Annotated in this window: 46 protein-coding genes (2 of these 46 only partly in view); 29 read left to right on the forward strand and 17 right to left on the reverse strand. The window is 73.9% G+C overall.

The genetic code is table 11. The annotated features are described in order from the left end of the window. A protein-coding gene (locus ACVUH9_RS09625; protein WP_475756289.1) for a dihydrofolate reductase family protein crosses the window boundary here: on the reverse strand, positions 1-317 show its 5' portion. Its footprint begins 247 nt before the window's first position; the window shows 317 of its 564 coding nt (coding positions 1-317); the start codon lies at positions 315-317; its stop codon lies beyond the left edge, outside the window. 278 nt (positions 318-595) lie between these two features. Here ACVUH9_RS09625 and ACVUH9_RS09630 point away from each other — a divergent pair, with 278 nt between their 5' ends. After that, a complete protein-coding gene (locus ACVUH9_RS09630; RefSeq protein ID WP_475756290.1) occupies positions 596-871 on the forward strand; it encodes a hypothetical protein in 276 nt (91 codons plus the stop codon). Positions 872-878: 7 nt separating this feature from the next. On the opposite strand, the gene ACVUH9_RS09635 is transcribed toward ACVUH9_RS09630, so the two are convergent. The 4 genes from ACVUH9_RS09635 to ACVUH9_RS09650 form a co-directional block, all read right to left on the reverse strand. Then, positions 879-1,340: an SRPBCC family protein gene (locus tag ACVUH9_RS09635; protein WP_475756561.1), complete on the reverse strand. Its 462-nt coding sequence runs from the start codon at positions 1,338-1,340 to the stop codon at positions 879-881. Between the two features lie 19 nt (positions 1,341-1,359). After that, on the reverse strand, positions 1,360-1,716 hold the full coding sequence (locus ACVUH9_RS09640; RefSeq protein WP_475756291.1) for an ArsR/SmtB family transcription factor: 357 nt from the start codon (positions 1,714-1,716) through the stop codon (positions 1,360-1,362). A gap of 56 nt (positions 1,717-1,772) precedes the next feature. Further along, entirely contained in the window at positions 1,773-2,321 is a 549-nt protein-coding gene (locus tag ACVUH9_RS09645; RefSeq protein WP_475756292.1) for a hypothetical protein, read from the reverse strand. A 99-nt stretch (positions 2,322-2,420) separates the two neighbouring features. Further along, positions 2,421-2,858 carry a VOC family protein gene (locus ACVUH9_RS09650; RefSeq protein ID WP_475756294.1) on the reverse strand — a complete coding sequence of 146 codons (438 nt, stop codon included), beginning with the start codon at positions 2,856-2,858 and terminating at the stop codon, positions 2,421-2,423. Between the two features lie 430 nt (positions 2,859-3,288). Between ACVUH9_RS09650 and ACVUH9_RS09655 the strand changes: the two genes are divergently transcribed. The 3 genes from ACVUH9_RS09655 to ACVUH9_RS09665 are packed head-to-tail and all read left to right on the forward strand — an operon-like array spanning position 3,289 to position 11,835. Further along, positions 3,289-6,651, forward strand: coding sequence for a phosphodiester glycosidase family protein (locus ACVUH9_RS09655; protein ID WP_475756296.1), 3,363 nt, complete (start codon positions 3,289-3,291; stop codon positions 6,649-6,651). Between the two features lie 9 nt (positions 6,652-6,660). Beyond that, positions 6,661-8,424, forward strand: coding sequence for an alkaline phosphatase PhoX (locus ACVUH9_RS09660; protein WP_475756298.1), 1,764 nt, complete (start codon positions 6,661-6,663; stop codon positions 8,422-8,424). Positions 8,425-8,472: 48 nt separating this feature from the next. Next, positions 8,473-11,835: a phosphodiester glycosidase family protein gene (locus tag ACVUH9_RS09665; RefSeq protein ID WP_475756299.1), complete on the forward strand. Its 3,363-nt coding sequence runs from the start codon at positions 8,473-8,475 to the stop codon at positions 11,833-11,835. A 92-nt stretch (positions 11,836-11,927) separates the two neighbouring features. Here ACVUH9_RS09665 and ACVUH9_RS09670 read toward each other — a convergent pair whose 3' ends face one another. Continuing rightward, positions 11,928-13,367, reverse strand: coding sequence for a sigma-70 family RNA polymerase sigma factor (locus ACVUH9_RS09670; RefSeq protein WP_475756300.1), 1,440 nt, complete (start codon positions 13,365-13,367; stop codon positions 11,928-11,930). A gap of 227 nt (positions 13,368-13,594) precedes the next feature. Here ACVUH9_RS09670 and ACVUH9_RS09675 point away from each other — a divergent pair, with 227 nt between their 5' ends. The 4 genes from ACVUH9_RS09675 (at position 13,595) to ACVUH9_RS09690 (ending at position 19,230) form a co-directional block, all read left to right on the forward strand. Then, positions 13,595-13,987 carry a hypothetical protein gene (locus ACVUH9_RS09675; RefSeq protein ID WP_475756302.1) on the forward strand — a complete coding sequence of 131 codons (393 nt, stop codon included), beginning with the start codon at positions 13,595-13,597 and terminating at the stop codon, positions 13,985-13,987. Between the two features lie 560 nt (positions 13,988-14,547). Continuing rightward, positions 14,548-14,739 (forward strand): hypothetical protein, encoded by a 192-nt coding sequence (locus tag ACVUH9_RS09680; RefSeq protein WP_475756303.1) that lies wholly within the window; start codon positions 14,548-14,550, stop codon positions 14,737-14,739. A 91-nt stretch (positions 14,740-14,830) separates the two neighbouring features. Next, entirely contained in the window at positions 14,831-16,288 is a 1,458-nt protein-coding gene (locus ACVUH9_RS09685) for a hypothetical protein (protein ID WP_475756305.1), read from the forward strand. 134 nt (positions 16,289-16,422) lie between these two features. Next, the gene (locus ACVUH9_RS09690; protein ID WP_475756306.1) at positions 16,423-19,230 is read left to right on the forward strand and encodes a helix-turn-helix transcriptional regulator; all 2,808 of its coding nucleotides are present in this window, start codon (positions 16,423-16,425) and stop codon (positions 19,228-19,230) included. Positions 19,231-19,259: 29 nt separating this feature from the next. On the opposite strand, the gene ACVUH9_RS09695 is transcribed toward ACVUH9_RS09690, so the two are convergent. Further along, entirely contained in the window at positions 19,260-21,302 is a 2,043-nt protein-coding gene (locus ACVUH9_RS09695; protein ID WP_475756307.1) for a sensor histidine kinase, read from the reverse strand. A 26-nt stretch (positions 21,303-21,328) separates the two neighbouring features. After that, a complete protein-coding gene (locus ACVUH9_RS09700; RefSeq protein ID WP_475756309.1) occupies positions 21,329-21,949 on the reverse strand; it encodes a sensor histidine kinase in 621 nt (206 codons plus the stop codon). 119 nt (positions 21,950-22,068) lie between these two features. Here ACVUH9_RS09700 and ACVUH9_RS09705 point away from each other — a divergent pair, with 119 nt between their 5' ends. From ACVUH9_RS09705 to ACVUH9_RS09725, 5 genes are all read left to right on the forward strand, one after another. Then, on the forward strand, positions 22,069-22,728 hold the full coding sequence (locus ACVUH9_RS09705; RefSeq protein ID WP_475756310.1) for a response regulator: 660 nt from the start codon (positions 22,069-22,071) through the stop codon (positions 22,726-22,728). A 171-nt stretch (positions 22,729-22,899) separates the two neighbouring features. Further along, complete coding sequence (locus ACVUH9_RS09710) at positions 22,900-24,354, forward strand: calcium-binding protein (protein ID WP_475756312.1); 1,455 nt, start codon at positions 22,900-22,902, stop codon at positions 24,352-24,354. Positions 24,355-24,365: 11 nt separating this feature from the next. Beyond that, positions 24,366-24,536 carry a hypothetical protein gene (locus ACVUH9_RS09715; RefSeq protein ID WP_475756313.1) on the forward strand — a complete coding sequence of 57 codons (171 nt, stop codon included), beginning with the start codon at positions 24,366-24,368 and terminating at the stop codon, positions 24,534-24,536. Beyond that, positions 24,533-25,015 (forward strand): GNAT family N-acetyltransferase, encoded by a 483-nt coding sequence (locus ACVUH9_RS09720; protein ID WP_475756315.1) that lies wholly within the window; start codon positions 24,533-24,535, stop codon positions 25,013-25,015. Before ACVUH9_RS09715 ends, ACVUH9_RS09720 begins: the two co-directional genes overlap by 4 nt. A gap of 100 nt (positions 25,016-25,115) precedes the next feature. Further along, entirely contained in the window at positions 25,116-25,859 is a 744-nt protein-coding gene (locus ACVUH9_RS09725) for a hypothetical protein (RefSeq protein ID WP_475756316.1), read from the forward strand. A gap of 80 nt (positions 25,860-25,939) precedes the next feature. Here the strand turns inward: ACVUH9_RS09725 and ACVUH9_RS09730 are convergent, their stop codons facing one another. Further along, a complete protein-coding gene (locus ACVUH9_RS09730; protein WP_475756563.1) occupies positions 25,940-26,827 on the reverse strand; it encodes a dihydrodipicolinate synthase family protein in 888 nt (295 codons plus the stop codon). Between the two features lie 225 nt (positions 26,828-27,052). Next, positions 27,053-27,619, reverse strand: a complete 567-nt coding sequence (locus tag ACVUH9_RS09735) for a TetR/AcrR family transcriptional regulator (protein ID WP_475756317.1) — start codon at positions 27,617-27,619, stop codon at positions 27,053-27,055. Between the two features lie 351 nt (positions 27,620-27,970). Between ACVUH9_RS09735 and ACVUH9_RS09740 the strand changes: the two genes are divergently transcribed. Both ACVUH9_RS09740 and ACVUH9_RS09745 read left to right on the forward strand, forming a co-directional pair. Further along, the gene (locus tag ACVUH9_RS09740) at positions 27,971-29,554 is read left to right on the forward strand and encodes a hypothetical protein (protein WP_475756319.1); all 1,584 of its coding nucleotides are present in this window, start codon (positions 27,971-27,973) and stop codon (positions 29,552-29,554) included. Between the two features lie 32 nt (positions 29,555-29,586). Further along, a complete protein-coding gene (locus tag ACVUH9_RS09745) occupies positions 29,587-30,984 on the forward strand; it encodes a hypothetical protein (RefSeq protein ID WP_475756321.1) in 1,398 nt (465 codons plus the stop codon). 86 nt (positions 30,985-31,070) lie between these two features. Here ACVUH9_RS09745 and ACVUH9_RS09750 read toward each other — a convergent pair whose 3' ends face one another. Genes ACVUH9_RS09750 through ACVUH9_RS09770 form a run of 5 tightly spaced genes read right to left on the reverse strand, consistent with a single transcriptional unit; the run spans position 31,071 to position 35,691 of the window. Further along, on the reverse strand, positions 31,071-32,102 hold the full coding sequence (locus tag ACVUH9_RS09750; RefSeq protein WP_475756323.1) for a GNAT family N-acetyltransferase: 1,032 nt from the start codon (positions 32,100-32,102) through the stop codon (positions 31,071-31,073). 34 nt (positions 32,103-32,136) lie between these two features. Next, positions 32,137-33,363 carry an ABC transporter permease gene (locus ACVUH9_RS09755; RefSeq protein ID WP_475756325.1) on the reverse strand — a complete coding sequence of 409 codons (1,227 nt, stop codon included), beginning with the start codon at positions 33,361-33,363 and terminating at the stop codon, positions 32,137-32,139. Further along, complete coding sequence (locus tag ACVUH9_RS09760) at positions 33,360-34,094, reverse strand: ABC transporter ATP-binding protein (RefSeq protein WP_475756326.1); 735 nt, start codon at positions 34,092-34,094, stop codon at positions 33,360-33,362. The genes ACVUH9_RS09755 and ACVUH9_RS09760 overlap by 4 nt, the downstream gene beginning before the upstream one ends. Beyond that, a complete protein-coding gene (locus tag ACVUH9_RS09765) occupies positions 34,091-35,122 on the reverse strand; it encodes a peptidoglycan-binding protein (protein WP_475756327.1) in 1,032 nt (343 codons plus the stop codon). The genes ACVUH9_RS09760 and ACVUH9_RS09765 overlap by 4 nt, the downstream gene beginning before the upstream one ends. A 35-nt stretch (positions 35,123-35,157) precedes the next feature. Continuing rightward, on the reverse strand, positions 35,158-35,691 hold the full coding sequence (locus ACVUH9_RS09770) for a hypothetical protein (RefSeq protein WP_475756329.1): 534 nt from the start codon (positions 35,689-35,691) through the stop codon (positions 35,158-35,160). Positions 35,692-35,922: 231 nt separating this feature from the next. Between ACVUH9_RS09770 and ACVUH9_RS09775 the strand changes: the two genes are divergently transcribed. Both ACVUH9_RS09775 and ACVUH9_RS09780 read left to right on the forward strand, forming a co-directional pair. Beyond that, positions 35,923-36,603, forward strand: a complete 681-nt coding sequence (locus tag ACVUH9_RS09775) for a response regulator transcription factor (protein ID WP_475756331.1) — start codon at positions 35,923-35,925, stop codon at positions 36,601-36,603. Between the two features lie 28 nt (positions 36,604-36,631). Further along, positions 36,632-37,732, forward strand: coding sequence for a sensor histidine kinase (locus ACVUH9_RS09780; protein ID WP_475756333.1), 1,101 nt, complete (start codon positions 36,632-36,634; stop codon positions 37,730-37,732). 44 nt (positions 37,733-37,776) lie between these two features. Here ACVUH9_RS09780 and ACVUH9_RS09785 read toward each other — a convergent pair whose 3' ends face one another. Both ACVUH9_RS09785 and ACVUH9_RS09790 read right to left on the reverse strand, forming a co-directional pair. Then, positions 37,777-38,610 carry a hypothetical protein gene (locus tag ACVUH9_RS09785; RefSeq protein ID WP_475756335.1) on the reverse strand — a complete coding sequence of 278 codons (834 nt, stop codon included), beginning with the start codon at positions 38,608-38,610 and terminating at the stop codon, positions 37,777-37,779. Further along, positions 38,607-39,134 carry an RNA polymerase sigma factor gene (locus ACVUH9_RS09790; protein WP_475756336.1) on the reverse strand — a complete coding sequence of 176 codons (528 nt, stop codon included), beginning with the start codon at positions 39,132-39,134 and terminating at the stop codon, positions 38,607-38,609. Before ACVUH9_RS09790 ends, ACVUH9_RS09785 begins: the two co-directional genes overlap by 4 nt. A 223-nt stretch (positions 39,135-39,357) precedes the next feature. On the opposite strand from ACVUH9_RS09790, the gene ACVUH9_RS09795 reads away from it, so the two are divergent. The 12 genes from ACVUH9_RS09795 to ACVUH9_RS09850 form a co-directional block, all read left to right on the forward strand. Next, positions 39,358-42,591, forward strand: a complete 3,234-nt coding sequence (locus ACVUH9_RS09795; RefSeq protein ID WP_475756338.1) for an HtaA domain-containing protein — start codon at positions 39,358-39,360, stop codon at positions 42,589-42,591. A gap of 127 nt (positions 42,592-42,718) precedes the next feature. Continuing rightward, complete coding sequence (gene ilvD / locus ACVUH9_RS09800; protein WP_475756339.1) at positions 42,719-44,617, forward strand: dihydroxy-acid dehydratase; 1,899 nt, start codon at positions 42,719-42,721, stop codon at positions 44,615-44,617. Between the two features lie 307 nt (positions 44,618-44,924). After that, complete coding sequence (locus ACVUH9_RS09805; RefSeq protein ID WP_475756341.1) at positions 44,925-46,847, forward strand: alpha/beta hydrolase; 1,923 nt, start codon at positions 44,925-44,927, stop codon at positions 46,845-46,847. A 188-nt stretch (positions 46,848-47,035) separates the two neighbouring features. Next, positions 47,036-48,676 carry an ABC transporter substrate-binding protein gene (locus ACVUH9_RS09810; RefSeq protein ID WP_475756343.1) on the forward strand — a complete coding sequence of 547 codons (1,641 nt, stop codon included), beginning with the start codon at positions 47,036-47,038 and terminating at the stop codon, positions 48,674-48,676. Positions 48,677-48,683: 7 nt separating this feature from the next. Next, positions 48,684-49,649 carry an ABC transporter permease gene (locus ACVUH9_RS09815; protein ID WP_475756344.1) on the forward strand — a complete coding sequence of 322 codons (966 nt, stop codon included), beginning with the start codon at positions 48,684-48,686 and terminating at the stop codon, positions 49,647-49,649. Beyond that, entirely contained in the window at positions 49,646-50,566 is a 921-nt protein-coding gene (locus ACVUH9_RS09820; RefSeq protein ID WP_475756346.1) for an ABC transporter permease, read from the forward strand. Before ACVUH9_RS09815 ends, ACVUH9_RS09820 begins: the two co-directional genes overlap by 4 nt. Beyond that, positions 50,563-51,534, forward strand: a complete 972-nt coding sequence (locus ACVUH9_RS09825; RefSeq protein WP_475756348.1) for an ABC transporter ATP-binding protein — start codon at positions 50,563-50,565, stop codon at positions 51,532-51,534. The genes ACVUH9_RS09820 and ACVUH9_RS09825 overlap by 4 nt, the downstream gene beginning before the upstream one ends. Further along, positions 51,531-52,586 (forward strand): oligopeptide/dipeptide ABC transporter ATP-binding protein, encoded by a 1,056-nt coding sequence (locus ACVUH9_RS09830; protein WP_475756349.1) that lies wholly within the window; start codon positions 51,531-51,533, stop codon positions 52,584-52,586. Before ACVUH9_RS09825 ends, ACVUH9_RS09830 begins: the two co-directional genes overlap by 4 nt. Before the next feature lie 4 nt (positions 52,587-52,590). Beyond that, complete coding sequence (locus ACVUH9_RS09835) at positions 52,591-53,382, forward strand: FadR/GntR family transcriptional regulator (RefSeq protein ID WP_475756351.1); 792 nt, start codon at positions 52,591-52,593, stop codon at positions 53,380-53,382. Positions 53,383-53,489: 107 nt separating this feature from the next. Beyond that, positions 53,490-54,677: a M20 metallopeptidase family protein gene (locus tag ACVUH9_RS09840; protein ID WP_475756353.1), complete on the forward strand. Its 1,188-nt coding sequence runs from the start codon at positions 53,490-53,492 to the stop codon at positions 54,675-54,677. A 91-nt stretch (positions 54,678-54,768) separates the two neighbouring features. Then, positions 54,769-57,450: a diaminopropionate ammonia-lyase gene (locus tag ACVUH9_RS09845; RefSeq protein WP_475756355.1), complete on the forward strand. Its 2,682-nt coding sequence runs from the start codon at positions 54,769-54,771 to the stop codon at positions 57,448-57,450. Positions 57,451-57,606: 156 nt separating this feature from the next. Beyond that, a protein-coding gene (locus ACVUH9_RS09850; protein WP_475756357.1) for a hypothetical protein crosses the window boundary here: on the forward strand, positions 57,607-57,671 show its 5' end (the start). The gene runs 256 nt beyond the window's last position; the window shows 65 of its 321 coding nt (coding positions 1-65); the start codon lies at positions 57,607-57,609; its stop codon lies off the right edge, out of view.

A 57,671-nucleotide genomic window follows, 5' to 3' on the forward strand; every position in this document is an offset into this window, starting at 1 on the left:
ACCTCCTCGGCCAACGACGCCTCGGCCAGCCGGGCGTTGCCCTGGACGCTGTCGAGCGTGTGGCTGAAGACGACCTTCGGGAGCGCGCACCAGATGTCGGCGAACGCGGCCCTGAGCTCGCTCTCGCGCATCGACGGGTCCGTCTCCCACACCAGCATCGCCTCGTAGAGCCGGCGGCCGCAGAGGTAGCCACCGAGACTGCCCACCCGCTCGGTGTGGAAGCGGAACAGCTCGTCGCTCGGGGGCGTCCACGCGAACGAGCCCTCGCGGTCGGCGATGAAGCCGTCGACCGAGACGCCCATCGAGTAGATCAGCATGGCTTCAAGCTCGTCGCGCCGGAGCGACGGACGATGGTCGTGGTACAGCTCACGATTGAGCGTGACATCGGGCTCTCCTTCTGTTTGCAGGCTGCTCTTCCACAGCTAGTGACTGATCACGAGACGAGAACTCATCGTCGTGGGCGGCTCGGTCCTCGGGACGACGCGCTGACGAGCAGCGGGTCGCCAAGGTCATGTGCGGCGTGGGCGTCGATACGGCGCCCAAGCCGGGAGTACGTTCGAGGGGTTCCGATCAGCGAGCGAAAGCGAGCAGCCCCATGGCCATCGGCATCTACTTCGCGGTTCAGGGGATGACCGCCGAGAAGTACGACGACATCATCAGGCGGCTCAGCGACGCCGGGCAGGGCGCTCCCGCCGGGCGCAGCTACCACGCGGCGTTCGAGGGAGAGAACGGGCTGCAGGTCTTCGACGTGTGGGACTCGGCTGAGGCGTTCGAGGCGTTTCGCGAGACGCTGAGACCGATCCTCGAAGCGGTCGGCATCGACCCGGGCGAGCCGATGGTCTCGCCGATCCACAACGTCATCGTCGGCTGACCCCAGGTCACCGCGGCGCTGCCCGTGACTCGGCGAGCTCGGCGAGCTGCCGGGTGACGGTGCCCCAGCCGTCGTGGAAGCCGAGCTGCTCGTGCCGGTCGCGGTCGGCACCGTTGCGGTGCATCGCGGTTGCCGTGTACTCGGTGCCCTCCGGATGGTCCTTCATGGTGATGACGGCGGTGATGAACGCCGTCTCGGCCGGACGCCATCCGACGACGAGCGCGTCGGTGAAGACGATCCGCTCGAGCTCGTCGACGGCGAGGAAGCAGCCGTTGATGTGCGGGCCGAACGCGCCGCCGTCGTGGCGGAGCTCCGTGACGAAGGGCCCGCCCGGGCGCAGCTCCATGCTGCGCACGCGGCAGACCTCCGGGGCCGGAACCCACCACTGCTCGAAGCTCGCGGGGTCAGTCCAGGCGTTCCAGACCGCGGCCCGCGGGGCCTTGATGACGCGGGAGACGGTCAGGTCCAGCTCGGGGCGGGAGTGGTGGTCATGCGGGTGACTCCTTGTCGTGGGTGGTGGTGACGAAGCGCTCGAGCCGGTCGGTGCGGCCCTGCCAGAGGCTGCGCTGCTCGTCGAGCCAGGTCTCGACCAGGGCGAACGACTGCCGCTCGAGCGTGCAGGTCCGGACCCGGCCGGCCTTGCGCGTCCTGATCCATCCCGCGTTCTCCAGGTAGCGGATGTGCTTCATGAACGACGGAAGCGCCATCTCGAACGGGGCCGCCAGCTCGCCGATGCTCGCCGGCCCGGTTCCCAGCCGCCCCAGCACCGCGCGTCGGGTCGGGTCGGCGAGGGCGCGGAAGACGTCGTTGAGCGCGTCGTCGAGCGGCGGCGAATACTGAGCCATATGGCTAACTTATAGCCCGTGAACGCGAAGCGCAACCGAGCGGCGGCGGTGCCTGCTCAGTGGCGCGGTTCGGGCAGTCGCCAGGCGACGTCGATCGTGCCGCCGTCGGGCAGGGCGTTCCACCGCGTGCCCGCATCCTGCAACCGCCGGCACGCCGCCGCGAGGCGCTCGCCGGTGATGTTCGGCACGGCCCACCGCGGGCCGGTGGCGGCCGCGAAGCCGGCGACGTCGTCGTGCCGGCCGGCGAGCGCGAGATCCGCGACCGCGCGCACGACGATCTCGGCCTGTCGGAGGCGCTCACCGCCCCGATCGACGATCGCCTTCGCCCGATGGCCGGCGTGTGCCGGCTGCCGGCCGCCGATCACCCGCGTGTTGGAGGGCACGAACAGACCGCCCGCCGCGAGCACGCCCCAGAGCCCGAAGTCGAGGCCCAGCTCGTCCTCGACGACGACGTGCGCGAGGTCGTGCGGCACCCGTCGCGCTGGTCCGCCGACGTTGTTGTAGCCGCCGCCGACCAGCTCGACCTCGACCCCGTCACGGCGGTGCAGCACCGATCGGTAGCGCGGGCCGGCGTCCCGGAAGAACGTGATCGAGGTCCCAGTCATCAGGCGTCGGCCGCGGACGGGCGAACGCGCGCCGGGCCTGCGGACAGGCTAGACACCGTCGCAGCGGGTAGGGGCTCGCCGTTGTGACCTGGTTGCGCCTCAGCCGATCGCCTCCGCCAGCTCGACGATGATCCCCGCCGGGCCGCGGAGGTAGCAGAGCCGGTAGCTGTCGCCGTAGCGCTCGACCCCGCCGACCAGTTCCGTGCCGTGGGCCCGGACGCCGACGAGGGTGGCGTCGAGGTCGTCGACGGCGAAGCAGAGATGGCGGAGGCCGGGGGTGTTCGACGGCGCCTGCGGGTCGCCCTCACCGGCCTCCGGGGTCACGAACCGGCTCAGCTCGATTCGGCTGTGGCCGTCCGGGGTCTGGAGCATCGCGATCTCGGAGCGGACGCCTTCGAGCCCGACGATCCGGTCGACCACGCCGCCCTCGACCGTGCCTGTGCCGAGCTGCTCGAGCCCGAGCGCGACGAAGAACGCCGTCGCCGCCGCGAGGTCGTCGACGACGACGCCGACGTGGTCCATCCGTTGGATTGCCATGCGCTCGACGGTAGCGACGGAGTGTCCCCCCGGTCCTGGTCCCGGTCCTGGTCCCGGTCCTGGCCTCGGCCCTCGGCCCTGGCCCTGGTCCTGGTCCTGGTCCTGGTCCCGGCCGCACTGGCCGTAGGGTCGTCCATCACGCCGTAAACACGGCTCGTAGAACGTTGACGCCGTACGGCAACACCCGTAGCGAGAACTTCTCCGCTTGGTAACGGCAGGTTCACCGGAGGGCGCGCGAGGCCCCCGATACTCCGTGCCGTCTGCTGCCGAGGCATTCGCCTCCACAGCGCCTCGCGCCCCCTGCGGTGTCGCGTCCAGCCGCCGGCCCACCCCACCGGTTCCCATCGAAGGAGCATCGCCCATGCCCGTGGTCCGTCCTCGGTCGTCCGTTTCCCCGCGCTCGCCGCGTCGGAGCGGGAGCACCGCCGCCGTGGCGCTCGCCGCGCTGCTCGCCGTCGCCACCTCCGCCGGCCCGGCCGCCGCGGCCGGCCCACTGACCGCGCTGAAGCGGACCGAGCCGCTCGCGCCAGGCGTCACGTTGCACACGCTGAAGCCGCTGATGACGCACGGATTCGCGAACGCGGACGTGCTGGAGGTGCGGATGGGCACCGCGGGTGCCCACCTCGGCCTGCTCACGCAGCCGACCGTCAGCTTCACCCCGATCGGCGGGAGCACGACGCCGAGCGCGCTCGCCCGGGCCGGCGGCGCGATCGGCGCGATCAACGGCGACGGCTACGACAACGGCAACAGCTTCGCCCCGAACCACGCGCAGATCGGCGGAGGGCTCCTCCGCAGCTCCGGTCCGGCCACCGAGCCCCGGCCGTGGCCGACGGCCGGCGTCACCAAGGACGGCCTCGGGGCGATCCAGCGCCTGCTCTTCACCGGCTCGATCACGCGCACCGCCGTGAGCGATGCGGCCGTCACCACGCTCCCGCTCACCGCCGTCAACACGTACACCGCAGGCACCCCGGGCGGCGTCTCCGCGTTCACGTCGCAGTGGGGCGCCGCGAGCCGCAACCGCACCGGGGGCACGAACCTGACCGAGGTGCGCGTCGTCGACGGCGTCGTCACCGCCGTCCGCGTCGGCGCGCCCGGCACCGGCGCGATCGCCGCCAACGAGCTCTACCTCGTGGGCCGCGAGGCGGGCGGCACGACGCTGCAGCAGTACGCGGTCGGCGACCGGATCGCGCTCGACTACAAGCTGAAGACCGCCGACGGCCCGGCGCCGGACTACGACTTCGCGCTCGGCGGGCACGCCTTGGCCACGCCGCTCGTGACCGACGGCCTGGTCACGGCGACCGACGACACCGCGGGCGCCGCCAACCGCACTGCGATCGGGTTCTCCGCCGATCACCGCACGGCCTACCTCGCCGCGGTCCGGGGGACCAGCCTCACCGACCTCGGCTCGTTCATGCGCGCGATCGGCGCGGCGGACGCGGTCAACCTGGGTGGCGGCGGGTCGACGACGCTCTCGGCCCGGTCGGCCGGCACCACCGACGTCGCGGTGCGCACCGGCAGCGAGCGCAACGAGAACGCCGCGATCGGCGTCTTCACCAACCCGGCGACGGGGGTGCCCGCCGCGCTGCTGCCGAAGCCGGCAGGCGGGGCGCCCGCTCGGGCCGTCCCCGGTGGTCGGGTCGCGATGGATGCCGCCGTCGTCGACGCCGCCTGGGCCCCGGCGACGCCGACCGCACCGATCACCTGGTCCGCGAGTCGCGGGTCGATCGACGCGGCCGGCGTCTTCACCGCGCCGTCCGAGCCCGGCGAGGTCGAGATCACCGCGACGTCCGGCGGTGCCACCGGCACCACCCGGCTCCGGGTGCTCTCGACGCTGCGGACCGTCTCGGTCTCGCAGGACAAGCTCTCGTTCGCGAACGCCGACGCCTCGCCCGCGGCGCTCTCGCTCGACGGCGTCGACGTCGAGGGCTACACCGCCCCGGTCGACGCGGGCGCGGCGAAGCTCGAGTACGACCAGGCCGTGATCACGGCCGAGGCGCTGCCGGACGGCCGCGTCCAGGTGACGCCGAAGGCCACCGGCTCGACCGTCCTCTGGATCACCGACGGCGCCGCGACGGTCAGCGTCGCGGTCCGGGTCGGTGACGTCACCCTGCCGAGCGTCGTCCCGGCGTCGCCGCCCGCCGATCGGCTCGTCTCCGTCGACGGCTCGTCGAACCGTGCGCCGTGGACGTTCGCGGCGCTCTCGAACCTCGGCATCGACACGGCCGACGACGCCGCGACCGCCGTCGCCGCCCGGGCGGTGCGGGTCGCTCGCGCCTCGGGCACGGACCTCATCCTCCTCAACGGGGTGACGGCGTCCGGCTCGTCGGTGCAGGCCACGGTCGCCAAGACCGCGCTCGAAGACGCCGGCTGCCAGGTCGTCGGCGACGGCGAGTCCGTCGCGTCCGTCCCCCCGACCGACGATCGCGTCGCCTGCGTCGCGGTTCCGGGCACGAGCGACCGCGTCGGCGGATCGGTCTCCGGCCTCACCGACGCGTTCGGCCCGGCCTACCGGACGTTCGATCTCCACGGGGTGCGCTTCGTGCTCCTGGACTCGTCCGGCGGCACGCTGCGCGCGACCCCGGCTCAGCTGGCGGTGCTGCGCGACGCGCTGGCCGACGCCGAGACCGACGACGCGATCGCCTCGGTCGCGGTGGTCACCGCGCGGCCCACCAGCGACGTGCTCGGCGAAGGCACGCGGGCCCTGACCGATGCGAACGAGGTCGCGATGCTCCAGGGGCTGCTGCGGCGGTTCCAGGAGGACACGAGCAAGTCCACGGTGCTGATCGCCGGTGAGTCCCGGAGCGCCGGCGTCCGACGTGGGGACGGCCTCGCCGAGGTCGGCGTCCCGCCGGTCGGCGGGGACCCGCGCGGCGAGGCCGATGCGGGTGGCTTCAACGGCTGGACGCGCTTCGGCGTGGACACCGAGGCGTCGGACGCCGGCCAGGACTGGATCAGCGCGGAGATGCGCCCGGTCGGCTCCCGTGCCGACCTCGATGCCGGCCGCCGGGTCACGGTCGGCGACTGGGTCGCGGTGCACGCCGACGCGGTCCAGGGCGCCCGCTCCGTCCCGCTCCGCTACCCGGCCACGCCGCGCTGGTCGGGTTCGGGTGGGCTGGCGATCGGCTCCGGGGCCGTCGCCGTCCGTGACGCCCGGGACGCGGGCAAGATCGCGATCCTCGACCCGGTCACGGCCCGCCTCACCGGTCTGCGGGAAGGCCAGGTCACGCTCACGGTGACCATCGACGGGCAGGGCTCGGACGCGGCGGTCACCGCGGACACCAGCGTCGACGTCGTCCCGGTCGATCCCGGGACCGGCCCCGATCCCGATCCGGGCCCCGGCGACCCGAAGCCGCCGGTCACCGTGCCGGTCGATCCGCCCGTCGGATCGGGCGGGATCCTGCTCGCCCCCGTCCTCACGGTCGTCCCGCCCGGGTCGGTCCTGCCGCTGCGGACGGGCAACCTGTCGCCGAGGCTCGCTGCCGCCCGCAACGCCGTGAAGGTCACGGTGAAGGTGCCGGCCGGGTCGATCGCGTCCGCGACGATCCAGCTCCGGACGAAGCTGAAGGTCGCCGCCGGCCGCGGGAAGCAGCAGCGCACGCGCACGGTCGTCGTCGGCCGCGGCTCGGTGACGCTGGGCAACGGCGCGCGCCGGACCGTGACGGTCCGGCTGACCGCGGCGGGCCGGGCGCAGCTGAAGCGGGTTCGCCGGCTCGAGGTCGCGGTGGTCATCACCGCCAAGGACGCCCGCAACCGAGATGTCGTGACGACGAAGACCGTCACGGTCAAGCGCTAGGAGATGACGATGCAGACGATCAGCCGCCGGGGCCTCCTCGCGGGAGGCCTCGCCGCCGCCGGTGCCCTGGCCCTCGGGCCGACCTTCTGGAACCGCGCCCTGGCGGCGCCGGCCGTCCTCGGCACCAGCCCCTACGGTCCGCTCCAGGCCCCCGACGCCAACGGGATCAGCCTGCCGGCGGGCTTCAGCTCGCGGCAGGTCGCCCGCTCGGGCCAGGTCGTCCCGGGCACCACCTACCCGTGGCACCCCAACCCCGACGGGCAGGCGACGTTCGCCGAGCCCGACGGCGGGTGGGTGCTGGTCTCCAACTCCGAGTCGGCGGCGTCGAGCGGGGGCGGCAGCTCGTCGATCCGGTTCGCGCCGGACGGCACGATCCGCGAGGCCTTCCGCATCTGCGGCGGCACCAACACGAACTGCGCCGGCGGTCCCACGCCGTGGGGGACGTGGCTCACCTGCGAGGAGATCGCGGGTGGGCAGGTGTGGGAGTGCGATCCGCTCGGCCGCGTCGTCGCGCGCACCCGGCCGGCGATGGGCGTCTTCAAGCACGAGGCCGTGACGGTCGATCCCGTCAACTGGCGGCTGTACATGACCGAGGACCAGCCGGACGGGTGCCTCTACCGGTTCACGCCGTTCAACTACCCGGACCTCGTCACCGGTCTGCTCGAGGTCGCGGTCGTCGACGGCGCCGGACGGACGACCTGGAAGACCGTTCCGGACCCGAGCGGGATCAGCGTCGCGACGCGCAACCAGGTCCCCGGCGCCACGCGCTTCAACGGTGGCGAGGGGATCTGGTTCGACAGCGGGGTCGTCTACTTCTCGACGAAGGGCGACAACTGCCTGCGCGCCTACGACACGCGCGCGGCGACGATCGAGAACCTGTACGACCCGGCATCGAGCGGCAACGGCTCGTTCCTCACCGGGCCCGACAACGTCACCGTCTCCCGCGCGCACGACGTCTTCGTGTGCGAGGACAACGGCGCCAGCGAGTTCGACGTCGTGATGGTGACCCCGGAGCGGGTGGTGGCGTCGTTCCTGAGCTGCTCGGGCGCGATCCACGCCGGCTCGGAGCTGGCCGGGGTCGTGTTCTCGCCGGACGGGAACCGCATGTACGTCGCCTCGCAGCGGGCGTACGGGGCAGGCGCGGTCTACGAGATCTCCGGACCGTTCCGGCCCGCGCCCGACGGCGGCGGCACGCCGACGACGCCGACCACGCCGACGACCCCGACCGAGACCACGCCGACCGAGACGGTGCCGGTCCCGCCGGCCGGTCCGCCGCCCGCCGGCACCGGGGGCGCCCCCGTCGTCCCGGCCGTGCCGGCGGTCCCGCCGCCCGGCAGGGGCGACCACGTCGATGCGCCCGGCCTGAAGGTCACGGTCGTCAAGCGGGTCGCGCTGTCGGCGCTCGGCCGCGGCCTCGTGCTCGACGTGACCGCGTCGGTCGACGCCCGCCTCGACGTGGCGCTGCGCACGTCCGACCTCGGCACGAGCGAGCCCGGCAAGCGGGGGGCGGCGCGCACGCCGAAGACCGTCACGCTCGGCACCCGCAAGCAGACCCTGCGCGCGGGCCGCAAGACCCGCGTGCTGGTTCCCGTCAAGGCCGCCGAGCTGCGCCGGATCGGGGCGGCCCACGCGCGTGACCGTCGCGCCCACCGCACGCCCGGCGTGGCCGCCCGCCTCGTCGTCCAGGCGCGGCCGGTGTCCGGCGGTCCGGTCGCGATCGCCAACCGGCCGATCAAGGTCGTTCCCGCACCCAAGAAGACGACGAGGCAGTAGCGCGAGCCGCTCCTCGCGCTCCCGCTCTCACCGACTCCCAGGATCCCCATGCGTCTTCCGACTCACCGCCTGCTCGCGCTGGCCGTCGCGTTCGTCGTGCTTCCCGCGGCGACCGCCTCGGCGACGGTGCTCCCCGCGCTGGACACCACCGAGCAGATCGGGCCGAGCACGACGGTCCGGCACCTCCAGTACCCCGACGTCGGCGGGTGGGTCGACGCGTTCGTGATGAGCGCCGACCTGAACGAGGATGGCGTCAAGCTCGACCTGCTGCATCCCCCGGCCGTGGCCCAGGGCATGGCGCTGACGGCCCAGGTGGCCAACTCCGGGCCGGGCGTGGTCGGCGGGGTCAACGCCGACTTCTTCGACATCAACGCCTCCTACGCCGCCCAGGGCGTCGAGCTGACCGGCGGGCAGCTGCTGAAGTCGGCGATCCCGTTGGCGTCCGAGCGCCACGCGTCGGTGGTCACCGAGGCCGGGAAGGCGATGCTCACGCAGGTGGCGTTCACGGGGTCGGTGACCGTCGGCGACGCGCCGTTCTCGGTCCTGGACGGGGTCAACCTCCACGACGCCGCCGCCGATTCGATCGTGGCGTTCACCCCCGCGTGGGGCACCTACTCCCGCGCGCGCGCCACGACCGGCGCGGCGAGCACGACCGAGGTCCTCGTCCGCGACGGCGCCGTCGTCTCCGTCGCCCCGGGCGCCCCGGGCGCCGGGACCATCCCCGGCGACGGCTTCTACCTCGTCGGCCGGGAGGCGGGCGCGACCGCGTTGCGCGGCCTGCAGGTGGGCGACCGGGTGGCGATCGACTATCGCCTGCGCACGTCGGGTGGCCAGGCCGTCCGGTTCGCGGTCGGCGGCGGGGCCGCGATCGTCAAGGGCGGGCAGGTGCAGAACGTCCCGGCGAACGAGGTCGGCGATCCGCTCAACCCGAACCCCCGCACCGCGATCGGCTTCAACCAGGCCGGGACCCGCGTGGTCCTCGCCGTCGTCGACGGGCGTCGCGCGGGCTTCCCGGGCATCACCCAGCGGCAGCTCGGCGAGCTGCTCGTGGACGCCGGCGCCTGGGACGCCCAGAACCTGGACGGGGGCGGCTCCAGCGAGCTCGTCGCGCGCCCCGCCGGCACGGGTGCCGTGACGGTGCGCAACGCGCCGTCGGACGGCCGCGAGCGCGCGGACGCGAACGGCGTCGGCGTCTTCGTCCGCCCGGGCAACGGGACCGCGGCGACCCTGCTCCTGGACCCCGACGGGGACGTCACCCGCTCGTCCGGCACCGCGGCCCGGGTCTTCCCCGGCGCCGAACGGCGCTTCCGCGTCGCCACCGCGGTCGACAGCGGCTGGGGGCCGGCGCCGTTGCCGGCGGGCATCGGGTGGAGCAGCTCGGGTGGGACGATCGACGCGGCCGGGCGGCTGCGCGCACCCGACCGGCCCGGCGAGATCCGCGTGACCGCCGCGGCGGGGGCAGCGACCGGCAGCACGAAGGTGCAGGTCCTGGGCGAGCCGGTCGCGATCGAGCCGTCGTCGCGGACCGTGGCCTTCGGGGGACCGACCGGGTCGGCGACCGGCGTCACGCTCACCGCTCGCGACGCCGACGGCTTCACCGCCCCGCTCGACGCGGGCGACACCACCATGACCTACGACCAGGCGAAGGCGTCGGTCACCGTCGGCAGCGACGGGGCGGTGCGGATCACGCCGAAGGCGGTCGGGTCGACCGTGCTCCGGATCGCGCGCGGCTCGGCCACCACCGAGCTCGGCATCACCGTTGGTGCCGCCGCGGTGCCGGCGCTCGCGAACCCGCCGGTCGCCGATCGGCTCGTCGCGCCCGACGCCGGCCGCCGCGCGCCGTGGTCGTTCGCGGTGCTCGCCAACCCGGGGATCGCGACCGCGACCGACGCCGGAGCAGACGCCGCGGTCGGCGCGCTGGCGCGGATCCGCTCGACCGGCCCCGACTTCGTGCTCGTCGACGGCGGCGTCACGCTCGGGGGCGGCAGCCAGGCCACGGCCGCGCGGACCGCGCTCGAGCGCGGCGGGTGCCAGATCAGCGTGACCGCCGTCGATCCCCCGGCGGCGCCCGCGGGCAAGCTGCCGTGCGTCGTCCTGCCCGGCGACAGCGACCGCTCGGGCGGCGCGCTGCCCGCCGCGTTCACGACCGCCTTCGGCGCGCCGTGGCGCACGTTCGACCACCAGCGCACCCGGTTCGTCCTGCTCGACTCCTCCGCGGGCACGCTGCTCGGCACGGGCTACGCCCAGCTCGCGGTGCTCGACGACGCGCTGGACGGGGCCGCGCAGGCGGCCGGCATCGACAACGTCGTGGTGGTCACCGCGCGGCCGACGGTCGACCCGCTGAAGGACGCCGCGCGCACGCTCGCCGACCCCCGCGAGAACACGCTGCTGGACCAGGCGCTGGTCCGGTTCGCGGCCGCCAGCGGCAAGCCCGTGTCGCTGCTCAGCGCGGGGGCACGGGTGGCGGCGGTCCGCCGGCACGACGGAGTCGCGCAGCTGGCGGTCCCGCCGGTCACCGGCCCGCGCGGCAGCGCGGGGCAGGGCGGCGTGACCGGCTGGACGCGCGTGGCCGTCGACGCGGGCCGACCCGACGGCCTGACGGCCGATGTGCACGCGTTCGCGACCAGCGTCCAGCTCGAGGCACCGACCTCGGTTGCGGTCGATGCCACCGCGACCGTGTCGGGCGCGCTCCAGCAGGACGGCCGCACGGTCCCGCTCGGCTTTCCGATCACCTCGCGCTGGTCGGGCTCGACCAACCTCGCGATCGGCTCCGGGCCGACCGACCTGGCCGCGGCGCGCGCCGCCGGCCGTGCGGCGATCTTCGATCCCGCCACCCGCGTGCTCACGGGCCTGCACGCCGGCACCGTCACGCTGGCGGTCGAGGCCGACGCCGCCGCCGAGGGGGGCGCGCCCGCCCGGTCCGAGCGGACGCTGGCGATCACCGACGGGTCGGTCCCGCCGGACCCCGGCCCGGTCGTCGATCCGGGGGGTCTGCTCGACCCGCCGCTCGGGAACGTGGCTCCGCCGGGCCGGTCGCCCGGGCCGGCGCTGGCCGGCACCGGCAAGCCGGCCGTGAGCAACGCGGTGAGCATCCGCTCCGCGAAGGGCAGCTTCACCGCGTTCTCGTTCTCGATCCGGGTGGCCGGCCCGGGCAAGCTCACGGTCTCCGCGCGGGTCACGCCCAAGCGCGGCAGGGCGGTCGCCGCGGGCTCCCGTACCGTCGCCGTCCGCAAGGCGGGCACCGTCGCGGTGACCCTCAGGCCGTCGGCCCGGGTCCGGCGCGCGATCGCCAAGGGGAAGGCGGGGCGGGCCGCCGTCCGGGCCTCGGTGCGCTTCGCCCCGACCGGCGGACGGGCCAAGACCGTCACCCGGGGCTTCACGGCGACCGCGCGGTCCGCGTCCGCGCACTAGTCCGGACGGTCCCGGCGCAGCGACTGGGCGTTCTCGGCGTCCTGCGCTGAGCGCGCCAGGTCACCCCGTTCGGCGACGCCGACGCCGCATCCTCAACCGCAGAGGGAGCTGCTCCGCAGCCAACCGCGGGCTCCCACGTCGCTGATCACGTAGGACCAGCGTCGCGAACGATCCGCGCGGACGATCGAGACCGGCTGGCGCGACGTCAGCTGCCCGCTCCACCCGCTGCCGGGCCTGGCGAACAGATAGAGGCGCCGGCGCTCGGCGGTTCCTCGCCGCACCGCGCAGGTCCGCGACGGCGTCTCCCCGGGACCCAGGCGCCGGGGCCGCACCGCCAACGAGCCGTTGGAGTCGGGACGTCGACAGAGGACGCCGACGGTCATTCGCGTGGCCTGCGGCAGGGACCGGCGATCGAACGTCAGGCGCATCCGGCGCCCATGACCGTCGTAGGTGCGGTAGTGGGCGCGCCAGGCCAGGGGCGAGGTTCGCGAGACCACGGGACCGTCGGCGACCGTGCCCGCCGGGCAGTCGAGCACCACGCTCCGGTGCGCGTCCGGCGCCAACCGCCCCGCCGGAAGCTCCACCTTCGCGGTGACCAGCGCCGTCCGCCGGGGCAGCGCCACGCCGCGGACGATGCGGTCGCCCCGGTAGGTGCGCTCGCCGAGCAGGGTCATCGGTGCGGCATCGCCGGGGCCGCGGACCTCGGTCGCCAGGACCACCAGCCCGCCCGTCGTCGTCACCAGCGCGACCGTGCCGACCACCGCGGTGAGCTTGACCCCGACAGCGGCCGGGCCCGCGACGCCGATGCCCCCGGCAAGCGGCAGCCAGGGAGGCGTCAGCGCCCGCAGGCGCCGGTCGACGCGGCGCAGCGCCCGGCGATAGCCCCGGCAGTCCGGGCATTCCCTGAGATGCAGTCGAGCGTCCTCCGACGGACGGACGCCTCGATCGGCGGCCCGGTCGAGCAGGGGCCGGATCGCCTCGCAGCGAGCGTCCCTCGCCCGCTCCGCCCGCGCGAGGTTCTGCCGCCCGCGGTGGATCGCCATCCGTACCGCTCCCGGCGACAGCGCGAGCTCGTCGGCGACCTCCGCCACCGGCCGGCCGTCGACGACGCAGCCGAGCAGCGCGCCGCGCTGACGGTCCGGGAGGCCCGCGAGGTCCTCCGTGATCCGCCTCAGGCGCTCCCGCCGCAGGACGGTCGTCTCGGTGTCGCCGCTCTCGGCGGCGCGCTCGCTGCCGTCCAGCACATCGGACCGGTGCCGTTGGTGGACGCGGATCGTGTCGATCGCGAGGTTCCTCGCCACGTGGCACAGCCACGCATCCAGGCGCCCGATCGCGCGGCCGCTCCGGAGCTGCGCGTGGGCGCGCACCAGCGTCTCCTGGACCACGTCGTCGACGTCGACGGTCCCTGGTCGCGCGAGCGACCGGACGTACCGCTGCAGTCGTGGCCGGTGGTGGCGATCAAGCCGCTCCCACGCGTCCTGATCTCCGTCGGCGGCACGGGCGACGAGCTTGGAGTGGACGTATGGCGCCACGTTCGTACGCTAGCGCGCAGCACGCAGGGGGATGGAGGGGAACAGCCGCATGATGACCCGCTTCTCTGGGGAGTGGTTCTGAGGAGACGGCACCACGGACGGAACGTCACGCCCCTTCGTCGCAACTGCCGGAAGATTCTCTCGAGAACGTGCGTGACGCCTCCGCGCCGGGAGCGTCTTCCCCGCAAGCCCGCTCGATCGCGGGACCTTCATCAAGGAGCACGTGCATGTCCCGTTCGAACCGCATCCTGGCCAGCTTGGCCGGCCTGTTGGCCGCGACGACCGTTCCCGTCGTGGCCGACGCCGCCGGCACCGCGCACCGCCTCGGCGGATCCCCGCAGATGTTCCTCACCGACAGCCACCACGCGACGATCAAGTTCGCCAGCAGCCGCCTGCCGTCGAAGCCGGGCGGCGGCTATCGCGCGACGATCCGCTTCGACGAGGGCACCGACGCCCGCGTCACCAGGATCACGGCGACCGGACGCCACGGGGCGGATGTCGTCTACTCGGCGAAGGTCGCCGCGCGGGATGCGCTGAGGGCCGGCGCGAAGTACCGGGTCACGTTCACCCTCGCCGGCGGCACGCCCCAGCGGGTCTTCGTGAAGGCGTACGACCGCTAGGGGCGAAGGTCTGCGGCCATCTTGCGTTAGGCGGGAGCAAATGACCACCTTCTTCCGTTGGGGGGAGCAGACGACCACCTTCTGCGCCCGCGACGTCGCGCCGAGGGCGGCGAAACGCCCCGTCAGGACGGGCTTGGCGGTGCGAAACTCCCGCCTGGACGGGCTTGGTGGTGCGAAACTCCCGCCTAGCGGGCCGGGTGGTCCGAAACTCCTGCCTAGCGGGTCGGGGTGGTCCGAAACTCCCCCCTAGGCGGGCGAGGACGGCCAGTCGATCTCGCGCGCGCAGCGAGTCCCGAAGCGCCGCGCGGCAACGTCGTTCGCCGCGGCGGCGAGGGCCCCCCTGATGCCGCATGGTTGCTGGGGATGGGACCAAATCCCTGGGGTCGGCGATCCTGGGTCCCGGGCGGCCAGGTCGAGCGGCGAGACGGGCCATCGACCGTGGTTCGGAGGGGCAAAACGGGCCACGGGGTCCACCTGGTGTGGCGGAGCGGTCCTCGGTGGCCCGCTTTCGGCGTCAGATCCCGGGGCCGTGCGTTCTCGATCTTGCGCCTTGGGACTCCATGCCCGGGGTCGAAGCGGCCTCGTGGATGGCGGTCACGAGCTGCTCGGTCGGTGCCGTGATGGGCATGTTCACGGGACTCCGGAACAGCCCCTTGGCCACGGAGGCGCGGCACGACCTGGCCGAGGAGGTCGATCGCGTCTTCGCCTTCCTGCGGACCGGACTCGGGACGTTGCGGGCCACCGCACGCTGACACCCCCGGGTGGGGCCCCGCCGAAAGGCTGGGGTGGTGTTCGGGGTGGGGCCCCCTGGTGGGGGGCGACGGTCGCTCGCAGGATGGGCGCATGACCACGAACCACCGTCTCCCTCGCCGCCTCGGTGCGGCCCTCGCGGCCTCCGGGGCCGCGCTCCTCCTGGCCGCAGGCGCGGCCTCGGCGGACTCGATCGCGTACGTCAAGGGGGGCAACGTCTGGTTGACGACCCCCGACGGCGCCCGTCAGTACCAAGTGACCTTCGACGGCGGGTACTCGACCGTCTCGCAGGCCGACAGCGGTCGGATCGTGGCGCTCCGCGGCGACCGCATCACGACGCTGAACCCCGACGGGTCGGTCGTCAACGTGGACGGCAGCACCCGCTACGACATCCTCACGCCCCACTCGTACACGATGCCCGGGACGCAGTTCCGGGGGCCGTTCGATCCGGCGATCTCGCCCGACGGCATGAAGATCGCCTACAGCTGGTACTACACCCAGTTCGGCGAGACCCCGAACTGCAACCCCTCCACCGGGTGCCAGACGGTCTACGGCCGTCAGGGCACCAACTACATCTCGCCGAACGGGAAGAGCCCGTTCGACAAGCCGGGCTGGAGCGAGCGGACCGGGTGGGTCGGCCCCTCCTGGAACGAGGACGGCGAGACGCTGCTCTCCGACCCGATCCAGGTCGGCAACGAGGACGCGGTCGTCCACACCCCGGGCGACGAGTCCGGTGGCGTCCCGGGGGCGCTCTCCCGCTGGTTCTTCGACCCGTCCGCCGCCGGTGGGCTGAGCGACGGCGAGATGTCGCGCGACCGGACCAAGCTCGTCTTCGTCACCGGCCAGCAGCACGAGACGCTCTACCTCTACCGCGCGATGGGTGGCTACCCCCACGTCCCGATGAACTGCTACCGGCTGACGGACGGCTCGGGGCGGATCAGCTCGCCGTCCTGGTCGCCGGACGGGACGACGCTGGCCTACGCCGACGCGACCGGCGTCAACGTCCTGCCGCTGCCGTCGTTCGCGAACGACTGCGGGACGCCGACGGCGGAGCACACGCGGCGGCTGCTGATCCCGGGGGCGAGCAACCCGGACTGGGGCCCGGCGGACGTCCCCCCGGCCCGGCCGATCGACACCGGTGGCGACACGGGTGGCGGTGGCGGCGGCGACACGGGCGGCGGCGCCGGTCGTCCGGGCGACGGTGCCGGCAAGCCGGGTGGGCCGGGTGGGGGCCTCGCGCCCAAGCCGGGCACGGTGACGACGCCGCGCGGCGCGGCGATCACGATCCGCAAGCGGGTCCGGCTCGGCGCGGCGCTCGCGAAGGGCCTGCCCGTCGAGCTCTCCGGCGTGAAGCGTGGCGCGGTCAAGGTCACCGCCACGACGGGTGGCAAGACCGTCGCGTCCGCTCGCGCGAAGGTCCCGGCGTCCGGCCGGGTCAGCGTGAAGCTGACCTTCACCGCGAAGGCGAGGAAGGCGCTCAAGCGCAAGCGCTCCGTGAAGCTCGCGCTGCGCGCCGGGGCGGCCCGCGGCACGCTGACCCTGAGGCGCTGACGGCGGGCGGATCGGCACCCCGAGGACGCTCGGCCGTGCCGTGGCCGAGCGACTCCGTCCGCCGGTGAGGCCGCCGGCCGCACGCCGTCCGTCACGAGTGGCGTGCGCCGTCGTGCGCCGTAGAATTCCACGCCGTGACGGAGACCTCGCTGCTCGATCGCGACCGCGAGACCGCGGTGCTCCGCTGTGCGGTCGAGCAGGCGGCCTCCGGGCGCGGACGGGTGGTCCTGCTGGAGGGGCCGGCCGGGATCGGCAAGACCGCGTTGCTCGATGCCGTCGACCCGCTGGCCGGCGAGCACGACGCGCTCGTCCTCGGCGCGCGGGCCTCGGAACTGGACCGTGGCTTCGCGTTCGGGGTCGTGCTGCAACTGCTGGAGCCGGCCCTCGACGGCCTCGATCTGGCCGCACGCGAGCGGGCGTTCGCGGGAGCGGCCACCCGGGCCGCCGGGCTCTTCTCGGCCGACACGAGCGAGACCGGCGGGGACCCGGAGTACGGGGTGCTGAGCGGCTTGTTCTGGCTCGTCGCGAACCTCGCGGAGGAGCGTCCGGTCGTCCTGCGCGTCGACGACCTGCACTGGGCGGACGTCGCGTCGGTCCGGTTCCTCGAGTTCCTGAGCCGCCGGATCGACGACCTCGCGGTGCTCGTGGTGGGCAGCCTGCGACCGAACGAGCCCGGTGCGCCCGCCGCGGTCCTCGCCGAGCTCGCGGCCGGCCCGGCGGCGGAGACCCTCTGCCCCGCGCTGCTGGGCGACGACGCGGTCGGCGCGATCCTCGCCCGCGAGCTCGGGGAGCAGGTGGCTCCGCCGTTCGTGGCCGCGGCCCGTTCGGCGACCGGCGGCAACCCGCTGCTCGTCACCGTCCTCGCGCGCGAGTCGGCGGCGAACGGGCTGCACGGCCTCGAGTCGGAGAGCGGCCGGCTGGACGAGATCGGCGGTCGCGGGGTGGCGCGGGTCGTCGAGCGCCGGCTCCGCGCGCTCGGTCCCGACGTGGAGCAGGTCGCCCGCGCCGCCGCCGTCGGCGGGGAGCGGATCCCGACCGAGGATGTCGTCGCGTTGTCCGGACTCGCCCCGGCCGCCGCACGCTCGGCGGTCGACGCCCTGGTCACGGCAGCGGTCCTGGCCCCCGGCGGGCGGGCGTTCGTCCACCCGCTGGTTCGCGCGGCGGTCGTCGCCGCGTCGCCGCGCGGCGAGCTGATGCGGCTCCACCGGACGTGCGCCATGCGGCTGCGCGAGCGGGGGGCCAGGCCGACCGAGGTCGCGTCCCACTGGTTGGCGGCGGAGCCGTCGGGGGACCCGGACGCGGTTGCGGACCTCCGTCATGCGGCACGGATCGCGGCGGCCGAGGGGGCGACCGAGACCGCGGTCGAGCTGCTGGCCCGCGCCCTCGAGGAGCCTCCACCGGCCCCCGACCGGCCGCGGGTGCTGCTGGAGCTCGGCGAGCTGGAGATCCGCGCCCAGCGACCAGCGGGGGCCGAGCGCCTGCGCGAGGCGCTCGACGCGGGCCTGGAGGGCGAGCAGGCGGTCCGGGCGCGGGCGGCGCTGGCGTTCGTGCTGGTGCACACCGATCCGTCGGCGGCGTTCACCGCGGCCGAGCGGGCCCGGGCGGAGACGAACGACCCGGCGCTGCGGCTGCGGCTCGAGGCGTTCGTGATGGAGGCGCTGATCTTCGTCGACGCGTTCGCCGCCGAGCGGGACGAGCGGATGGCGGCCGGGTTCGCCGCCCCCGATCCGTCACCGGTGATGCTCGCCCACCTCGCCCTGCAGGCGTCCTCGGCCGGCCGTCCTCCGGCCGAGACCCTCGACCTGGCCCGTCGGGCGATGGCCGACGGCGCGCTGGTCGACGACGTCGGCCAGGGCGGATCGACCTGGAACCTGCTGACCCACGCGGTCCGCTTCGCGGAGGACGGCGAGGGCTGCCGCCAGCTGCTCGCAGACGGCGAAGCCGAGATCCGCCGGCAGGGGCTGCACGTCGCGAGCCTGTTCGTCAACCAGTCGTGGGGCTACTGGCACCGCGACTTCGGATCGGTCGCGACGGGCGCGGCCCGCGCGCAGCTGGGGCTGGACGCGGTCAGCGCGCTCGGGCTGGACGTCACGACCCCGGCGCTGGCGGCGATCACGGCCGAGAACCTGCTGCTGCTCGACCGGGCGGCCGACGCGGCTGCGATCGTCGACGTCCCGCTCGGAGCGGCCGAGGGAACGTTCATCGAGCCGTTCGTGCGGTCCGCCCGGGCGGCCGTTCGCGCCCACCTGCGGCGCGGGGCCGAGGCCGAGGACGACCTGCGGAGGACGATCGCGGCCGGCGACGCGCGCGGGTGGACCTCGCCGTTCGCGACCCGCGGCCGGCTGCGGCTGGCGGAGCTGCTCGCGGCGCGGGGGGACCACGACGAGGCGCTGGCGCTGATGGACCACGACGTGGCGGTCGCCCGAGCGGCCGGAACCCGCGGGGCTCTCGGGGCCGCCCTCCGCGTACGGGCCCGTGCGCTCACCGGCGACGACGCGATCGAGCTGCTGCGGGAGGCGGTGCGGACGTTGGAGGACAGCCCGATGCGGATGGAGCGGGCGTGGGCGCTGCACGACCTGGGAGCGGTGCTCCGGCGACGGGGCCTGCGGAGCGACGCGCGCGACGTGCTGCGGCCCGCGCTCGACCTGGCCGCTCGCGCGGAGTCGGCGCTGCTGACCGGGCTGGTCCGGAGGGAGCTCGAGGCGGCCGGCGCGCGACCACGGCGCGCGCTGCTGAGCGGGGCCGAGTCGCTGACCCCGAGCGAGCGGCGGGTCGCGGAGATGGCGGCCGAGGGCTTGACGAACCGGGAGATCTCCGAGTCGCTGTGGGTGACCCGGAAGACCGTCGAGCACCACCTCGGGCGGGTCTACGGCAAGCTCGGGATCAAGACCCGGACCGACCTCGCGGCGGCACTCCCGGTGCCAGCAGCTCAGAGCGAGTAGACCCTTGCCCGTACGGCTGCACCGCGTCGTCAGTCGGCGCTCAGGCCCACGAGACTTGCGGCCGTGTCCCGGGGGAGCTCCGCCCGTACCGCCCAGCCGCCGTCGCCGCTCGGTCCTGCCTCCAGCCGGCCACCGCGGGCCTCGGCCCGCTCGGCCATCCCCCGCAGGCCGAAGTGGGATCCGCGAGGGGCGGCAGACTGCGGTGCTCCCGCGTCGTTGAGGACCTGCAGCAGGACCCGGTCGGCGCGGACCTCGATCTCGAGCGTCGCGGCGGCGGCGCCCGCGTGCTTGCGGGCGTTGGTCAGGGCTTCTTGCGCGATCCGGACGACGGCGGTGCGGTGGTCCGGGACGAGCTCGTCGACGCACGGGTCGATATAGGCGAGGACCGGCTGGCCGGCGCCGCGCGCATCGTCGACGATCCGCTCGAGCGTCCGCGAGCAGGAGCGGGCTGGACCGGCGCCGGACGGGGAATCGAGCGCCATGTGGAGCGCCTCCAGCTCCGCCTGGGTCGTGCGGGTCGCGCCCTCGACGAGGTCGAGGGCATCCCGCGCGCGCTCCGGGTCGCGCGCCGCGAGCACGCCGACCACGCCGGACTGCACCACGATCAGCGACAGCCCGTGGCCGACGACGTCGTGCATCTCCCGGGCGACGTCCCGGCGTTCGCCGCGGATCGCCACCCGGCACAGGCGGTCGCGTTGGGTCCTCAGAACCGCGGCCCGTGCCCGCAGCGCAAGGGTCTCGCGAAGGTCGTTGCGGACGGCACGGCCGATCGCCCACGTGCCCAGCAGGACGGCGACCATGTACCCGTAGACGAGCGCGTCGAAGCGATACTGCTCCAGCACCCAGCAGGTCACCGTCGCGCCCATGGCGATCACGAGCGCGACGAGGGCGGAGCGTCGTGTGCGCGGCCAGGCCCCGGCGTTGTACGCCAGCGCCCCGCAGACGAAGACCTGGGAGATGGTCAACGACGAGAGCTCGTCGAGCAGGGCGCGGAGCACCAGGAAGGCGGCGACGGTGGCGACCGCGATCACCGGTGCACGCCGCCGGAACAGCAGACCGACCGGGGTCAGCACGGCCAACAGGTATCCGACCGCGGGCGCGACCGCGGACGCACCGACGGCGAGCGACCCGCCGTCCGTCGTGGGCAGCGTCACCGGCAGGGTCGGGAGCTGGATCCGGTCGGCGACGCCGAGGGCCGCGAGTCCGAGGACGGGGAACGCCAGGCCGGCGAGGTTCCGCAGCTCCGCGGATGAGGGTCGCCGGAGCCGGCGTCGGGTCGGCGCTGCCTCCGCCGGACGTTCGCCGGCCGGGCCGGTCAGCGTCTGGAGCAGGGCGCGGAGCTCGTCCGCGGCCCGGCCCGCCGCATCGGCCATCCGCCCCCCGAACGCGGTTGCCGACGACTCCGCGGTCCCGACCGTCCGGCGGGCCTCGACGACGAGCCCCCGGATCTCGTCGACAAGACCGTCGACGACCCGCACGAGGTCGTGGCTCAGGGCTCGCCGCTCGCCGTCGACCGCCACGCCGATCTCCGTGGCCGCCTGGGCGCAGAGCGTCTGGACCTCCCCCTCCAGCGCGTCGACCTCCCGCTGCCGGCTGCGAAGGGCCAGGCCGGGAAGGACCCCGGCGAAGGTCACGGCCGCGAGGTAGAGGTACTGCGCCTCGTGGATCTGCTCGACCTTTCCGAGGTCGAGGGCGGAGATCACCCACAACCCGGCGGGCACGGCCGCGGCCAGCAGCAGCGCAAAGGCCGAGCGGCCGGTCGACGCCGGAGCGTACGCGGCGACCCCGAAGAGTCCGAACGCGAGCGCGAGCTCGGGGGACATCGCGTCCTGCATCCGGTCGCCGAGCGCGTACTGCGCGAGATAGGCGACGGCGATCACGACGGCGACGGCGATCGGTGCCCGCCGCGAGAGCAACAGCGGCAGGCTGACGAGCAGCCCGAAGCCCAGTGCGACCCAGCGCGAGGCGGTCCCGTCGAGCAGCAGCGGCTCGCTGATCGCCCAGAGGACGACGGCAAGGGCGACCCGCGATTGGAGCAGCGGGGAGGGACGTGGGCTCGGGACGGTGTCCACCTCGGGCGCCACCCTACCCCGTGCCGTCATAGCGGGAGGGTCACGGTCAGGGTGTCGACGCCGTCGTGCTCCAGTCGGCCGCCGTGCAGGCGGACTCGGTCGTGGGCGTCGTCCAGGGCGTCGATGCGGGGCAGCGACATTCGCAGGACCAGCGCGCACGTCCCGGCCTCGACGTCGATCAGCGATGCCGGCCCGCCGGGGGCCGCGTCGTTCAGCGCCGCCTCGACGATCCGGTGGACGCTGACGGCGACGCTCGGCGGGACGGTGGACACGTCGCCGGTGAGCGCGACTTCGACCGGGACGCCGCGCTCACGGGCGACGGTGGCGAGCTGCTCGAGGTCGCGGAGGCCCGGCTGCGGGGCGTACAAGGCCGGCCCGTCGTACAACAGGGCCTGCATCCGTCGGAGGTCCGCCATCGCCTCGCTCGCGATCATCCGGACGGCGCGGACCGACTCCCGCGCCGGTCCGGCGGCGCCCTCCAACTGCCGTTCCGCCGCGCCGGCGCAGACCGCCAGCGCGGTGACCGCATGGGCCACGATGTCGTTCAGCTCGCCGGCGATCCGGGCGCGGCGGGCGTTCAGAGCGCCGGGATCGGGGTGCGCCGCCACGAGCGCCGCGGCCGGTTCCGGCGGTGGGATCGTGGACATGATCGGACGGTCGCACCTCGGAAGGCGCGCGTCATCAGCCGAAAGTCGTAGGAGTCGGCGCGGCGTTGCCCCTACGATCACGCTGTGCCAGCCGCGATTCCGTCGAAGCCCTACCGCCGATGACGAAGGTCGTGGTCGCCGACGACCAGGCGCTGCTGCGCGCCGGCCTGTGCGCGCTGATCGAGGCCGACGGCGACCTACGGGTGGTCGGGGAGGCCGGCGACGGGGTCGAGGCGGTCGACGTCGTCCTGGCGACGCACCCCGACGTCGTGCTGATGGACATCCGGATGCCCCGCCTCGATGGGATCGCCGCGACCCGCCGGTTGCTGGCCGCCGGATCGCGCGCACGGGTGCTGGTGCTGACGACGTTCGACGCCGACGAGTACGTGGTCGAGGCGCTGCGCAGCGGGGCCGCGGGATTCCTGCTGAAGGACGGACCGCCCGACCGCCTGCCCGCCGCCATCCGGACAGTCGCGGCCGGCGAGTCGCTGCTCGCGCCGGCGATCACCCGCAGATTGATCGAGGAGTACGTCGGCACCGCTCCCCAGGTGGCCCTCCGTGGGCAGCTCGGCGAGCTGACGGAACGCGAGCTCCACGTCCTCCAGGAACTCGCTGCGGGCAAGTCGAACGCGGAGATCGGCGGCGCGCTGTTCCTCTCCGAGGCGACCGTCAAGACCCACCTGACGCGGGTCCTGTCGAAGCTCGACCTGAAGAGCCGGGTGCAGGCCGTGGTCTTCGCCTACGAGAGCGGGCTCGTGCAGCCCGGGCGCCGGGACTGACGTCGCGCCGAAGGTCGCAGGCGGCCGAGACGTCCGACCGATCCGGGGGCCGAAGGGCGTTCGTACGGTCGGTGCATGGTCTTCTTCCGATCTCGTTCCTGCTCTTCCTCGCCTCCGTCGCGACGCCGCCTGTTGGCGCTCGCTGCGACGGTCGCTGCGACCGTCGGTGCGGTGGGGATCCCGGCCGTCGCCTCCGCCGGCACCGTGACCACCGAGGGTGGCGTGCTCGTCTTTCGCGCGGCTCCGGGTGAGGTCAACGACCTCTACATGAACGACGAGGGCGGCGAGATCGTCTTCGACGACAGCGTCGCGATGACGCCCGCGGACGGCTCGTGCGGGCACAACGAGTTCGACCCGGTCGGGCGCCTGCGGTGCGTGCCCCAACCGCAGGGCGTCCGCGCCGAGCTCGGCGACGGGGCCGATGTCGCTCGGCTCGGGGACGGCTGGACGCTCGGCACGCCGATCGTGATCGACGGCGGTCCGGGCGACGACACGCTCGACGGCTACCAGGGTCCGGAGACCATGCACGGTGGCGACGGCAACGACGTCATCGAGGGCAACCGCGGCAACGATCGCCTGTTCGGTGACGCCGGCAACGACACGCTAGACGGCGGCGACGACGCCGACGAGGTTCGTGGTGGAGAGGGCGACGACACCGTCGGCGGGGGTGGCACGGCGAGCTTCGCCGACATCATCGACGGCGGTCCGGGGCGCGACACGCTCAGTCAGTACGAGTACTCGGGCGGTTCCGGCGGTGCGGCGGACGTGGCCGCGCGCATCACCATCGGTGGTGGTGCCGACGACGGCCGTCCCGGCGAGAACGACGACGTCACCGGCATCGAGGTGGCGAAGCTGCTCGTCGCGGCCGACATCACCGCCGCCGGCGGGCCGGTCGAGTTCTCCGTCTTCCGGACCAAGCCCCTGTCGTCGCGCCTGCTCGGCAGCCCGCAGGCCGACACGCTGACCGGCTTCGACTACGACGACGTGATCGAGGCCGGGGCCGGTGACGACACGATCGTCGGCGGCTACGGCAACGACACGATCAACCCCGGTCCCGGGCGCGACAGCGTGAACGCCGACACCGCCACCGCGTGCAACTTCTTCGAGTGCCGCCCGCCGTACGGCAACGACACGATCGATGCCCGTGACGGCGAGGTCGACTCAATCACCTGCGGCGTCGGGCAGGACCGCGTGCTCGCCGATTCCGTCGACGTCGTCGCGCCCGACTGCGAGACGGTCGAGCGGACGCCGACGAGCGGCGGCTCCAACGACAAGGGCGGGAAGGGTGACAAGGGCGGCAACAGCGGGAAGACGCCGAAGAAGCTCGGCGTGACGGTGCCGAAGAAGCTCGCGGCGAAGGCGATCCGCGAAGGGACGCGCCTCGCCATCACGACGCCGAAGGCCGGAAGGCTCACGTTGTCGCTGGTGCGAGGGACAGGCAAGGGCGCCCGTACGGTCGCGTCGGGCTCCGCGAAGGCCAAGGCCGCCGGGACCGTGAAGGTCCGTCTGAAGGCGTCGAAGGCTCAGCGTTCACGGGTCAAGCGCGGGACGTTCCGGCTGGTCGTGAAGCTCCGCCCGGCGTCGGGGAAGACCTCGACCCTGACCCGCACAGTCAAGGTCCGCTGATGCGCCGGTTCATGACGACCGCCGTCCGCCCGCGGTACGACCCGTCGTCGACGATCTCCTGCTCGATCGTGACCTCGGGCCGCCTGACGCTGACCCGCGTGTCTCGCGAGGAGGAGGTCGATCGCGTCTTCGCCTTCCTGCGGATCGGGCTCGGGTCGTCGTGGGCCACGGCGGATCGATGACCGACACGACCATGCGGGTGCGTTCGTACGTCGAGGGCGATGCCGCAGCAACGCTCGCCGTCTTCGGCCGGGCGATACGGACCACGGCCGCCGAGGACTACGCGCCCCACCAGATCGCGGCGTGGTCGACGGTCGATCCGGTGGCCTGGGGTACGGCGCGCGCCGCGCGGTCGACCGTGGTCGCGGAGCTCGAGGGCGAGGTCGTCGGCTTCGCCGACGTCGATGCCCAGGGCTACATCGACATGCTCTACGTCGATCCGTGCGTCGCACGTCGCGGGGTGGCCACCGGGTTGCTGGAGGAGGCGCGGCGCCGCGCCGAGGCGCTCGGGGCCTGTGAGCTGCGCGCCTACGCGAGCATCACCGCCCGACCGTTCTTCGAGCACCACGGGTTCGTGGTCCGGCGAGAGCGCCGGCCGCAGCGGCGGGGCGTGACGTTCGTCAACTTCGAGATGGTCCGGGCGTTGACGCCACGGTCCTGACGTCCTGCACGACAGGGAGCGGGGCCGCCGCTACTGCGGGTAGCGTTGTCTCGCGACGACGACGGAAGGTGGCAGCATGGACGCGCAACCAGCAGCGGGAATGGTAGGGCTCGAGGGCGCGCCTGCCCCCGCAGCAGCTGCCGAGCAGGGGCCGGAGGCGACGACGATCTACGCGCTCGCCGGGGGCGCGGCACTGGTCGCGATCCTCGTGATCGGCTACGCGATCGTCGCGATCATGCCCGACGGGACGTCCGCGGCCAACAGCGCCGCGTTCTACCGCGACCACCAGGCGCTGATCAAGCTCGCCGCGTTCGGTGCGGCGCTCGGCGCCGTCGGGGTGATCTGGCAGTCCGGGGCGATCGCGGCCCGTCTGTGGTCGGCCGACCGCAGCCCCCGGCACGTCCTCAGCTGGATCGCGCTCGCCAGCGACCTCGTCCTGTTCGCGGTCTTCTTCCTCGAGGTCGGCCTGTTCGCGGCGACCGCGCTGCTCGTCGACCACGTCAGTGACGAGATCATCCACGCGCTGCACGTGTCGGCGTTCACGTCGGCCTACATCATGGGCGCGATCTGGATCCCGTACTTCGTGTGCGTCGCGCTGATCGGTCGTCGGTCCGGCATCATGCCGCGCTGGCTGACCCGGCTGGCCCTCGCCACCTGCGTCACCAACTCGTTCGCGATCGGCGCGATGTTCAGCCTCTCCGGACCGTTCAACGGCCAGAACGGGATCGTCGCGCTCGGCGGCGCGACCTTCCTGCCGATCGCGTGGCTGTCCCTGTCGGCCGCGTGGCTCGTGGTGCAGGGGCGGGCCGAGAGCAGGACCCAGGCGGAGGCCGTCGCCGGCTAGCGGTCGACGCGCCGGGGCCGCGAGCGTCAGCCCAGCCCGTCGGGCAACGGACGGGGAACGATCGCCCGCCGGGTCCTGGCCTAGACCCGCACGTCGAGCGAGCCGAGGATCCGGCGCAGCTGCTCGCGCGGCTTGGGCGGCAGGCCGCGGAGCGGAGGCGGCAGGCTGGGGTCGGGAGCGAGGTCGAGCAGCTCGGCGGCGGTGTAGGTCACGCGCAGGCTGCCCCAGACCCGCATCAGCCGCCAGAGCGGGCGCAGCTCCTCGGAGGCACGGAGCGCACCGTGCGCGTCGCCGGCGAGCGCGGCCCGGACGATCCGCCCCGCGTGGTCGGGGAGCAGGCCGCCGATCACGCTGAAGTAGCCGTCGGCCCCGGCGTTGAGTCCGGCGGCGGCGAGCTCGTCGCCGCTGACGCCGAGGGCGACGCGGGCCGGCAGGACGGCGCGGATCGCGGCGATCCGCGCGACGGCCTCCTCGGGCTGGGGACCGGGGATCTTCACGGCACCGACCCCGGGCAGCGCGGCGACCCGCCCGTAGAGCTCGTCGCCGAAGGTGAACCGGGTCGTGCCCGGGTTGTCGTAGACGCAGAGCGGAACCGACAGCTCGGGGGCGACGGTCGCGTAGAGCTCGTAGACCTCTTCCACGGTGAGCTTCTGGTACGAGACGGGCGCGAGCAGGACAGCGGCGGCGCCGGCCTCCTGCGCGTCGTCGGCGTGGCTGAGGACGGCTTCGGTGCGAAGGGCGCCGATCCCGATCATGACCGGCACCTCGCCTGCCTCCTCGACGGCGATCGCCGCCGTCCGCCGGCGCTCCTCACCGGTGAGGTACGGGTAGAGCCCGGTGCTGCCGAGCGCTCCGATCGAGTCGACGCCGGCGTCGGCGAGCCGTCGGACGAGCCGCCGGTAGGCGTCCTCGTCGACCCCCGCGGCGGTGATCGGCGTGATCGGGAAGGCGCTCAGGCCGCGGAACATCGGCGGGATCTCGGCGGTCGGTCGGGCCCGCTCTCCGATGGGCATGGGTCGAACGCTAGAGGTTGTCCCCGGGGCAAGGTCAAGCGGGGCGAGGAGACGACCGCCGGGCGCGTGCTGCGGCGGGTGGAGCATCCACGGCGCACAAGCGGCGCTCTCGGGCTGGTTCGGCACCGCCTGAGGACGACCGTCGGCGACGGCTCGTGCCGCCGCGCCGAGCTGCCCCGCTCAGGCCGGGGGACGCAGGCCGTCGAAGGCGGTCTGGAGGATCGGCTCGATGTGTTGGGCGTCGCCGTTGATCCCGGCGAGCGCGATCACCATGTCGAGGATCTGCTCGAGCGTGAGGTCGTCGCGGATCTCGTGCGCGCGCTGGGCGGCATCGAGCAGCGATCGGCCGGCGGCCAGCACGCGCGTCCGGCCGTCGTTGAACACGGGATCGCTGGCGTCCACGTGCGTGAGCAGCTCGGAGGCGACCTGGCGCTTGTTGGTCGAGAACGCGACGAAGCGGTGCAGCCAGGCCATCAGCGCGGCCCCGGGGGAGTCGCCGTCGACGCTCCCGGCGGCCGCGCAGATCGCGTCGACCTCGTCGGTGTAGACGGCTTCCAGGAGCTCCCGGCGGCCGGGGAAGTTGCGGTAGAGCGTGGCCATGCCGACGCCGGCGCGCCGTGAGATCTCGGCCATCGACACCTGCGCGTCGGGGCCGGCGAAGGCGGTACGGGCGACCTCGAGGATCTTCTCGCGGTTGCGCTCGGCGTCGGCGCGCCGTCTGGGGCTCGGTGGCTGGTCTGCGGGCATCGGTCTCCTATCTGGACACGCTATCCGAAAGGCGCAGGGGTGGCCGTCATCGACGGCATCGAGGCCGAGCCGTTCGATCTCGAGCGTTCCACACACCCAGGGTACGTCATTGGGTGTACAGGGTTCATGATAGGGGAGGGATATTGGCTTACAGGGTCCCCCACACTTTGTTGGGTTCGGCCGCGTGCCTGCTAGGTTGACGATCCCCATCCTTCAGGAGTTTCACACGTGTTTACAGACGGTAGGTCTGCTCCACTTCGACGAGCGACGGAGGCGCCCTCGGGTGCCTCGATACAGCGTCTGCGCTGGGTCGCCCTCCTCGTCCTGCTGGGCTCGCTCGCCTGGTTCGCGGTGGCGCCGTCACCGTCGCAGGCCGGCACCTGGAACATCTACCCGACGATGACGAACCTCACGGGCTCGACGGCCGACACGTGTACGCCGGGCTCCGGCAATCTGGGCTGCATCGACCTGTTGTCCGCCGGCCTCGTCGACGGCGACTGGACGTCGTCGCCCGCCGGCGGGCTGCAGAAGTTCTCGTCCCGGCCCGGGGCCAACACCAACTCGCCGAGCTTCGACGCACCGCACCTCGCGGAGGGTGCGGACGGCTACTTCGCCTACGCGATGCCGGACGGCAGCGAGTTCAGCCTCGTCGCCGAAGACGACCAAGGCGTCACGGACCTGACGAACGAGGCGTACGCCGGCTGCGGTGCGAAGTCGGGGCAGGGGCCGAGCGCCTTCACCTGCCTCGCCGCCTACCCGGCCGGCACGAACGGGGATCCGTCGAGCTCGGACTTCAAGCCCTCGTTCACGTTCTACTCGAACGCTGGGGTGGCGCCGCCGTACACGGCGGCCGGCCAGGTCTGCAGCACGACGACGGGGAGCGCCCTGTGCGGGGCGGGGATGCAGTGCGCCCCGGTCAACCCCAACGTGACCGGCGGGATCAGCTGCAGTGATCAAGCAGCTGCGCCCGGCACCGGTCAGTGGAGCCCGACGGACCCGAACAACCCGATGTGGCTGAACTTCGTCAACACCGGCGACAGCCCGGTGATGATGGCCAACCTCAACACCATCCCCGAGACCGAGGCCCACGGATCCGGTCCGAACAACACCCTGGCCTGCACCATGCAGAACAAGGGCGAGAGCTGCGCCTTCATGACCAGCGGTGGCTGCTCGCAGTGGAAGCCGCCGCATTGCGGTTCGGATGCGATCACGATGACCACCCTGAACAACTGGTCGACCGGGTCGGTGATGGTCATGCAGCAGGCCTCGGTCACGAAGGGCATGGCCGACGACCTGTCGGGGCAGCTCAACACCGAGCTCGAGAACATCATCTGGAACGCGTTCTCGGGCGTGCACCAGCCGAGCGCACCCTCGAGCGAAGCAGCCACCGTGACGAAGCCGCGGATCACGAAGCTGCGGGCGTCGACCGCAGCAGGTGGCGCGGGAGCCCGGGCGGCGGCGAAGGGCAAGCCGGCGAAGGCGAAGCCGGCGGTGCAGGTCTCCTACCGCAACACGGGGACGGCGCGGTCGGTGTTGACCGTCGCCCGTGAGCGGCCGGGCGTTCGTCGGGGCGGGCGCTGCGTGGCGCCGACGCGGAAGACGGGCACGAGCGGCAAGCGCTGCACGCGTTGGGTCGACCTGCCGGGCGTCGGCACGAAGACGTCGACCCACACCGTCTGGACGCCGCGCGGCAACCGGCCCTGTCCTGCGACCGCCAAGCGCGGGCCGAAGAACGGGGGCCGCTGCCAGCAGCGGAACGCGCTCCAGGGCCATCAGCAGAACCGCGATCACGCCGGGACGAACCGGGTCGCCATCGCCAGGGTCGGGGGCAAGCGGCTGACCGCGGGGCGCTACCGCGTGACCGTGGCCTCGCTGGCGGGTACCGCCACGGGCGGGCCGGCGTCGACGACCTTCCGGATCCGGAGCGGCTCGTGACGCGCGGAGCGCGGCGGCGCACGCCCGTGAACGTGCTGAGGACCGCAGTGCTGGCCGCGGCGCTGCTGGGCCTGAGCGCTCCGGCGGCCCACGCCAAGACGAGCTGGTCCGTCTCCGGGACGGTGGTCAACAACGCCGGATCGACGCTGAACAACTGTGGCGTCACCATCAGCAGCGGCGTCGGTTGCATCTTCGCCTACCACTGGATGGGTGACGGGGACGTCGACGACCCCACGATCCCGACGTCGCCGATCCCCGCGGGCGCCACCGGCAGCTTCGGCTTCACGTCGCCGAGCCTCGTCGAGGGCGGGGACATGTACATCGACTACACGCTGCCGACCGGCACCGGGTACGAGGTGGTCGCCGAGGACGACGACCACGTCAGCGGCTACCAGGGCGCGGGCAACTACATCGGCTGCTCGCAGTCCTCGCCGCAGAACGACCTCACGGCCGTCTGCACCGCGCAGTGGGGCGGGACCTACGAGAAGATGACGCCGAAGATCACCTTCGGGCCTTCGGCGCAGGCGCCGCTGCCGTCGGTCGGTCAGCGCTGCTCGGGGACGATGGGCGGCGCGTCCCCGGTCGTGATCGACTGCGTCGCGACCGGGCAGGTCGGTCCGCCCGATCCGAGCAACAAGATGATGATCACCGTCCGGACGCTGACGCAGGGGGCGATGTACGTCCAGCAGGCGGGCGGCGGGCAGAGCTGCCGACTCGGCGGCCCGAACTACCCGGGCTCGTGCACCATGTTCGCCAATCCCGGCAACGCGCTCCAGATCGGGACGCTCGAGAACGGGACCGCGGGCGACTTCGGCGTCGAGATCATGGCCACGGCGTCCGGCTACAGCCTCCCCGTCGGGCTCATGCCCGATCCCAACCAGGGTGGGGGGGAAGCCCTCGAGGTCCGCGGGCTGCGCGTCAGCCCGACGGCGGTCCGCCCGGCCCGCTCGGGAGCCTCGGTCGTCAAGGCCGGCGCCGCGAAGGGCGGCGGCACCAAGATCCGGTATCGCAGCACCCATGACGCGACGACCGTCTTCTCGCTCGCTCGTGCGGCCACCGGCGTCCGTCGTGGCAGCTCCTGCGTGCGCGTGAAGGGCGCCGCCAGCGGCGGTCGCAGCTGCACCGTCTGGGCGACCCTGCCCCACCAGGACGTGCGGTCGGGCGTCGTCGGCTCCGGCGTCAAGCAGGCCGGGCGCTGCCGGCTCGCGCCGTCCGGGAAGCCGAGCGGTGCGCCGTGCCCGTACCGCAGCCGGCTGCGCGGGCACTTCCTGCACCACGCCAAGGCGGGGAGCAACAGCGTGACGTTCACGGGCCGGCTGGCCGGACGTCGTCTGGCGGCCGGGCGCTACCGGCTCACCGCCCAGTCCCGCTACCGACGCAGCGATCGGGTCAGCAAGCCGGTCAGCGCGGGCTTCACGATCGCGCCCTGAGGCCGACGGGGGTCCGTGGCGCCCGGACTCGTCCGGGCGCCGACGCGCTCCTCAGCACGCTGCCGGTGCTCAGCCGATGTCGCGCGTCAGCGCGGCTCGCGGTGCATGGTCCAGACGGTCGGCCCTCCGTCGGGGATCGGGGTCTGGGCGATCGTGCGGAACCCGAGCCGCTCGTAGAGTCGGACGTTGCGGGGGTCGGAGGTCTCCAGCCCGCACGCCTGCCGTCGGGCGTCGAGCTCGTCGAGTCCCGCACCGCAGACGGCCCGGCCCAGTCCCTGGCCCTGGTGCTCCGGCCGGACGCCGACGGTCGCCAGCGACCACGCGTCGGGGTCGGCGTGGCCGTCGGTCGACGCGCTGGCGGCCTCCAGGCGCGGCAGCCGGTCGCCGTGCAGCTGGACCACCCGTCCGAGGACGTCGTCGGGGAGCGCCGGAGCGTCGGGCGGCACGAATGCGGCCACCGCGTGCACCTGCTCGTCGACCCAGACCGTGCCGTGCGGCAGGGCCAGCTGCTCCAGGTAGATCGCCTGGAGCGCCTCGACCCGTTCGGCGTGCTCGTCGGCCGGGACCGTCCAGCGGGTCCAGGGATAGTCGGCGAAGGCCGCGCGGAGCACAGCGCTCGCTCGCGGCAGGTCGTCGGTCGTCGCTCGGCGTACGGCGGGAGGCACCCGGGTCGGGCTGCTCACGGTCTTCTCGAAGCGGACGTCGCCGTCGTCGAGCTCCGCGACCGGCTCCCAGCCCTGCCGGCGGTAGAACGTGCTCGCGCGGCTGGTCCCGTCGGTCTCCAGCCAGATCCGCTGGTGGGTCCGGGAGAGGAACGCCTCGGCCTCGCTCATGAGCAGTCGTCCGATCCCCTTGCCCTCCCATTCGGCCCGGACGAAGAGGGCGAAGACGCTGCCGTCGTCGGCGTGCGCGACCGCGAAGCCGACCGCGAGGCCGTCGACCTCCGCGATCCAGGTCTGCGACGTCGTCGACGTCGACATCTCTGCTCGGGCCGTCTCCGGGGTGATCCCGAGCTCGGCCATCTCGTCGCGCGAGAGGTGGTTCTCCCGCACGCTCGTGCGGATGTCGAAGACGACCTCGACGTCGTCGGCGGTTCCGATCCGGACCAGTGCTTCCATCGTGCGTCTCCCTCGCGGCAAGGCCCGAGCAAACCTAGCTGCTGAGCGCCACCGTCGGCGGCGTCCGTGCCGCCCGGATCGCGGGGTAGAGGCCGGCGATGCCGCCGATCAGGGTCGTCGCGCCGACGCCGGCGGCGAGGACCGGCAGCGGGATCACCGGGGTCCAGCCGTTGGCGACGGCGATCGCGGCGCTGACCCCGGCACCGAGGGCCGCGCCGGCGAAGCCGCCGAGCGTCGACAGGATCAGTGCCTCGGCGAGGAACTGCAGCCGGATGTGGCGGCGGGTCGCGCCGAGCGCCCGCCGCAGGCCGATCTCCCGTCGGCGCTCCAGCACGGAGATCACCATCGTGTTGGCGACGCCGATCCCGCCGACCAGCAGCGCGATCGAGCCCAGCGCCAGCAGCAGGCCGGTGAAGGCGTCGTCGGCCGCGTTCTTGGCGGCCAACACGTCGGACGGGCGCGAGACCTTGACGCCGCTCGGCGTCTCCGGCTGGACCGACGGCCCCAGCAGCTCGCGAACGATCGGGACGCTGGCGTCGGTCGAGCGCTCGTAGAGGGTGGTCGGACGACCGTCGAACCCGAACGAGCGTCGCGCGGCCGGGATCCCGACCAGGGCGGCCCCGTCGAGCTCCGGCGCGAGCGCGACCGGCGCGAGGATCCCGACGACCGTGGCGTTGCGACCGCCCAACCAGAGCAGGCCGCCGGTCCGGACGACCCCCAGCCGCAGAGCGGCGTCGTGGCCGAGCACGACCGTCGGGTAGCGGGCGGTGGCCGGGTTCAACCAGCGCCCCCGCGAGACGCGACCGCCGACGACGTCGAGCAGCCGCAGGTCGGCGGCCTGGACCACGATCCCGCCGGTCAGGCCCGGGTCGATCGTGCGGTTGCGGTAGATGCCCGCCTCGGTGAGGTTGCCGGTCGCCGACGCCGTCTGGACGCCCGGGATCCGGAGGACCCGCGCGACGGCGTCGGTCGGCAGCAGGACCGGCGCACCGCTGACGCTCTCGCCGGGCTCCATCGTCAGCAGGTTGGTCCCGAGCGCCGAGAGCTGGGCGTTCAACCGTTCGCGGCTGGAGGCGGAGATGCCGACGACGGCGATCATCGCGGCGATCCCGATCGCGATCCCGAGCGCGGACAGCACCGCCCGCATCGGCCGCGCGCGCAGGCCCGCGGTGCCCAGCCGGAGGACGTCGTCGGCCCGGAGGCGGGAGCGCCGCGGCCGGGGGCGGGCGGCGGATGCCACCGCGGGGGCGAGAGGACTCATGCCGGTCCTCCGGTCGGGGTGGGGTTGGGGGTCGAGGCGGTAGCGGTGGCGTCGTCGATGACGGTGTCGGAGACGAGCCGCCCGTCCTTGATCGCGATCTGGCGCGGCAGTCGCTCGGCGAGCTCGTGGTCGTGGGTGATCACGACGATCGTCGTCCCCGCTCGGTTCAGCTCGTAGAGCAGCTCGACGATGCTCTCGCCGGCGCGCGAGTCCAGGTTGCCGGTCGGCTCGTCCGCCAGCAGCAGCGGTGGTTCGCCGACCACCGCCCGCGCGATCGCGACCCGCTGGCGCTCGCCGCCGGAGAGCTGGTTGGGTCGGTGGGTCAGGCGGTGGGAGAGGCCGACCCGCTCGAGCGCGGTGCGCGCACGGCTGATCCGCTCCCGCCGCGGTCTCCCGCCGTAGAGCAGCCCGTCGGCGACGTTGTCGAGCGCGCTGAGGCCGTCGCTGAGGTGGAACTGCTGGAAGACGAAGCCGATCCGGTGAGCGCGCAGCGCCGAGAGCTCGGCGTCGGAGAGGGCCTGGACGTCGGCGCCGTCGATCAGCGCGCGGCCGGAGCTGGGCCGGTCGAGCGTGCCGACGACGTTGAGCATCGTCGACTTGCCCGACCCGCTGGGCCCGACGATCGCGACGAGCTCGCCCTCGTCGATCGTCAGCGTGACGCCGGAGAGGGCGTGGACGGGCGGATCGCCGTACTGCCGGCCGACGTCCTCGAGGCGGACGATCGCGCTCATTGCGTGGGCACGACGACGTCGAGGCCCGGGCGGACGCCCGGGCCGGAGATCTGCACGCGGCCGGCGGTGAACAGGCCGGTCCGGACCGGTAGCCGCTTGCTGGCGCCGTTCGTGGTCGGGACCTCGACGCCGAACGTCCGGTCGTCGAGCGCGACCAGGGCCTCGACCGGGACCGAGAGCACGTCGTCGTGCTCGGCGCTGACGAAGCGGACGCCGACCGCGGCGTGCCGGAACCGTGCCGCGCGCCGCTGGCGACGGAGGCTGATCGTCGTCGGGAGCACGACCGTCTTCTCGCCGCCGGTGCCCTGGGGCTGCTCGGTCGGCGACCCGACGCGCGTGACCGTGCCCTTCGTCGTGCTGCCGTCGGGGAGCGAGACCGTCACCTTCGCGCCGCGGCGGGCCAGGCGCTGGTCCTCGAGGGCGACCGCGGCGCGGACGATCGTCTGCCCCGACGACACGCTGAGGATCGGGGCGCCCTGGCCGACCTGGGCGCCGAGCGGCTTGGGGCGGCCGGCGACCTGGGATTCGCGGTCGCCGAAGACGACGGCGCCGGGCACGAGCACACCCGTGCGCGGCTGGCCCTGGGCGGACTGCCAACGCTCGATCGCGGCGGTCGTCGCGGCCCGGAACGCGTGGTCCGTGGGCCCGAAGAGGTAGCCCATCGCCTGCAGCGCCTGCTCGAGCTGCAGCACGTCGGGGCCGGCGGTCATCCCGGGCCGGAAGCCCCGCCAGGCCGGCACGGTGCCGCGCAGCAGCACCACCGGCTGGTTGTCGATCGCGTACAGCGGGGCGCCGAAGCGCAGCCGCGTGCCGACGCCCGGGAGCCAGGTGACGACGCCGGCCAGCCCGGCCGTGAGGCTCCGCTGGCCGGCCAGCCGGAGCGTGCCCGAGACGACGGTCTCCTCCTGGACCTTGCCCCGGACGACGGGCGTGGTCGAGAACGCCGACGGCGGCCGTGCGGCGGGCCTCGAGCCGCCGTCACTCGTGGCCCAGACCGCGGCGCCGGCACCGGCGACCGCGAGCACCATGGCCCCCGGCACAAGCCAACGGAGCGGCTTCGGGGTCACGGCCTTCCGCCGGCCTCGAGGCACTTGTTGAGGACCGCCGTGCTGATCTTCTCCGGGATCCTGAGCGCCGTCTCCGGGGTCGGGTCGGCGACGTCGAAGCCGGCCTTGCGCAGGCACTGCGCCGTCTTCAGGCCCGAGGCGAGCTGCTGCTTCTCCTTGCCCCGGTTGGCGATGACCGTCGGCGGGTCGCCGATCTTGGCGACGCAGACCTTGAACGCGCGGCTGTAGGCGGCGTCGTGGACGACGTCGGGCGCGCCCTTGACCGGGTCCGGGTCGCCGACCTTGATCCCCTCCGCCCGCAGGCACTTGGTGAACTTCAGCTCCCACTGGAACTGGGCGTCGCTCGAGGCGACCCCGTTGCCGGACGAGCTAGCGGACGAGCTAGCGGACGAGCTGGCGGGCGGGGACGAGGTCGACGAGGCCGGCTTGCTGTCGTCGCCTCCGCCGCAGGCGGTCAGGCCGACCGCCAGCAGCGGCGCGGCGGCGAGGGTCGCGTAGGTCAGCCAGGTACGGCGAACGGTCGTGAGCATGGTTCTCCTTCTGCCGGGGTCCGGAGGACCGGCGGCGTTCTGTGGGCCGTCGGGTGGGGACGGGACGGATGGCGCAAGCGGTCGTGGCGGGCCGTGCGAACCCGCCACGACCGCTGCGATCACCAGTCAAGCGACGGGCACGTTCGCCCAGCGTCTGCGGATCTCCAGACGTTTTCGCAACACCACCCCGGCCTACACTGGGCGCGTGTCGAACGATCAACAGAGCACGCCGTGCGGGTCCTGATCGTCGAGGACGAGCGCTTCCTGGCGGAGGCGCTCCAGACGGGGTTGCGGCGCGAGGCGATCGCGGCCGACGTCGCGCTCGACGGTGACGAGGCGCTGCGGCGGATCGCGGTCGTCGACTACGACACGGTGATCCTGGACCGCGACATCCCGGGGGTCCACGGCGACGAGATCGCCGCGATCCTGGCCCGCGAGCATCCGGCGGTGCGGATCCTGATGCTGACCGCGGCGGCGCGGCTGTCCGACAAGGTCGGCGGCTTCGAGCTCGGGGCCGACGACTACCTGACCAAGCCGTTCGCGCTGGAGGAGCTGATCGTGCGGCTGCGGTCGCTGGCCCGTCGTCCGCCCGCGGTCGCGCCGCCGGTGATGGAGTTCGCGGACCTCCAGGTCGACCCGTTCCGGCGCGAGGCCTACCGCGCCGGCCGCTACCTGAAGCTGACCCGCAAGCAGTTCGCGGTCCTGGAGCTGCTGATCCGGGCCGACGGCGGGGTAGTCAGCGCCGAGACGATGCTGGAGAAGGTCTGGGACGAGAACGCCGATCCGTTCAGCAGCGCCCCGCGGGTGACGATGTCGACCCTCCGCAAGGCCCTCGGCCCGCCGGACCTGATCGTCACGGTGACGGGGGTCGGCTATCGGCTCGGCCGGCCGGGGGACGCTGATGCGCGCTGAGGCCGCACCGGTCCCCCGTCGACGGCAGATGAGCGCCCGGCTGCGCCTGACCCTCAGCTACGCGGGGTTCCTGGTCGCCGCCGGGGCGATCGTGCTCGCCGGCGTCTACGTGGTCCTGCGCTACGTCCCGAACTACCCGCTGACGCCGCTGAACCCGGCCGACGTCGACATGAGCCGGGTCGATGCGGTCCCCGCGTCGCGCGACCACATCCTCTCGCGGCTGCTGCTGCTCTCCGGGGCGGCCCTGGCCGCCCTGGCCACGATCGGGCTCGCGGGCGGCTGGCTGCTGGCGGGCTGGATCCTGCGGCCGCTGCACGACATCAACGCGGCGGCGCGGATCGCCGCCGGCGGCCGGCTCGACCACCGGATCGCGCTGACCGGTCGGTCCGACGAGTTCGGGGAGCTGGCCGACAACTTCGACCACATGCTCGACCGGCTCCACGACGCGTTCCTGACCCAGGAGCGGTTCGCGGCCAACGCCTCCCACGAGCTGCGGACGCCGCTGGCGGTGACCGCCACGATGCTCGACGTCGCGCGGACCGATCCCGAGCCGCGCTACGACCCGCAGCTGCTCGAGCGCCTGCAGGTCACCAACACGCGGGCGATCGGGCTGACCGAGGCGCTGCTGCGCCTGGCCGACGCGAACGCGGTGACGGCGGTCTCGGCGCCGGTCGACCTGGCCACGATCGTCCGGACCGCGCTCGACGACCAGGCCCACGAGGCCGAGCGTCGGCAGGTCGCGTTCGGGGCGGAGCTGGACGCGTCGGTGACCGTCGGCGACGCCGCGCTGCTCGAGCAGCTGGTCGCCAACCTGGTCCAGAACGCGATCCGCCACAACCACCCCACGGGCGAGGCCTGGATCACCACCCGCGCGATCGCCTCCGCGTCGCGGGTGATCGTGCGGGTCGAGAACACCGGGCCTGCCTACACCGCGGAGGCGGCCGCCCAGCTGGCCGAGCCGTTCCTGCGGGGCGCGGGCCGGACCGCCGCTCCCGACGGGGAGCGCGGCTATGGGCTCGGGTTGGCGCTGGTCGCGCGGATCGTCGCCGTGCACGAGGGCGTGCTGACGATCGGGCCGCGGGACGGCGGGGGCCTGGTCGTGACGGTGGTCCTTCCCGTTCGGGCGTAGCCCGGGGCGGTCGCCCCGGGCTACGCACCAGCGGACGTCAGCCGCTATCGACCCGCGGCGCCGGCCGGGTGCCAGGCGCCGGGCGGGCAGCCGCGGGCGTCGCGGCAGACCCGAAGCTCCGTGCCGCTCACGTCGGTCCGCGAGAGCTCGCGACCGGCAGCATCGGAGGCGACGAGCGTGGTCGGCTGCCTGCGGGCGTCGGCGAGGAGCACGAACCCTCCGTGCAGATCGCTCTCGATGGTCGGCTTCCCGGTGGCGTAGCGCAGCTCGATCCGGTCGACGTCCCTGGAGGTCAGTCCCATCAGGGCGCGGCGGTCACGGGCGTCGAGCGGCACCCCACCCGCGGGCTCTCCGGTGCCGGGGAAGTCGCCCAGCCCGAGAACGACGATCTTCTGCTGCGCGAAGCGCTTGCGCCAGGCGTCGATGGTGGTGGCGATCCCGGCTCCGCTACCGATCGCGACCGACAGCTGGTCGCCGTCGCGGACGACGTAGAGGTTCGCTCCTTGGCTTCCGGCGATCAGGCGCTTCTCGCCGTCCAGGGTCGTGACCCACTCCGGTGTCTCGTCCCCGGCGGGGATCGCTCGGCCGGGTGCGCTGCTGCCGTCCCCGGAGACCCATTCGCTGAGGGTGCCGTAGAGGTCGTCGACCGCGGCGCGGGTCGCGGGCACGGCGTAGAGGCCGCTGCCCAGGATCGCGGCGGCGACCGCGGCGATCGCGAGCCGCGGGACCAGCCGATGCCGGGGGGCGGTGCGAGCGTCGCCGGCGGCCAGCGCACGCTGGACCTCGGCCTCGGTCGGTTCGAGGTCACGAGCGGGGCTCATCGCGGTGCGCAAGGCGCGGGCCCACGGATCCGTCGGATCGTGCGGGTTCGTGGTCATCGGATGGCCTCCATCTCGAGGATCAGGTCTCGTAGGGCGGGGGAACGCCGCAGGCTGCTGCGGCCGCGGGAGAGCAGGGCGTTGACGGTGCCGCGGCGGCATCCCATCGCGGCGGCGATCTCGCGATCGCTGAGGTCGCGGCCGTACCGCAACGCGAGGGCGACGCGCTGGCGCTCGGGGAGTTGCGTGAGCGCCTGCGTCAGGGCGGCACGGGCCGAGATCATCAGCTCGCGGTCGGTCTCGTTCGCTGGCTGCTCGCAGACCTCCAGCGCGAGCGCCAGCGGGACCGTTGCCCGTCCTTTCTGCGCGCGCAGTGCACGCATGGTGCGGCGGACGGCGATCTTCTGGACCCAGGCGTCGAACGCGGCAGGATCACGCAGCCGATCCAACGACTGCAGAACGTCGAGGGCGACCTCTTGGGCGACGTCCGCTGCCTCGTCACGGCTGCCGAGGATCCCGGCGGCGGTGCGCAGGGCGATGGTCATCGCTCGGCGCACCGCCTGTTCTCTCTGGAGATCGTTCATACCTACCAAGTGGGCTCCGGGGGCCCGTTTGCTTGCGCCGGATGTTCGCGGGCGCGGTTCCTGCCCGCGGGCCGTTGCGGAGGGCGGTGGCCTTCCCGGGGCCGCTGCGTCACCGGCAGTCGACCGACCGGACGGTTGATCGAGGGTCGCCGCGGGGCGCACCGCCGAGAATGAGTAGGGCAGTCTAATCTTCGGCTCCCCTAACTATCTCTGGAGACGTGGAATGCGTTCGCCGTTGCGCTGGATCAGCGCTGTACCCCTGCTGCTCGTGGCCCTGCTGGCCGCGATGCTCGCCGCCCCGCACCCAGCCCGGGCCGCACCCGTGGCGATCGAGGCTGGCGTCGGCCTCGACTGGGGCCTGAAGGAGTCCTGGCGCCGCTACATCGGCGACGCGGGGACGACCCTCTCCGGCGGCGCGACCCGCAACGACGACGGCACGTTCCGCTTCCCCGTCGCCTCCGGGACCTACGACGCCACCACCAAGGAGACCCGCCTGCAGCTGGCGGGGACGGTCGAGTTCATCGGGCACTGCGAGCCGGTGCCGTTCGTGCGCCCGTGCCTGCTGGACATGACGCTCTCCGATCCCCGGATCGAGATCTCGGAGGAGCGGGCCTCGGTCTACGCCCGGGTCGCCAGCCGGCCGATCACGGGTGGGGAGGTGACCGAGACGGAGGAGATCGAGCTCGCGTCGCTCGACGTCGAGGAGCTGGAGCCGACCGTCGCCGGCGGCACCACCAGCTGGAGCGCGCTGCCCGCGCTGCTGACCCCGAAGGGGGCGGAGGTCTTCACTTACCCGCCGAACACCGCGCTCGACCCGGTCAGCTTCTCGTACACCGGGCCGGGCGGCAAGCCCGCCGGCGAGAGCTGGACCCCGGCCGCGACGCCGGTCTACGACAGTCGCCCGCTCGGCTCCGAGCGCGGTCTGATGACGCTCCGGCCGGGGGCGTCCGCTGACGAGCTGCTCGGCGTCTACGACGGCAGCACCGGCGGGCTGACCGTGCTCGACCGCGCGACGCTGGCCCCCAAGGCGCGGGCCGGATCGGCGCTGTTCACCCCGGCCTCGGTCGCGGTCGATCCGGTCAGCGGCACGATCTTCGCCGGCGGCAGCCTGAACTACGGGCGGATCTACGCCTACACCCGCGCCGGCGCCGACCTGACCGGCGGCGTGCTCGACGCGCTGCCCGGCGAGACCAACCGCACCGTCGCCGGTGCCGGCGTCTGGGATCCGCAGGGCAACCGCTACCTCCTGACCCGCTACAGCACGCTGACGTGGGCGGATCCGGACCTCTGGGAGGTCGTCCGCGTGGGCGGCGTCTGGACCTCGCGCCGGATCGGCCCGATCGTGGCGCCCAGCGGTCGTCCGCTCGACGGCTACATCTCCTCGCTGGCGCTCGTGCAGGACGGCGGCGCGACCGCGCCGCGGCGGCTGATCGCGACCCGCAGCGTCGGGGGCCAGCCGATCCAGCTGTACGTCGACGGGGCCCGCGCCGTCGCCGAGCCGCTGCCCGAGGCAGCCGGGACCGAGGCCGTCACGCTGCGGGTCTCCAACGGCGGCGTCCACCTGATCGGTGCCGCCGGCAAGGTCTGGTTCATGCCGACGCCGTTCCTGTGGGGCACGTCGAAGCTGGAGGCGCCCGGCCCGCCGGTCACGATCCCCGGCTCGGTTCCCGACAGCGACCGGACCACGGTCGATCCGGCGACCGACACGCTCTACGTGACGGCTCGCCAGGGCACGCAGCTGGCCCGGATCGAGGCCGGCGTCCTGCGGCACCTGTTCCCGCTGCCCGACCAGCCGTTGGTCTCGTACGGCACCCAGCTGGTCGGGGTCGTCGACGGGCGGGTCGTGACCGGGGCCTGGGCCGACCAGGACCGGGCCCCGCAGTCGTACGGCTACGTCGCCAGCTCCCCCGCGTTCAGCAAGCAGCCGGCCGACGCGACGGTCGCGTTGCCGGCCGGGACGAGCACCGCGGCGGCCACGTTCTCGGTCGCCTTCGCGGGCGATCCGGCGCCGTCGGTCCGGTGGCAGTCCCGCACGCCTGGTCAGGGCGGGTGGCGTGACCTCGCCGGGGAGGCCGGCGCGCAGCTGCGGGTCGACGTCGGCGCGGCGGACACCGGGCGGCAGTACCGCGCGGTCCTGAGCAACAGCGCCGGCGAGCTGGCCAGCGCGGCGGCGCGGCTGGACGTCCAGACGCTGCCGAGCGTGGTCCTGGAGCCGACCGCGATCACGGTCGCCGAGGACTCCGACGCGATCCTGGAGGTGCTCCCGGCGGGGAACCCGTACCCCCAGATCCAGTGGCAGCAGCGGGTCGGCGGGGTCTGGACGAGCATCGAGGACGCGACGGCCGGACGGCTGGTGCTCGAGGACGCGTCGCAGGACCTCTCCGGCGGTCTCTTCCGCGCCCGGCTGCGCAACGACGTCGGCACGACCTACAGCCGCACGGTCGGCATCACCGTGACGCCGCGGGTCGGCGGTCCGGTGGACGTGACCGGGGGCTACCTCGACTGGGGCGTCAAGCAGAGCTTCCGCCGCTACATCGCCGGGCCGATCGCCCACGGCACCACCACCGTCGACGGTGGCGCGACGATCGGCGAGGGCGGGACGATCCGGTTCCCGGCCGTCGGCGGGAGCCACGAGGCCGGGGTGGGGACGACCGTCCGGCTCGGGGGCAGCGTGACCTTCGCCGGCCACGTCGACGCCCACGGGCCCGGCACCGGCCCGGCGCTGGTGCTGCGGATCGCGCATCCGAGGGTCGTGCTCGGGGCAGGCGGCGGCCGGTTGGTGGCGGACGTCACCAGCCGGCCCAACCAGCCCGGCGCGCCGGTGACGGACTACCCCGAGGTCACGATCGCGGAGCTGACGGGCGGCGGCGACGCGACGACGACCGACGGCGCCGCGCACTGGGCCGCGTTGTCGGCCACGTTGACGAGCGCCGGGGTCGATCCGTTCGCGGGGTTCTATCCCGCGGGGACGGCGCTCGATCCGCTCGTGCTGCACGCGGTCCTCGGCGGCCCGTCGACGCCGGAGGAGCCGGGAGGCCCGGTCGTCGTCCCGGTGCCGCCGGTGCCGTCGATCGCTCCGCCGCCGACGCCGTTGGCCTCCACGGCACCCGCGGCGGTGACCGTCAAGCGCGCGCCGACGGTCCAGCGCCGGACGGGCCGGCTGCGCCCCGGTCGCTCGCGGACGGTCACGATCGCCACGCTGCGCTGCCCGGACGGTCCGTGCCGGGTCGCCGCGTCGACGAAGGCGAGCGTGCGGATCGGCGGGCGACTGCACCGCGCCACGGTGCTCGCCCCGTCGAAGCTGGCGAACGGCCGCAGCGCCACGGTCCGGATCCGCCTCTCCAAGACGGCGGTCAAGCGCCTCCGCGGGCACACCGTGACGACCCGGGTCCGGGTCGTCGTCAGCTCCCCGGGGCGGCGGACGGTCGTCGTCGTCCGCCCCCGGATCGGGGCCTAGCCCGAGCTGGCCCGCCGCCCGCAGCCGGTGGCGGATCGCCCCCTCCCGTCGAGGAGGGCGGTCCGTCCCGGGGCGGCGGCTCGTCGTCACGGCCGTCCCTCGCCATCGCGCGCGTTAGCCTGGGGTCATGCCCGCCCACAGGTCACGGACCGTCACCCACGGCCGCAACATGGCCGGCGCCCGCTCCCTGATGCGGGCGTCCGGCGTCGCCGGCGCCGACATCGGCAAGAAGCCGATCATCGCCGTCGCCAACAGCTACACGCAGTTCGTGCCCGGCCACACGCACCTGGCGCCGGTCGGGACGATCGTCTCCGAGGCGATCACGGCCGCTGGCGGCATCGCCCGCGAGTTCAACACGATCGCGGTCGACGACGGGATCGCGATGGGCCACGGCGGGATGCTCTACTCGCTGCCCTCACGCGATCTGATCGCCGACAGCGTCGAGTACATGGTGAACGCGCACTGCGCCGACGCCCTGATCTGCATCTCCAACTGCGACAAGATCACCCCGGGGATGCTGAACGCCGCGCTGCGGCTGAACATCCCGGCGGTCTTCGTCTCCGGCGGCCCGATGGAGGGCGGCACCGCGACGCTCGTGGACGGCACCGTCCGCAAGCGCGTGAACCTGATCTCGGCGATCGCCGACGCGGTCGCGGACGAGGTCTCCGACGAGGACATCGCGATCCTCGAGGAGGCCGCCTGTCCGACCTGCGGGTCCTGCTCGGGCATGTTCACCGCCAACTCGATGAACTGCCTGACCGAGGCGCTCGGGCTGGCGCTGCCCGGCAACGGCTCGATCCTGGCGACGCACACCGCGCGCAAGGAGCTCTACGAGGCCGCCGGCCGCACGGTCGTCGAGATCTGCGAGCGCTACTACGCCGGCGACGACGAGTCGGTGCTCCCGCGCAACGTGGCCACGCGCGCGGCGTTCGAGAACGCGATGACGCTGGACGTCGCGATGGGCGGCTCGACCAACACCGTGCTGCACATCCTCGCCGCCGCGCAGGAGGCCGAGATGGACTTCACGATGGACGACATCGACGCGATCTCGCGGCGCGTCCCCTGCCTGACCAAGGTCGCGCCGAACGGCACGTACCTGATGGAGGACGTCCACCGCGCGGGCGGGATCCCGGCGCTGCTCGGCGAGCTGCGTCGCGGCGGGCTCCTGGACGAGGCCGTCCACACGGTGCACGCGCCGACCGTCGAGGCCTGGCTGGACGCCTGGGACATCCGTTCCGGCAAGGCGACGGACGAGGCGCTCGAGGTCTTCCACGCGGCCCCCGGCTGCAAGCGCTCGGCGACGGCGTTCTCGCAGTCCGAGCGCTGGGAGTCGCTCGACACCGACGCCGCCGACGGCTGCATCCACGACATCGAGCACGCGCACTCGAAGGACGGCGGCCTGGCGATCCTCTCGGGCAACCTCGCCGTGCGCGGCTGCGTCGTGAAGACCGCCGGCGTCGACGAGTCGATCCTGACCTTCAGCGGGCCAGCGGTCGTCGTGGAGTCGCAGGACGACGCCGTCGACGCGATCCTGAGCGACCGGATCAAGGAGGGCGACGTCGTCGTCATCCGCTACGAGGGGCCGCGCGGCGGGCCGGGCATGCAGGAGATGCTCTACCCGACCTCCTACCTCAAGGGCCGCGGTCTCGGCAAGGCGTGCGCGCTGATCACCGACGGCCGCTTCTCGGGCGGCACCTCCGGCCTGTCGATCGGGCACGTCTCGCCCGAGGCCGCCTCGGGCGGCGCGATCGCGCTGGTCGAGGACGGCGACACGATCGCCATCGACATCCCCAACCGCCGGCTGTCGCTGGAGGTCCCCGAGCAGGAGCTCGCCGAGCGCCGCGAGCGGCTCGAGGCCGGCGCCGGCTACGTCCCCGCCGCCCGCGACCGTGTCGTCTCGCCGGCCTTGCGCGCCTACGCGGCGATGGCGACCTCGGCCGACACCGGCGCGGTCCGCGACGTCAACGCGGTCGAGCGCGCGGTCGCCGCCGCGGCGACGCGCGACCCCTCGCTGTCGGGGTCCTAGGCGCCTGAGCGCGGATCGCTCGCGTTGCGGGCGATCCGCCGTCCGGCCTGCGGGGGTAGCCGCTGGAAGCAGTTGGGCACGATCCGCGAGAGCTCTCCCGCCGGGACTGGGGAACGACCGGCCAAAACATAAAAGATCTTGCTCTTTGATATTCGAGCGGTTAGCGTGCGCGCACCCCTTGCGTCCGGCGGGGAGCGCAGCGGTCCGCATTCGGGCTCGCGACCGCGTCCGCCGGCCGCCGGAGGGGCCAGAGCGTCGAAGCCCGCGCGACCTGCGAGGCGCGTCGACGTGGACCCGGAGGAGAGAGATGTTCCTGTCGATCACCCGCGCCGATCGCGTCGCGCGACGGCTTGCGCTGGCCGCGGCGGTCGTGGCCGGAGGCGGTGCCGCGGCGTCGGCCGCCGCTGCCGCCCCGCCGTCGCCGCCCCCCGTCCTGAAGCCCTGCACCCACGAGGGGGCGCCGAGCGGCGCCCGCTGCGGAAGCGTGGAGGTCCCCCTCGATCGCGCGGATCCGGGGCGGGGGACCACCCGCGTCGGCTTCGCGCTGGTCCCGCGCCGCGACGGCTCGCAGCCGTCGCTCGGCACGGTGGTGCCGAACCCGGGCGGTCCTGGCGCCCCGACGACGCAGTTCGTCGACTATGCGGAGGCGCTGGCGCCGCTGCTCGAGCGCCGGGAGCTGCTGCTCGTCGATCCGCGCGGGGTCGGGCTCTCGGAGCCGATCGCCTGCCGCGGGACGCGTGACCCGGCGGCCGGCTTCTCTCGTGCGGCGCTGGTGAGCGCGGTCGGGGCCTGCGGTCGCGAGCTCGGGCCGCGGGCCGGGCTCTACGGCTCGGCGGCGGTCGCCGACGACATCGATGCCGTTCGCGCCGCGCTCGGGCTCGACCGGCTCGACCTCTGGGGCGACTCGTACGGGACGTACCTGATGACGGTCTACGCCGCCCGGCACCCCGAGCACGTCCGCTCGGTCGTGCTCAGTGGGGCGTACCCGATCGCGTTCGACGGCTTCGGCCGCGACCGCCTCGCCGCCGGCCTGCGCGCGATCCGGTTGATCTGCGATCGCACCCGTTCCTGTGACGGTGCCGTGGTCATGCGGGACCTCGAGCGGGTCGCGTCGCAGCTGCGACGGCGACCGATCCCGTTCGCGGTGACCGCCGGCGGCCGCCGGTTCGCGACCCGGCTCGACGAGCGGGCGCTGGCGGCGGTCGTCTACGCGCAGGGTCATGCGTCGCTGTCGGCTGCGGTGCCCGCGGCGCTGGCCAGTGCCGCGGCAGGCGACGTCGCCCCGCTCCAGCGGCTGGCCGCGTCGACGATGCTCGAGTTCGCCGGCCTGACGCAGAGCGAGATCTTCCGGGCTGCGGACTTCGCGGCGGTCGTCTGTCACGACTACCCGCGGGCGTTCTCCTACGCCGACCCGCTGGCGGCGCGGCGGACGGCCTACCGGGGCGCGCTCGCGGCGGCCGATCCGTCGGCGTTCGCGCCGTTCTCGGCGGCCGGCTGGGCTGGCGCCGGCTTCGAGGGCGGCGACCTCTGCCTCGAGTGGCCGAACGATCCGACGGCGGTCGCTCCCGTCGACACCAGCGCGCCGCTGCCGGACGTGCCGGTGCTGGTGCTCTCGGGCGATCTCGACGCGAACACCCCGAGCCAGGCCGGCCGCGAGGCGGCGGCGCAGTTCCCGCACGGGATCTTCGCCGAGGTCGCGAACGTCGGGCACACGCCGACCGGCGACCCCTGCGGGGGAGCGCTGGGGATGCGCTTCGTCGAGACCCTCTCGGCCGATCCGGGCGCCTGCCGCGATACCGGCAAGCCACCGCGGGTTCCCGGGCGCTCGGCGGTCTGGGGCCGTCAGTTGCCGCTGCCGGACGCCTCGGCTCCGCGTGAGGTCCGGCGAGCCCTGGCCGTGGTCGTGGCGACCGTCGACGACCTCACCGCCCAGCGCGACGCGATCGGCGGCTGGGGCGCCGCCGACGGGCTCCGCGGCGGGCGCTACGCCGCCGCCGACGGGGGCGTGGTGACGCTGGCCGGCGTCCGGGTCGTGCGCGATGCGCGGGTCTCCGGTCGGCTGACGCTCGGCGGCGCGGGTCGGGTCGACGGCGAGCTGCGGACGTCCGGGCCGATCGCGTCCGGGCAGCTGCGGATCAGCTTCTCGCCGCGGACCGGGGTCGGGCGCGCAGCCGGTCGGGTCGGCCGGCGGGCCGTCGACGTCGACTTCCGGGTCGCCCGCGGCGGCTGAGCGACCGGCGGTCGCCGGCCCGGAGCGCGGGCCGGTGGCCGCTCCCGGCTCCGCTCGTCGCGAGCGGGGCACCACGGTCAATCATCAAAGAACAAAGAGTTTGACTTTTGACCATGCTTCGGTCTAGGGTCTCGCAACGAAGCCGTGCGACGCCGGTCGGTGTCGCGCCATCGAGGGAGAAGATCGGGATGCTGAGGAAGACCATCGTGGCGATCGCAGCGCTGGCTGCCGTCGCGACGACCGCCGGTTGCGGTTCGTCGTCGGGTTCGTCGTCGGAGTCGGGGGCCAAGACGTTGCGGGTCGGGATCACCGACAGCCCCGTCGACTCGCTGAACCCATTCGTCGCGCAGTACGCCCTGCCGCTGGCGGTGATGCGCGACGTCTACCCCCACCTCGTGGGCTACGAGGGCGACAAGGTCGCCGCGGACTTCGCCAGCTCCTGGACGACGTCGAAGAACGGCCGGACGCTGACGTTCGCGCTCCATCCGGGCGCGACGTGGAGCGACGGCAAGCCGCTGACCTCCGCCGACGCGCTCTGGACGATCCGGACGACGATGAAGTTCGCCAAGGGGCCGACGGCGAGCCTCGCCTTCATGCTCGCCGGGATCACCTCGGCCAGCGCGCCCGACGACCACACGCTCGTGCTGCGGCTGGCGGCGCCGCTGAGCACCGCCGTCGCCCAGCTGGCGATGCTGCCGATCCTGCCCGAGCACGTCTACGGACCGCACGCGACCGGCGACGGTGCGGGCCTGCGGCGCTTCGCCAACCCCGCGCCGGCCGTCTCCGGCGGGCCGTTCCAGCTCGCCGAGTACCGCAAGGACGAGTTCCTGCTGCTGAAGCGGAACGCGAGCTTCTACGGCACCAAGCCGAAGGTCGGCGGGGTCGGCATCCGGATCTACAGTGCCGGTGACGCGCTGGTCTCCGGCCTTCGCAACGGGGAGATCGACGAGGCGAAGGTGCTGCCGCCGACGGTCGTCCGCGACCTCGAGGGCGACGCCAAGCTGCAGGTGAAGAAGGCCCCGAGCGCGGACGTCTACGTGCTCGGCTTCAACTCCAACCCGCGCAAGCCGAAGCACCGCGAGCTGCTCGACCCCCGCGTCCGCAAGGCGTTCGCGACCGCGGTCGACCGCAAGCGGCTGACCGACACCGCGACCGTCGGCACCGGCACGGTCGTCGACAGCCTGCTGCCGCCGAGCATCGGCGGCGACTGGATCGATCCCGCCCAGAAGCTGCCGCCGGTCGACCTCGCGGCGGCCAACCGCCAGCTCGACGCGCTCGGCTTCAAGCGCGGCTCGGGCGGCGTCCGCGTCGCCGACGGCCACCCGATGAAGTACCAGGTCCGGTTCGTCTCCGGCGGCGAGTACGAGCGGCAGTTCGAGAGCCTGAAGGACGACCTCGGCCGGGTCGGCGTCGCGCTCGTCGCCGCCCCGTCGGACGCCAACTCGTTCGTCGCGGCCGTCCACGGCCCCGACGGCAAGTACCTCGACACCGACCTCTTCCTCAACGACTGGATGTCGCTCTACGACCCGTCGCTGCAGCTGAGCGTGCTCTCCTGCGGACAGCTCGGCAACTTCAACGACGCCGGCTACTGCAACAAGACCTACGACGCGCTGCTGGCGCGGCAGACGACCGAGCTCGATCCCGCCAAGCGCCGCGCGACGGTCCGGCAGATGCAGCGGATCCTGGGCCAGGACCTGCCGTGGATCCCGCTCTACGCGAGTGCGATCCTGAACGCGCACAGCAGCGACTGGGACGGGTTCGTGACCAGCCCGTACACGACCAACTTCCTCACCAAGGGCGCGTTCTCGAACGTGCACCGGACGAACTGAGCGACGGATGAACCGCGGTCTCGACCAGTTCCTGCGACGAACGGCGGTGGCGCTGATCACGATCTTCGCCGCGATCAGCCTCAACTTCCTGCTGTTCCGGGTCGTCCCCGGCGACGCCGTCAGCAACCTGGCGCGGGTGCCGGGCTCGACGGTGGCGCAGCAGGAGGCGCTGCGCCACGAGTTCGGGCTCGACCGCTCGGTCGCCGCTCAGTACGTGGCCTACTTGCGTGAGCTGCTGCACGGCAACCTCGGGCGCTCGTTCGCCAACGGCCAGCCGGTCGTCGACAACCTCCGCCAGGCGCTCGGCAACACGCTGCCGATGGTGCTGCTCGGCACGCTCGTGGCGATCGTCGCCGGGATCGCGACCGGGATCCTCGGGGCCGTGCGGCGGGGCACGCGGACCGACCGCGCGGTGACCGTCTCGGCCTTGACGGTCTACGCGCTGCCGGCCCAGTGGGTCGGCCTGCTGCTGATGTTCCTGCTCGGCGGGGTCTTCCCGTCGGGCGGGCGCGTCGACGAGTTCCTGATCGACCCGAGCCCGTGGCAGCACGCGACGGACGTGCTCTGGCACATGACGCTGCCGGCCGTCGTGGTCGGCCTGACCCTGTTCGGCCAGTACGCCCTGATGACCCGGACGGCGATGCTCGAGACGCTGTCGGAGGACTACGTCCTGACCGCCCGCGCCAAGGGCCTCTCGACCGGGCGGATCGTCCGGCAGCACGCCCTCCGCAACGCGATGCTGCCGATCTCGACCCTGATCGCGCTGTCGCTCGGCACGGTCGTCGGCGGCGTCGTCCTGATCGAGACGGTCTTCTCGTGGCCGGGCATCGGCCGCGCCGTCTACAGCGCGGTCACCCAGCGCGACTACCCGATGCTCCAGGGCGCGTTCCTCGTCCTGACCGTGACCGTCGTCGCCTGCAACTACGTCGCCGACCTCCTGTACCAGCGACTCGACCCCCGGATCAGCGCATGAGACCGACCCTGCTCCTCCGTCAGCCGGCGGTCGCGGTCGCGGCCGGCGTGCTCGGCCTGACCCTGCTGGTGGCGCTGTTCGGTCCGCTGCTGGCCACCAGCGCCCCCGGCGAGCGGGTCGGCGCGATCTTCGCTTCGCCGTCCGCCGCCCACCCGCTCGGCCTCGACGACGCCGGTCAGGACATGCTCTCGCTGCTGATGCGGGGCGCCCGCACGACGCTGATCGTCGGCGCGGCGGCGAGCCTCGTCGCGGTCGTGATCGGGGGTGCGGTCGGGACCGCCGCCGGCTACCTCGGCGGCTGGGTCGGTGGCCTGCTGATGCGGATCACCGACTACTTCCTGGTCGTCCCGGCGCTGCCGTTCATGATCGTCGTCGCGGCGATCTGGGGGCCGAGCCTGAGCCACATCATCCTGGTGATCGGCCTGCTCTCGTGGCCGCAGATGGCGCGCCTGACCCGCGCCCAGACGCAGTCGCTGCGCGAGCGCGGCCACGTCCTGCGGGCCCGCGGGCTGGGCAGCAGTCACGTCCGGATCATCGCCCACCACATCCTGCCCCACCTGGCGCCGCTGGTCGTGGCCAACGCCGCGCTGATGGTCGCGACCGCGATCTTCGCCGAGGCGGCGCTCGCCTTCCTCGGCCTCGGGGACCCGTCGAGCGTCTCCTGGGGGCGTCTGATCGAGCACGCCTTCAACCGCTCGGCGCTGAGCGCCGGGGCGTGGTGGGCGTTCGTGCCCCCGGGGCTCTGCATCGCGGCCGTGGTGGTCGCCTGCAGCGTGATCGGCCAGGCCATCGCCGAGGCCTTCAACCCGCAGATGCAGCGCAGCCACCTCGCCCCCCGGCGGGTCCGGCTGCGGGCGGCTGTCGCGCCGTCCCCGACCGTCCCCGTGCCGGCGACGACCACCGTGGAGGAATCATGAGCGCTCCGGTCCTCGAGGTCCGCGACCTCAACGTCTGGTTCGACGGCCCCGACGGCCGTGACGTCCACGCCGTCCGCGGCGTCAGCTTCGACGTCGCCCCGGGCGACCGGCTCGCGCTCGTCGGCGAGTCCGGCTGCGGCAAGACGACGACCGTGCTCGCGGCGCTCGGCCTGCTGCCGGCGAGCGCGTCGGTCTCGGGCTCGGTCCGGATCGACGGTCACGAGGTGCTCGCCGGCGGTGACGCGGCGATCGCCCGCTATCGCTGGTCCGACCTCTCGATCGTCTTCCAGGGCGCGATGAACGCGCTGAACCCGGTCCGGACCGTCGGCAGTCAGATCGCGGAGGTGCTGCAGCACGACGGTCGGCTGTCGCGCCGGGCGGCGAGCCGGCGCGTCGGCGAGCTGCTGGAGCAGGTCGGGATGGCGGCGGCCAACGTCACGCGGCATCCGCACGAGCTCTCGGGCGGGATGCGCCAGCGCGCCTGCCTGGCGATGGCGCTGGCGGGCGAGCCGCGGGTGCTGTTCGCCGACGAGCCGACGACCGCGCTCGACGTCGTCGTGCAGGCGCAGATCCTCGAGCTGCTCGACCGGCTCGCCGACGAGCTCGGTCTGGCGGTCGTGGTCGTCAGCCACGATCTCGGGCTGGTCGGTCAGCTCTGCGACCGAGCGATGGTGATGTACGCCGGCCGGGCGATCGAGACCGGCTCGACGGAGTCGCTCTACTGCGCGCCGCAGCACCCGTACACGCGCCTGCTGTACGAGGCGACGCCCGGCGTCGGCGACGCCGCCGACCGGCCGCTGCGCTCGATCGGCGGGAGCCCGCCAGCACTCGACGTCGACTTCGACGGCTGCGCCTTCCGCGATCGCTGCCCGAGCGCGGTCGACCGCTGCGCCCTGAGCGAGCCCGAGCTGGCGATCGTCGCCTCCGGCCAGCAGGCCGCCTGCCATCTGACCGCGGGAGCGGCATGACCCCGTCACCCCACCTGCTCGAGGTCGAGGACCTCGCGCTCCACCACCACGTTCCGCGGACGCTGGCCGACCGGGTCACCCGCCGGCCGGCGCGGGTCGTGCGCGCGGTCGACGGGGTCTCGCTGCACGTCGCCCGTGGCGAGCTCGTCGCGCTCGTCGGCGAGTCGGGGTCAGGCAAGACCTCGACCGCGCAGAGCGTGCTCGGTCTGGCGAAGCCGTCCCGCGGGACCGTCCGGATCGACGGCTCGGCGATCGAGGGCCTCAGCTCGCGGGCGATGCGTCCCTGGCGCCGCCAGATGCAGATGGTCCTGCAGGACCCCTACGGCTCGCTCGATCCCCGCTCGACGGTCGCGTCGATCGTGGAGGAGCCGCTGCTGATCCACCGGATCGGTGGCACGGCGGAGGAGCGCCGCGCGAAGGTGACCGGGGCGTTGGAGCGCGCCGGTCTGCGGCCGGCCGAGACCTTCCTGCCGCGGCGTCCGCGCGAGCTGTCGGGCGGCCAGCGCCAGCGGGTCGCGATCGCGGCCGGCCTGGTCCTCGAGCCGAGCCTGCTGATCGCCGACGAGCCGGTCTCGATGCTCGACGTCTCCGTCCGCGCTGGCGTGATGGGGCTGCTGCGCGGTCTCTGCGACGACGGCGACGCGGGGATCCTGCTGATCACCCACGACCTGGCGACGGTCGCGCACTACGCCGACCGCCTGATCGTCATGTACCTCGGGCGGATCGTCGAGCAGGGACCGACGCGCACCGTCCTCGCCGATCCCGCGCACCCGTACACGCGCGCCCTGCTCGGCTCCGTGCTCGATCCCGACCCGCGGGAGCGGGGGCGGCGGGCGGTGCTCGGCGGTGACGTGCCCGATCCCGGCGCGCGGCCGGCCGGCTGCGCGTTCCATCCGCGCTGCCCACGGGCGGAGGACGCCTGCCGCACGGTCGATCCGGCGCTCATGGAGGTCGGCGACGAGCAGCCCGCGCACCGGTCTGCCTGCCTGCGTCCCTGGGCCGGGGACCGGCCCGCGGCCGTGTCGGAGCCGACGCCGGGTCCAGTACGGTGATGCCGTGAGCGAGCCCGAGCCACATCCGCCCACGGACGCCGACGACGCGCCAGCCCCGCCGTTTCGCCCGATCAGCGGGGCGCGGGCCTTCGAGGAGGTCGTCGACCAGCTCACCTACGTGATCCGGGCCGGCTACTACGCGCCAGGCGACAAGCTGCCGACGGTCGGCGACCTCGCCGACCTGCTCCACGTCAGCCGGCCGACGGTCGGCGACGCGGTCCGGGTCCTGGCGCTCTCCGGCGTCGTCGAGGTCCGTCGGGGGGCGACCGGCGGGATCGTGGTCCTCTCGAGCAACGTGCCCGCACCGCTGCAGAGCTTCGACGGCGAGCAGAGCGCGCGGGAGATGATCGAGATCGTCGAGGCCCGGCGCCCGATCGAGATGGAGCTGGCGCGGCTGGCGACGACGCGGGCGACCGAGCGGGACTTCGACGAGTTGGCGAGCGCGGCGGCGCTGCTGCACGCGGCGACCGATCGCGACGCGGTCCTGCACGCGGAGAACCTCTTTCACTACCTGATCGGCCGCGCTGCGCGCAGCGATCTCCTGGCGCGCTACCAGCACGAGATCCTCGAGGCCAAGACCGCCCTGCTGAGCTCGTGGAACGCCCAGATGGATCACCAGGGCATGGCCGAGATCCACGACGAGACGCTGGCGGCGCTGCGGACACGCGACGAGGCAACCGTACGGGTGGCGATGGACCGTCACCTGCACGACATGGAGGACATCGTCGGGCGGGTCTGGCGCGGGCGCGGCCAGTCCAAGTCGTCCGCGAAGCGGCCTCCGATCAGCGGGACCTGACCCCCGGGGGCGCGCTCGTCGCCTCGGACGGGCGCGGCACCGGGCCGGTTCGGTCGCTTAAGAACAAAGTCTTTGATCTTTGATCTTTAAGTCGCTACTGTGGCGGCATGACCAACGCCCTGTCCGCCGAGGACCTGAACGCGGAGCTCCTCGCCGAGGTCGCCCGCCACGCGGAGCGGACGATCGAGGTCCGGCGCCAGCTGCACGCGCATCCGGAGCTGGGATTCGAGGAGCACGCGACCGCCGCGTTGGTCGCCGACCGCTGCGAGGCGCTCGGCCTGGCAGTCCGGCGCGACGTCGGCGGCACGGGCGTGCTCGTCGACCTCGACTCGGGCCGCCCGGGCCGCACCGTCCTCGTCCGTGCCGACATGGACGCGCTCCCGATCGACGAGGTCGACGACGGGCGGCCGTACCGCTCGACGGTCCCCGGGGTGATGCACGCCTGCGGGCACGACGGCCACACCGCGATCGCGCTGAGCGTGGCCACGACGCTGCACGCCCTCCGCGACCACTGGAGCGGTCGGGTCCGGGTCTGCTTCCAGCCCGCCGAGGAGATCGACGACGGCGCCCGGCGGATGATCGAGGACGGTGCGCTCGACGGCGTCGACCGCGCGGTCGGCCTGCACCTCGCCTCGCTGATGCCGACTGGCACGCTCGGGATCGCCGCCGGCCGGACGCTGGCGAGCCTCGACACCTTCGAGATCACCGTCGCCGGCATCGGCGGCCACGCCGGCGCCCCGGCTGGCGCGATCGATCCGCTGCCGATCGCCGCCGAGACGATCCTCGCCCTGCGCGACCTCGGTGCGGCGGACCACGCCCATCCGTCGGTCGTCACCGTCACCCAGATGCAGGGCGGGACGACGCCCAACGTGATTCCCGCCGACGTCGCCCTCGCGGGCACGATCCGCACGCTCGACCCGGACGGGCGCGTCGCGCTGCGCGAGGCCGTCGCGCGAACCGCCCGCGAGACCGCCGAGCGTCACGGCGGGACGGCCCGGTTCGCGCTGCTCGGCGACGGCTGCCCGGCGCTGACCAACGAGTCGGCGGTGACCGCGCTCGTGGCGGCGGCGCTGACGGACGCGTTCGGTGGCTCCCGGATCCAGCCCGTCGCGCCGCAGACCGGCTCCGACGACATGGCGCGCTACCTCGACGCCGTGCCCGGCTGCTACTTCGCCGTGGGCGCGGATCCGGGGACGACGCTGCCGCACCACCACCCCGCCTTCGACATCGACGAGCGATCGCTGGCGATCGGCGTCGAGGCGCTGACGCGGGCGACGCTCGCGCTGCTGGCCTGAGTCGCTCGACGCCGAGCCGAGCCGAGCCGGACCGCGACCCAGAACCGGGGGCGCGACCCCCACACCAACCCGAGACCGAGGAACCGTTGCCATGAACGACGTCCGTCCGCCCGCAGGGGCCCCGTCACCCGTCACGACGACCATCGACCACCCGGTGCCGCTGTCGGTCGTCGGCGACTGGCGCGAGGCCACCGACCCCGCCGGCCGCTGCTTCGACGATCCCCGCCTGCGGCTCGACAACGCCGCCTTCGCCGGCCGCGTCCGCGCGGCGGCCGCGATCCTCGACGGGCACGGCCTCGGGCCCGGGGACGTGCTGGCGATCATGCTGCCCAACCGCGTCGAGCTGGTCGTGGCGATGGTGGCGGCGTGGCGGTTGGGGGCGGCCGTCACCCCCCTGAACCCGAAGCTGACCGCCGACGAGACGCGGCACCAGCTCGAGGACTCCGGCGCCACCGTCGCGGTCGTCGACGACGAGACGGCCGCCCACGTGGCGCCGGTCGTCGAGCGGCTGGTCGCCGTCGAGCGGCTCGGGGACCCGCTGCCGGTCGGGGCGGTACCCGACGCGGTGGCCCGGCCGGAGGACCTCGCGCTGCTGATCTACACCAGCGGCACCACGGCCCGGCCGAAGGGCGTGATGCTGTCGCACGCGAACCTCTCGTCGATGCTCGAGATCTGGATGGCGTGGGGCTCGATCTCCGCCGCCGATCGCGCGCTGCTGGTGCTGCCGCTGTTCCACGTCAACGCGATCGTGATCAGCGCGCTGGCGCCGCTGCTGTCCGGCGCGTCGGCGGTGATCGGGCCCCGCTTCGACCCGCGGAGCTTCTGGGACGACGTCGAGCGCGAGCGGCCGACCTACGTCTCGGTGGTGCCGACGATCGTCAACGCCCTGGCCGCGCTGCCCGACGACCGGCGTCCGGACACGTCGTCCCTACGGTTCGTCGGCTGTGGCGCGGCGCCGGTCAGCGCCGAGCTGCTGGACGGCTTCGAGGCCCGCTACGCGGTCCCGATCGTCGAGGGCTACGGGCTCTCCGAGTGCACCTTGGCCACCGCGATCAACCCGCTCGACGGGCCACGCAAGGTCGGCACCGTCGGTCCGGCGCTGCCCGGCACCGAGCTGCGCGTCGTCGGTCCGGACGGCCAGGTGCTGGGCCCGGGCGAGGAGGGCGAGGTGACGATCCGCGGGCCGCACGTGATGCGCGGGTACCTAGGTCTGGTCGAGGAGACCGCCCGCACCCTGCGCGAGGGTTGGCTGTACTCGGGCGACCTCGGCTCGCTCGACGCCGACGGCTACCTGTCGATCACCGGTCGCAGCAAGGACCTGATCATCCGCGGCGGCGAGAACATCGCGCCGAAGGAGATCGAGGAGGTGCTCGCGTCGCATCCGGCGGTGCTGGAGGTCGCCGTGGTCGGGGCCCCGGACCCGCACTTCGGCGAGCAGGTCGTCGCGTTCGTCGGCTTGCGGGACGGGGCGTCGGCGACCGAGCGGGAGCTGCTCGACTTCTGCGCCGCCGGCGGGCTCGCCCCGTTCAAGCGTCCGCGGGAGGTCCTCTTCGTCGACGCCCTGCCCAAGAACCCGGTCGGCAAGATCGTCAAGGGGCCGCTGCGGGAGCGGCTGGTCGCGCGTCCGGACGGCTACGTCAACCCCGACGCCCGGTCCGTGCTGCCGGAGCCCGCCGACGCGAGGCCGGGGGCGGCCCGTCGCTTCCACGAGTCGATCCCGGGCTACGCTCCGAGCCGGCTGGTCGAGGCGCCGTCGCTCGCCGCCGAGCTGGGGGTCGCGGCCCTCCACGTCAAGGACGAGTCGGCCCGGCTCGAGCTGCCGTCGTTCAAGGTCCTCGGCGCGTCGTGGGCGGTCGCCCGGGCGCTGCGCCAGCGACCGGGCCTGGAGCACGCCGAGAGCTTCGACGACCTGCGGCAGGCGCTCGCGACGGAGTCCGACCTGACCCTGACCTGCGCGACCGACGGGAACCACGGGCGGGCGATCGCCGCGCTCGCCCGCCGGCTGGGTCTGCGCGCCCGGATCTTCGTGCCCGACGCCGTCTCGTCCGCTCGCGCGCGGGCGATCGAGCGCGAGGGCGCCGAGGTGGTGGTGCTGCCGGTCGACTACGACGAGGCGGTCCGGACCGCCGCCGCAACTGCGGACGAGCGGACGCTGGTCGTCTCCGACACCTCGTGGGCGGGCTACGAGCGGATCCCGGGCTGGGTCCTCGACGGCTACGCGACGATCTTCGAGGAGGTCGACGAACGGCTGACGCGGCTCGGCCTCGCCGGGCCGGACGTCGTCGTCGTGCAGATGGGCGTCGGAGCGTTCGCGGCGGCCGTCGTCGCGCACTTCAAGCAACAGGACCGGCCGACGCCGGCCCGGATCCTCGGCGTCGAGCCGCACGACGCGGCGTGCGTCCTGGCCTCGCTGCGGGCGGGCGGGCTCACGACGGTCGGCGGGCCCCACGGCTCGGCGATGGACGGCCTCAACTGCGGGACGCCGTCGCCGGTCGCGTGGCCGGCGCTGCGGGCCGGCCTCGACGCGGTCGTGACCGTTGGTGACGGCGACGCCCATGCGGCGATGCGCGACCTCGCCGGGTGCGGGGTCGAGGCCGGCGAGAGCGGCGCGGCCGGGCTCGCCGGCCTGCGGACGGCGACGAGCGCGCCGGGGCCGCTGCGTGCGGCGCTCGGACTCGATCGCTGCGCGCGGGTGCTGGTCTTCAACACCGAGGGCGCGACCGACCCGGTCAGCTACCGCGCGGTGGTCGGCGTCGCCGCCGGCGGGCGCTGACGCGCGCGCCCTCCGTCGCCGCCGAAGCCGTGTCGCGAGCCACCGGAGCGGGCCGGCTCACCCGGCCGGGGCCGGCGCCCGGTCGCGGGCCGGCGAGGCCCTCCGCGCGGGGGAAGGGCGTGCCGTACATTCACCCGTCCCAACCCAAGGATCCGCATGAAGAAGTTGCTCGTCGCGTGCGTCGTCGGCCTAGCCGCCCTCGCACCCGCCACCGCCTCCGC

The organism is Patulibacter ginsengiterrae, assembly GCF_056269115.1.

Excerpts from the sequence above, each read along its gene's own strand:
- ACVUH9_RS09630 (WP_475756290.1), top strand. The coding sequence starts at position 596 with ATGGCCATCGGCATCTACTTCGCGGTTCAGGGGATGACCGCCGAGAAG.
- ACVUH9_RS09640 (WP_475756291.1), bottom strand. The coding sequence starts at position 1,716 with ATGGCTCAGTATTCGCCGCCGCTCGACGACGCGCTCAACGACGTCTTC.
- ACVUH9_RS09645 (WP_475756292.1), bottom strand. The coding sequence starts at position 2,321 with ATGACTGGGACCTCGATCACGTTCTTCCGGGACGCCGGCCCGCGCTAC.
- ACVUH9_RS09650 (WP_475756294.1), bottom strand. The coding sequence starts at position 2,858 with ATGGCAATCCAACGGATGGACCACGTCGGCGTCGTCGTCGACGACCTC.
- ACVUH9_RS09660 (WP_475756298.1), top strand. The coding sequence starts at position 6,661 with ATGCAGACGATCAGCCGCCGGGGCCTCCTCGCGGGAGGCCTCGCCGCC.
- ACVUH9_RS09665 (WP_475756299.1), top strand. The coding sequence starts at position 8,473 with ATGCGTCTTCCGACTCACCGCCTGCTCGCGCTGGCCGTCGCGTTCGTC.
- ACVUH9_RS09675 (WP_475756302.1), top strand. The coding sequence starts at position 13,595 with ATGTCCCGTTCGAACCGCATCCTGGCCAGCTTGGCCGGCCTGTTGGCC.
- ACVUH9_RS09680 (WP_475756303.1), top strand. The coding sequence starts at position 14,548 with ATGCCCGGGGTCGAAGCGGCCTCGTGGATGGCGGTCACGAGCTGCTCG.
- ACVUH9_RS09685 (WP_475756305.1), top strand. The coding sequence starts at position 14,831 with ATGACCACGAACCACCGTCTCCCTCGCCGCCTCGGTGCGGCCCTCGCG.
- ACVUH9_RS09700 (WP_475756309.1), bottom strand. The coding sequence starts at position 21,949 with ATGTCCACGATCCCACCGCCGGAACCGGCCGCGGCGCTCGTGGCGGCG.
- ACVUH9_RS09705 (WP_475756310.1), top strand. The coding sequence starts at position 22,069 with ATGACGAAGGTCGTGGTCGCCGACGACCAGGCGCTGCTGCGCGCCGGC.
- ACVUH9_RS09715 (WP_475756313.1), top strand. The coding sequence starts at position 24,366 with ATGACGACCGCCGTCCGCCCGCGGTACGACCCGTCGTCGACGATCTCC.
- ACVUH9_RS09720 (WP_475756315.1), top strand. The coding sequence starts at position 24,533 with ATGACCGACACGACCATGCGGGTGCGTTCGTACGTCGAGGGCGATGCC.
- ACVUH9_RS09725 (WP_475756316.1), top strand. The coding sequence starts at position 25,116 with ATGGTAGGGCTCGAGGGCGCGCCTGCCCCCGCAGCAGCTGCCGAGCAG.
- ACVUH9_RS09730 (WP_475756563.1), bottom strand. The coding sequence starts at position 26,827 with ATGTTCCGCGGCCTGAGCGCCTTCCCGATCACGCCGATCACCGCCGCG.
- ACVUH9_RS09735 (WP_475756317.1), bottom strand. The coding sequence starts at position 27,619 with ATGCCCGCAGACCAGCCACCGAGCCCCAGACGGCGCGCCGACGCCGAG.
- ACVUH9_RS09750 (WP_475756323.1), bottom strand. The coding sequence starts at position 32,102 with ATGGAAGCACTGGTCCGGATCGGAACCGCCGACGACGTCGAGGTCGTC.
- ACVUH9_RS09755 (WP_475756325.1), bottom strand. The coding sequence starts at position 33,363 with ATGAGTCCTCTCGCCCCCGCGGTGGCATCCGCCGCCCGCCCCCGGCCG.
- ACVUH9_RS09760 (WP_475756326.1), bottom strand. The coding sequence starts at position 34,094 with ATGAGCGCGATCGTCCGCCTCGAGGACGTCGGCCGGCAGTACGGCGAT.
- ACVUH9_RS09765 (WP_475756327.1), bottom strand. The coding sequence starts at position 35,122 with ATGGTGCTCGCGGTCGCCGGTGCCGGCGCCGCGGTCTGGGCCACGAGT.
- ACVUH9_RS09770 (WP_475756329.1), bottom strand. The coding sequence starts at position 35,691 with ATGCTCACGACCGTTCGCCGTACCTGGCTGACCTACGCGACCCTCGCC.
- ACVUH9_RS09780 (WP_475756333.1), top strand. The coding sequence starts at position 36,632 with ATGAGCGCCCGGCTGCGCCTGACCCTCAGCTACGCGGGGTTCCTGGTC.
- ACVUH9_RS09785 (WP_475756335.1), bottom strand. The coding sequence starts at position 38,610 with ATGACCACGAACCCGCACGATCCGACGGATCCGTGGGCCCGCGCCTTG.
- ACVUH9_RS09790 (WP_475756336.1), bottom strand. The coding sequence starts at position 39,134 with ATGAACGATCTCCAGAGAGAACAGGCGGTGCGCCGAGCGATGACCATC.
- ACVUH9_RS09795 (WP_475756338.1), top strand. The coding sequence starts at position 39,358 with ATGCGTTCGCCGTTGCGCTGGATCAGCGCTGTACCCCTGCTGCTCGTG.
- ilvD (WP_475756339.1), top strand. The coding sequence starts at position 42,719 with ATGCCCGCCCACAGGTCACGGACCGTCACCCACGGCCGCAACATGGCC.
- ACVUH9_RS09805 (WP_475756341.1), top strand. The coding sequence starts at position 44,925 with ATGTTCCTGTCGATCACCCGCGCCGATCGCGTCGCGCGACGGCTTGCG.
- ACVUH9_RS09810 (WP_475756343.1), top strand. The coding sequence starts at position 47,036 with ATGCTGAGGAAGACCATCGTGGCGATCGCAGCGCTGGCTGCCGTCGCG.
- ACVUH9_RS09815 (WP_475756344.1), top strand. The coding sequence starts at position 48,684 with ATGAACCGCGGTCTCGACCAGTTCCTGCGACGAACGGCGGTGGCGCTG.
- ACVUH9_RS09820 (WP_475756346.1), top strand. The coding sequence starts at position 49,646 with ATGAGACCGACCCTGCTCCTCCGTCAGCCGGCGGTCGCGGTCGCGGCC.
- ACVUH9_RS09825 (WP_475756348.1), top strand. The coding sequence starts at position 50,563 with ATGAGCGCTCCGGTCCTCGAGGTCCGCGACCTCAACGTCTGGTTCGAC.
- ACVUH9_RS09830 (WP_475756349.1), top strand. The coding sequence starts at position 51,531 with ATGACCCCGTCACCCCACCTGCTCGAGGTCGAGGACCTCGCGCTCCAC.
- ACVUH9_RS09840 (WP_475756353.1), top strand. The coding sequence starts at position 53,490 with ATGACCAACGCCCTGTCCGCCGAGGACCTGAACGCGGAGCTCCTCGCC.
- ACVUH9_RS09845 (WP_475756355.1), top strand. The coding sequence starts at position 54,769 with ATGAACGACGTCCGTCCGCCCGCAGGGGCCCCGTCACCCGTCACGACG.